The sequence below is a fragment of the Bacteroides sp. HPS0048 genome (assembly GCF_964240755.1).
Lineage (GTDB): Bacteria > Bacteroidota > Bacteroidia > Bacteroidales > Bacteroidaceae > Bacteroides > Bacteroides nordii.
Genome location: NZ_CAXSVC010000019.1, coordinates 1 through 57,671, shown reverse-complemented (window position 1 = coordinate 57,671; position 57,671 = coordinate 1). Strand labels below are relative to the sequence as shown.

32 protein-coding genes (1 of these 32 running past the window's edge) are annotated in these 57,671 nt (G+C 38.5%); 12 read left to right on the top strand and 20 right to left on the bottom strand.

Annotated features, from left to right (window positions below):
- The 3 genes in view from ACESQI_RS15140 to folP are tightly spaced (at most 44 nt apart) and all read right to left on the bottom strand, a layout consistent with a single transcriptional unit that may run on beyond the window.
- Positions 1-1,185: the 5' portion of a TldD/PmbA family protein gene (locus tag ACESQI_RS15140; RefSeq protein WP_373126503.1), read on the bottom strand. 354 nt of this gene lie to the left of the window's left edge; only the first 1,185 of its 1,539 coding nucleotides appear in the window; the start codon lies at positions 1,183-1,185; its stop codon lies beyond the left edge, outside the window.
- A 16-nt stretch (positions 1,186-1,201) separates the two neighbouring features.
- The gene (cdaA, locus tag ACESQI_RS15135) at positions 1,202-1,966 is read right to left on the bottom strand and encodes a diadenylate cyclase CdaA (RefSeq protein WP_044095016.1); all 765 of its coding nucleotides are present in this window, start codon (positions 1,964-1,966) and stop codon (positions 1,202-1,204) included.
- 44 nt (positions 1,967-2,010) lie between these two features.
- A complete protein-coding gene (folP, locus tag ACESQI_RS15130; protein ID WP_007483652.1) occupies positions 2,011-2,865 on the bottom strand; it encodes a dihydropteroate synthase in 855 nt (284 codons plus the stop codon).
- A 220-nt stretch (positions 2,866-3,085) separates the two neighbouring features.
- Here folP and murF point away from each other — a divergent pair, with 220 nt between their 5' ends.
- Entirely contained in the window at positions 3,086-4,384 is a 1,299-nt protein-coding gene (gene murF, locus ACESQI_RS15125; RefSeq protein ID WP_002558944.1) for a UDP-N-acetylmuramoyl-tripeptide--D-alanyl-D-alanine ligase, read from the top strand.
- A gap of 4 nt (positions 4,385-4,388) precedes the next feature.
- On the opposite strand, the gene ACESQI_RS15120 is transcribed toward murF, so the two are convergent.
- Positions 4,389-4,796 carry a VanZ family protein gene (locus ACESQI_RS15120; RefSeq protein ID WP_002558943.1) on the bottom strand — a complete coding sequence of 136 codons (408 nt, stop codon included), beginning with the start codon at positions 4,794-4,796 and terminating at the stop codon, positions 4,389-4,391.
- Between the two features lie 103 nt (positions 4,797-4,899).
- On the opposite strand from ACESQI_RS15120, the gene ACESQI_RS15115 reads away from it, so the two are divergent.
- Entirely contained in the window at positions 4,900-6,267 is a 1,368-nt protein-coding gene (locus tag ACESQI_RS15115) for a sodium-dependent transporter (protein ID WP_002558942.1), read from the top strand.
- Between the two features lies 1 nt (position 6,268).
- On the top strand, positions 6,269-7,174 hold the full coding sequence (locus ACESQI_RS15110) for a helix-hairpin-helix domain-containing protein (RefSeq protein WP_007483643.1): 906 nt from the start codon (positions 6,269-6,271) through the stop codon (positions 7,172-7,174).
- A gap of 181 nt (positions 7,175-7,355) precedes the next feature.
- On the opposite strand, the gene ACESQI_RS15105 is transcribed toward ACESQI_RS15110, so the two are convergent.
- From ACESQI_RS15105 to ACESQI_RS15095, 3 genes are all read right to left on the bottom strand, one after another.
- Positions 7,356-8,012 (bottom strand): ABC transporter ATP-binding protein, encoded by a 657-nt coding sequence (locus ACESQI_RS15105; protein ID WP_002558940.1) that lies wholly within the window; start codon positions 8,010-8,012, stop codon positions 7,356-7,358.
- Positions 8,013-8,113: 101 nt separating this feature from the next.
- The gene (locus ACESQI_RS15100) at positions 8,114-8,824 is read right to left on the bottom strand and encodes a ThiF family adenylyltransferase (RefSeq protein WP_122201042.1); all 711 of its coding nucleotides are present in this window, start codon (positions 8,822-8,824) and stop codon (positions 8,114-8,116) included.
- Positions 8,824-10,959: a cation:proton antiporter gene (locus ACESQI_RS15095; protein ID WP_002558938.1), complete on the bottom strand. Its 2,136-nt coding sequence runs from the start codon at positions 10,957-10,959 to the stop codon at positions 8,824-8,826. Before ACESQI_RS15095 ends, ACESQI_RS15100 begins: the two co-directional genes overlap by 1 nt.
- 143 nt (positions 10,960-11,102) lie before the next feature.
- Here ACESQI_RS15095 and ACESQI_RS15090 point away from each other — a divergent pair, with 143 nt between their 5' ends.
- The gene (locus tag ACESQI_RS15090; RefSeq protein WP_007483641.1) at positions 11,103-12,113 is read left to right on the top strand and encodes an aspartate-semialdehyde dehydrogenase; all 1,011 of its coding nucleotides are present in this window, start codon (positions 11,103-11,105) and stop codon (positions 12,111-12,113) included.
- Between the two features lie 199 nt (positions 12,114-12,312).
- On the opposite strand, the gene ACESQI_RS15085 is transcribed toward ACESQI_RS15090, so the two are convergent.
- The 13 genes from ACESQI_RS15085 to ACESQI_RS15025 all read right to left on the bottom strand — a co-directional run bounded on the left by ACESQI_RS15085 (position 12,313) and on the right by ACESQI_RS15025 (position 39,627).
- The gene (locus ACESQI_RS15085) at positions 12,313-16,143 is read right to left on the bottom strand and encodes a T9SS type A sorting domain-containing protein (RefSeq protein ID WP_256143425.1); all 3,831 of its coding nucleotides are present in this window, start codon (positions 16,141-16,143) and stop codon (positions 12,313-12,315) included.
- Positions 16,144-16,152: 9 nt separating this feature from the next.
- A complete protein-coding gene (locus ACESQI_RS15080) occupies positions 16,153-17,064 on the bottom strand; it encodes a TolB family protein (protein ID WP_373126501.1) in 912 nt (303 codons plus the stop codon).
- Between the two features lie 120 nt (positions 17,065-17,184).
- Positions 17,185-19,644 (bottom strand): phosphodiester glycosidase family protein, encoded by a 2,460-nt coding sequence (locus ACESQI_RS15075; protein ID WP_373126500.1) that lies wholly within the window; start codon positions 19,642-19,644, stop codon positions 17,185-17,187.
- A 68-nt stretch (positions 19,645-19,712) separates the two neighbouring features.
- Positions 19,713-22,196, bottom strand: coding sequence for an Ig-like domain-containing protein (locus ACESQI_RS15070; RefSeq protein WP_373126498.1), 2,484 nt, complete (start codon positions 22,194-22,196; stop codon positions 19,713-19,715).
- 18 nt (positions 22,197-22,214) lie between these two features.
- Positions 22,215-23,087, bottom strand: a complete 873-nt coding sequence (locus ACESQI_RS15065; RefSeq protein ID WP_373126497.1) for a hypothetical protein — start codon at positions 23,085-23,087, stop codon at positions 22,215-22,217.
- A gap of 17 nt (positions 23,088-23,104) precedes the next feature.
- Entirely contained in the window at positions 23,105-25,582 is a 2,478-nt protein-coding gene (locus tag ACESQI_RS15060; protein ID WP_373126495.1) for a phosphodiester glycosidase family protein, read from the bottom strand.
- Positions 25,583-25,588: 6 nt separating this feature from the next.
- On the bottom strand, positions 25,589-28,024 hold the full coding sequence (locus tag ACESQI_RS15055) for a phosphodiester glycosidase family protein (RefSeq protein WP_007483633.1): 2,436 nt from the start codon (positions 28,022-28,024) through the stop codon (positions 25,589-25,591).
- 145 nt (positions 28,025-28,169) lie between these two features.
- A complete protein-coding gene (locus ACESQI_RS15050; protein WP_007483632.1) occupies positions 28,170-29,597 on the bottom strand; it encodes a T9SS type A sorting domain-containing protein in 1,428 nt (475 codons plus the stop codon).
- 59 nt (positions 29,598-29,656) lie between these two features.
- Positions 29,657-32,401: a family 10 glycosylhydrolase gene (locus tag ACESQI_RS15045; protein ID WP_044166375.1), complete on the bottom strand. Its 2,745-nt coding sequence runs from the start codon at positions 32,399-32,401 to the stop codon at positions 29,657-29,659.
- 22 nt (positions 32,402-32,423) lie between these two features.
- The gene (locus tag ACESQI_RS15040; protein ID WP_007483629.1) at positions 32,424-34,064 is read right to left on the bottom strand and encodes a PKD domain-containing protein; all 1,641 of its coding nucleotides are present in this window, start codon (positions 34,062-34,064) and stop codon (positions 32,424-32,426) included.
- A gap of 12 nt (positions 34,065-34,076) precedes the next feature.
- Complete coding sequence (locus ACESQI_RS15035) at positions 34,077-34,925, bottom strand: hypothetical protein (RefSeq protein ID WP_044166123.1); 849 nt, start codon at positions 34,923-34,925, stop codon at positions 34,077-34,079.
- Between the two features lie 16 nt (positions 34,926-34,941).
- Positions 34,942-36,576: a SusD/RagB family nutrient-binding outer membrane lipoprotein gene (locus tag ACESQI_RS15030; RefSeq protein ID WP_007483627.1), complete on the bottom strand. Its 1,635-nt coding sequence runs from the start codon at positions 36,574-36,576 to the stop codon at positions 34,942-34,944.
- Between the two features lie 15 nt (positions 36,577-36,591).
- Positions 36,592-39,627, bottom strand: a complete 3,036-nt coding sequence (locus ACESQI_RS15025; protein WP_007483626.1) for a SusC/RagA family TonB-linked outer membrane protein — start codon at positions 39,625-39,627, stop codon at positions 36,592-36,594.
- 476 nt (positions 39,628-40,103) lie between these two features.
- Between ACESQI_RS15025 and ACESQI_RS15020 the strand changes: the two genes are divergently transcribed.
- The 8 genes from ACESQI_RS15020 (at position 40,104) to ACESQI_RS14985 (ending at position 56,891) form a co-directional block, all read left to right on the top strand.
- Positions 40,104-40,952 carry a hypothetical protein gene (locus tag ACESQI_RS15020; protein WP_002558923.1) on the top strand — a complete coding sequence of 283 codons (849 nt, stop codon included), beginning with the start codon at positions 40,104-40,106 and terminating at the stop codon, positions 40,950-40,952.
- An 832-nt stretch (positions 40,953-41,784) separates the two neighbouring features.
- The gene (locus tag ACESQI_RS15015) at positions 41,785-43,821 is read left to right on the top strand and encodes a glycoside hydrolase family 10 protein (protein WP_229105794.1); all 2,037 of its coding nucleotides are present in this window, start codon (positions 41,785-41,787) and stop codon (positions 43,819-43,821) included.
- 16 nt (positions 43,822-43,837) lie between these two features.
- Positions 43,838-44,743 (top strand): PD40 domain-containing protein, encoded by a 906-nt coding sequence (locus tag ACESQI_RS15010; RefSeq protein ID WP_025868228.1) that lies wholly within the window; start codon positions 43,838-43,840, stop codon positions 44,741-44,743.
- Positions 44,744-44,750: 7 nt separating this feature from the next.
- Positions 44,751-48,413 carry an N-acetylmuramoyl-L-alanine amidase gene (locus tag ACESQI_RS15005; protein WP_025868229.1) on the top strand — a complete coding sequence of 1,221 codons (3,663 nt, stop codon included), beginning with the start codon at positions 44,751-44,753 and terminating at the stop codon, positions 48,411-48,413.
- Between the two features lie 116 nt (positions 48,414-48,529).
- Complete coding sequence (locus ACESQI_RS15000; RefSeq protein ID WP_025868230.1) at positions 48,530-50,050, top strand: hypothetical protein; 1,521 nt, start codon at positions 48,530-48,532, stop codon at positions 50,048-50,050.
- A 27-nt stretch (positions 50,051-50,077) separates the two neighbouring features.
- On the top strand, positions 50,078-53,395 hold the full coding sequence (locus ACESQI_RS14995) for a TonB-dependent receptor (protein WP_234130573.1): 3,318 nt from the start codon (positions 50,078-50,080) through the stop codon (positions 53,393-53,395).
- Between the two features lie 29 nt (positions 53,396-53,424).
- Complete coding sequence (locus tag ACESQI_RS14990; protein WP_195660519.1) at positions 53,425-55,200, top strand: RagB/SusD family nutrient uptake outer membrane protein; 1,776 nt, start codon at positions 53,425-53,427, stop codon at positions 55,198-55,200.
- A gap of 8 nt (positions 55,201-55,208) precedes the next feature.
- Complete coding sequence (locus ACESQI_RS14985) at positions 55,209-56,891, top strand: DUF4623 domain-containing protein (protein WP_025868232.1); 1,683 nt, start codon at positions 55,209-55,211, stop codon at positions 56,889-56,891.
- Positions 56,892-57,671: the final 780 nt, after the last annotated feature.

Genomic DNA, 57,671 nt, shown 5'->3' with positions numbered 1-57,671 from the left:
ACGCATACGAGGAATCGGCATATTCCGGAAAGTCTCACGTCGTCCGTTTCCGGTTGGAGCAATACCATAATGTTTGGCACTGATACGGTCGTGCATATAACTGGTTAAAACTCCCTCTTTAACGAGATATGTTTTCTGTCCTTCCACTCCCTCATCATCGAAGTTTACAGATCCACGGTTGAAAGGAATAGTGCCATCATCTATTACAGAAATATGTTCATTGCACACTTTCTTATTCAGCTGATCGGAGAAAATAGAGACATTCTTACGATTGAAATCTGCTTCAAACGCATGTCCGATAGCCTCGTGCAACAGGATACCGGAACCTCCCGCTCCCATCACCACAGGCATCTCTCCACCTTTAGGCTTGATGGCTTTAAAAAGAATGGCTGTATTGTCCACGGCTTCACGTGCCAAAATCTCAACCAGGTCATCAGACAGAAACTCAAACCCTTTACGATAGGCGCGGGCAGCATAACTATTTTCCGTCTTTCCGTTTTCCTCCATAATGCAGACAGCGCCAAGTGTCACCATAGGCCGATAATCATAATACATCACGCCTTCACTGTTACAGAAAAGAATATGCGATGTCGAATCACTTTGATTGGCCATTACTTTGGACACACGTTTATCCAGTGCAAATATTTTGTCATTCAGCTTTTGAAGATAAGGCATCTTATCTTTCAAACTGATCTCCTCCCAAGGAGTAGTGATCGGATAGTAGTTTCTCTTCAATGTCTTTTCTACCAGACGTACAGGACCGGATTTCTTCTTGCCGGATGCAATACGTGCAGCCGTACGTGCAGCATTCAACATATCGTCAAGCGTCACATTTTCCACATAGGCATAACCGGTCTGATCGCCTGCCAGCACACGCACCCCCATACCAAAATCTATATAGGAATTACAGCTATTCACCGCCCCGTCTTTCAAACTGATTACATTGGTGAAGGTATGTTCAAAAAAGAGATCAGCATAATCTCCTCCTTTTTCAAGGGCTGTTGCCAATACTTTCTTCATATCTTCTTCGCCCACACCAAAATGATTCATTGCCTGCGAAAGCGCCGCCTTCTGGTCAGCTCCTCCCAAAGCTCCCTTCACCGAAGGAATAGCCAACGCTGAGCCTGCAGCCAACGAACCTAATAATGCCATACCTCCTGTTCTTATAAAATTTCGTCTGTCCATAATATATCTATTATTTTTAGGATTTCTTCGTTAATAAACTTTCCAGCTCTTCGGCACTCAAACGAAGATAAAACTGCCCCTGATAAGCAACAGAAATCGATCCGGTCTCCTCAGATACAATAATAGCATGCGCATCCGATTCCTGTGATATCCCCATTGCAGCACGATGACGAAGCCCCAATTCTTTGGGTATATCCAGATTGTGAGATACCGGCAGAATGCATCCGGCAGCTTTAATACGCTTTTTACTTATTACCATCGCACCATCATGCAAAGGACTGTTTTTGAAAAAAATATTTTCTATCAAACGCTGATTTACATCCGCATTAATAATTTCTCCGGTACGTACTACCCCATCCAAAGGAACATTGTGTTCAATCACAATCAGGGCGCCTACCTTTTGTTTACCCATACTGATACATGCCATTACCACCGGCATGATATCTTCATGTTCTAATGACTCTTTTTTATTCCCGGTAAAAAAACGCGCCAGGGCATTGACATGCTGATGCGAACCAAGCGTAAGCAGAAAACGGCGTATCTCATCCTGAAAAAGTACAATCAGAGCCAGCACACCGACATTCATCAAAGTATTAAAAATAGAACCCAGAAGTTTCATCTCAAGCACCTGAGTTACTACCAGCCACATCAGAATCAGCACAAGAATACCTGTGAACACTTTGATAGAACCCGAAGCTTTCATCAATTTGTAGACATAGTACAAAAGGAAAGCCACCAACAGGATGTCAATAAAATCTTTGATACCAAACTCAAAAAACATACCGGCAGCCATGGCTATTATTTGATATTCACCCATATAAACATTTACAATTTATAACTTACAATTTTCTCCACCATCCTTACTGCTTCCACTGCTTCACGCACATCATGTACCCGCAGGATATTGGCTCCCTTCATTAAAGCAACCGTATCCAATACAGTAGTTCCGTTCAGAGCGTCTTGCGGCGTACCTCCAAGCAAACGATAAATCATTGATTTTCTTGAAACACCCACCAATAAAGGCAGTTCGAAAATACTGAATTCTTCAAGGTGTGCCATCAGTTCATAATTATGCTCTAACGTCTTACCAAAGCCAAAGCCCGGATCAAGAATAATGTCTTTCACACCCAAATCACGTAACTGCTGCACTTTCATGGCGAAATACATAAATACCTCCTTAAGCAAATCGTCATAATGTGGCTCAGATTGCATATTCTGAGGTGTACCTTGCATATGCATCATGATATAAGGCACTCCCAACCGGGCAACAGTTTCAAACATTTTCGGATCCATCTCTCCGGCTGCAATGTCATTGATGATAGCAACACCATATTCCTTTACACATTGTTCCGCCACATCAGCCCGGAACGTATCTACAGAAATAACAGCGTCCGGATGATTACGAACCACAATTTCCAATCCTACCCGTAAACGACGCATCTCTTCTTCGGCAGAGATGTTTTCCGCATTAGGGCGGGAAGAGTAAGCACCAATATCAATTATGGAAGCACCTTCGGCCAATATTTGTTGTGCACGTCCGACAATATCTGCCTCAGTTTGCATCCGGCTTCCGGCATAAAAAGAATCAGGAGTAACATTCAGAATACCCATCACTTGTGGGACAGAGAGATCGAGCAACTGCCCGTTGACATTTAAATATCTATGCGCTAATGAGTTCATTAATCTCGTTTTTCGGTTAGATTATTGCAAATGTAGAGAAAAAAAGCAAGTAACCGCCTATTATCACAAGAAATTGTACCGGATACGACATTCTCTTAGTGCTCATTAAGAAAGAATCTTATCAAATAAAAAGAAAAGGAAGAGATTTCCGGCTATTCTTTTCACACGATTCAAGATTATACTCTATCTTTGCTGCTGTCTTTATAACTATAGAAAGAATATGGAACTCTCTGCTCTCTACCAGATATTTCTGGAATGTAATACAGTAACTACCGATAGCCGCAATTGCCCTAAAGGCTCTATGTTCATTGCCCTCAAAGGTGATTCATTCAATGGGAATGCTTTCGCCACACAAGCTATTAACGACGGGTGCGCATACGCAATTGTTGACGAAGCAGCTCATGCAGTGAAAGGTGACAAACGCTACATCCTTGTAGACAGTTGCATCGAAACTTTACAACAACTGGCCAACTACCATCGTAGGCAATTAGGTACCCGGATCATTGGTATTACCGGAACTAACGGGAAAACAACCACCAAAGAATTGATCTCAGCCGTACTGTCACAATCCTATAATATTCTTTATACGCAAGGTAATTTAAACAACCACATTGGAGTACCTGTTACCCTTCTTCGCCTGAAAGCAGAACATGACCTTGCAGTCATCGAAATGGGAGCCAATCATCCGGGAGAAATTAAATTCTTAGCAGAGATAGCCGAGCCGGATTACGGCATTATTACTAACGTGGGTAAAGCACACCTCGAGGGTTTCGGCTCATTTGAAGGAGTTATAAAAACCAAAGGAGAACTGTATGATTTTCTGCGTAAGAAAGAAGGTGCAATTATCTTCATTCACCACGACAATCCATATCTTATGAATATTGCTTCCGGACTGAATCAAATACCTTACGGAAATGATGAATCACTCTATGTCAATGGGCATGTGACTGGGAACTCGCCTTACCTTACCTTTGAATGGAAAGCAGGAAAGAACGGTGAAAATTACGAAGTAGAAACCCAGTTAATAGGAGAATATAATTTCCCTAATGCTTTGGCTGCTATTACTATCGGACGCTTCTTTAAAGTTGAACCGCAAAAAATAAATAAAGCACTCACTGAATATGCTCCGCAAAACAATCGTTCGCAGCTGAAAAAAACAGCCGAGAACACACTGATTATCGATGCTTATAATGCCAATCCTACAAGTATGATGGCAGCACTGGAGAACTTTAATAAAATGACAGTTGCGCATAAGATGCTAATATTAGGAGATATGCGCGAACTGGGAGCTGAAAGTGCAGCTGAGCACCAAAAGATAGTAGACTTCATTAAAGCATGCGAGTTTGAGAAAGTCATATTTGTTGGAAACCTGTTTGCTGCAGCCGAACATTCATACCAGACATACTCCAATGCCCAGGAACTTATACAGGCATTACAGACCGATAAGCCTAAAGATTATACCATCTTAATAAAGGGCTCTAACGGAATAAAACTTAGTTCAGTAGCAGATTATCTATAATCTGCTACTGTTTCCCTTTTATTGTTTGTTTCAGCATCCGGGGGCGTATCCAATAGTAACCGATAAGACTGGCAAAGATTGCCCCCAAAGAATTGGCTGTAAAGTCTAACCAATCTCCTCCACGATACGTTGTACAATACTCCTGTAACAACTCTACACACCCGCTAAACAATACCGGGCAAACAAAGGCACCGACCCATGCATGCCACATAGGAGAATCTCCTTTTCTGTGAGTACGCAAAAACTCCAGCCACAACATGCCGGACATACCGAAATACATACAAAAATGAACAATTTTATCTATATTGGGTATTTTGCTTAACTCTGTTGAAGGTGGTCTAAAAAACGACAGGTAGATAACTACCAGAATAATTAACAGAGAAACCGGGTATTTCTTAATATAATAAAGCATATCTAAATAAATTACAGATGTTGGGCAAATATAAGGAACATTTCTTATATTTGCATGTTTAAGTAAGATAAATATATCGAATTGTAAGATAAATAAAGCTTTTATGACTAAAAATGACAGAGCGAACTTTGGCACTAAGTTGGGGGTGATACTTGCCTCTGCAGGATCAGCTGTAGGACTGGGTAATATATGGAGATTTCCATACGAAACCGGTAATCATGGCGGTGCCGCTTTTATCATTATTTATCTGGGTTGTATTTTTCTTCTGGGACTTCCGATCATGGTATCCGAATTTCTTATTGGACGCCATTCTCGCGCAAACACCGCCAGAGCTTATCAAAAGTTAGCTCCCGGTACGCATTGGCGTTGGGTAGGACGTATGGGAGTACTTGCCGGCTTTCTTATTCTCAGTTATTATTCGGTAGTGGCCGGATGGACGCTCGAATATATTTTCGAAGCATTAACCAACGGTTTTTCAGGTAAAACTCCGGATGAGTTTATTTCTTCATTCCAGACTTTCTCAAGCAACCCATGGCGACCGGCGATTTGGCTGATCCTATTTCTACTCGGTACTCATTTTATTATTGTGAAAGGCGTAGAGAAGGGAATAGAGAAATCTTCCAAGATAATGATGCCTATGCTGTTTATTATCATCCTTATATTAGTAGTATGTTCTGTGTCTTTGCCAGGAGCAAGCAGAGGTATCGAGTTTCTACTCAAACCAGATTTCAGCAAGGTAGACGGAAATGTATTCTTAAGTGCAATGGGACAAGCTTTTTTCTCACTTAGTTTAGGGATGGGGTGTCTTTGTACCTATGCTTCCTATTTTAGCAAAAAGACCAATTTAACTAAGACAGCTTTCAGTGTAGGGATTATTGATACAATTGTAGCCGTACTTGCAGGATTCATCATCTTCCCGGCTGCTTTCTCTGTGGGTATTCAGCCGGATGCAGGTCCAAGCCTCATCTTTATCACCCTGCCTAATGTATTCCAGCAAGCATTCAGTGGAGTGCCGTTATTGGCGTATATATTCTCTGTGATGTTTTATGTACTGCTGGCAGTGGCAGCTCTTACTTCTACTATCTCTTTGCATGAAGTTGTTACAGCTTACTTGCACGAAGAGTTTAAGTTTACTCGCCACCGGGCAGCATTATTTGTTACAGGAGGGTGCATCTTCCTCGGTATACTCTGTTCTCTGTCACTTGGAGTAACAAAAGGTATTACTATTTTCGGATTAGGAATGTTCGACCTATTTGATTTTGTCACCGCAAAAATCATGTTACCACTGGGTGGGTTGTGTATCTCAATATTCACCGGGTGGTATCTGGACAAGAAAATCGTCTGGAGCGAGATTACAAACGATGGTACACTGAAAGTCCCGGTTTATAAACTCATTATCTTTATCCTGAAATATATTGCACCTATTGCAATCTCCTGTATCTTTATCAATGAGTTAGGATTACTCAAGTAATATGTGGAAAGACTTTTTCTACTTTTCGCGTACAGAACGGCAAGGTATCATAATTCTTGCCGCTTTGATTATTTTGGTCGGTACAGCTTCATGGTTTATACCGCCAAGAGAAGTAGCAAAAATTGAAGATAACCAAAAATTCGAAGAAGAGTATGCCATTTTCATGGCATCACTAAAAGAAAAAGAACAACAAAAAGAAGTAAGTTCTAAAAAATACCAGTATGAAAAACGAGAAGTAATACTCGCTTCTTTCGATCCTAATACGGCAGACTCTATTACTTTTCTTAACCTGGGACTTCCGCCATGGATAGCAAAGAATATTTTGAAATACCGTGCCAAAGGAGGACGCTTTCGCAAACAGAGTGACTTCCAAAAAGTATATGGATTGACAGAAAAGCAATACACAACTCTCGAACCTTATATATCCATAGCAGATATACCGAAAGAACAGGACACAATTCGCCTGTTTAGTCATCAGGAACCGCGGGATACTCTACAATATTACAAATATCCGAGTGGAACAACAATCAGCTTAAACCAGGCTGACACCACTGAATTAAAAAAAATCCCGGGTATAGGAAGCGCTATTGCCCGTATGATTGTAGGATATCGGAAAAAACTGGGAGGATTCTACCAAGTAGAGCAACTGCAAGATATTCATTTGGATACGGATAAACTACATGAATGGTTGTTTGTTAACAAGAATGAGACCCAACGGATAAACCTGAATAAAGCAGGAATTGAAAGACTTAGAGCACATCCTTACATCAATTTCTACCAGGCAAAGATTATTGTTGAGTACCGTAAGAAAAAAGGAGAAATAGAGAGTCTGAGCCAATTAAAACTCTATGATGAATTTTCTGAAAAAGATTTTGAACGGATATCACCTTATGTTAGTTTTCATTGAAATAAAAAAGATGCATCCTTATCACACTAGATAAGAATGCATCACACACAAACAAAACAAACACTCTACCTACTATCTTCACAGACTTCTGTAGAGAAGCGATATAAAGATACAGCTAATTGATTAATATTAATAACCAATCAGCCATATGGTATCATTTTTTAGAATTTCCCCCTTCGTATTAACACTTATTAATTATACCATCTATCATATGGACAGTACGATCTGTAATCTGAGCTAGCCCCTCATCATGGGTTACGATCACAAATGTCTGTCCTAAACGGTCACGAAGTTCAAAAAACAATTGATGTAATTCTTCCTTATTATGCGTATCCAGGCTACCAGAAGGCTCGTCAGCTAATATTACTGCCGGATTATTGATAAGAGCACGGGCTACAGCAACCCGTTGTTTTTCTCCACCGGAGAGTTCATTAGGTTTATGAGAAGCACGCTCTGCCAATCCCATAAAGTTCAGTATCTCTAATGCATGCGCTGTGGCTTCCCTGGAAGATACCCCGGCTATCAATGCGGGAATCATGATATTTTCCAATGCTGTAAATTCAGGAAGTAACTGATGAAACTGAAAAACAAAGCCGATATGCTTATTACGAAAAGCAGAGAGCTCTTTTTCTTTCATCCTGCTGACATTTGTACCATCAATATAGACATGTCCGGCATCTGGTTCATCAAGCGTACCCATAATCTGCAACAGAGTAGTTTTACCGGCACCACTTGGTCCGACAATACTTACAACTTCTCCTTTATTTATCTCCAGATCAATACCTTTGAGAACCTGTAAAGAACCGAAACTTTTAGTAATTCCTTCTAATTTTATCATATAATAATGTGCTAATGTGGCAATATGCCAATGTGCCAATTGGTATGTTACTATAGTGCAGCCAATTGGCACATTGGCATATCAGCACATTGAATAATTATTCATAATCGTTTTATCACATACTCTGCCAGATAGCAACCAAAGACGGCAGGCATATAACTCACCGTACCGCAAGTTGACTTCTTATTCATTTCATCATCAGTGAGCAGTACAGCGTTAGAATCAGCTTGTTCTGTACTAAATACTACCGGCACTTTTCGTTTAACTCCCATTTTTTGTAAGCGTTTTCGGACAGCTTTACTCAATCCGCAATGATAGGTATCCCAAAGGTCGGCAAAACGAACTTGAGTTATATCACTTTTTGCACCGGCTCCCATACTGGATACAATCTTAATGCGGCGTTGCAAAGCATGATAAATGAGATAGCATTTAGGACTCAACGTATCTATGGCATCAACAATGAAATCATATCGGGCAGCATCCAGCAGTTCCGGGATATTTTCGTCTTTCAGAAAAACGGGTAACACTTTTAACTCCAGTTCCGGATTAATATCTTTGAACCTTGCTTCCAATATATTGGCTTTAGGCATTCCCAGGGTAGAATGCAAAGCCGGTAACTGACGGTTTAGATTGGTAGGCTGAACCGTATCAGCATCTACAATCGTCATTCGCCCCACTCCGGCACGGCAAATCATCTCTGCTGCATAAGCACCTACTCCACCCAAACCGACTACAAGTACATGGGCATTACGCAACCGCTCCATCTTCTCTTCACCTAACAAGAGTGCTGTTCTTTGCTTCCAGTTTTCCATCAATTTTTCTTAAACCATTTATAAAACCACTTACCTACCTTTTCATAATGCTGCGACTCATTACTACCACGTGGATTTGAGAAAGAAATAGCTTCCTGTGGTTCTCCCAACTGATCCGGATATAAAATAATAAGGCTATTATTTGAGAAATACTTCCCGAGTTGGGCCGGTAACTTTTCAAAAGCCGGATCATAAGAGATAGATCCCCGGCGAGCACTGACTATAACCAGTAAATGATCATAATTCACTTGACCGGTAAGCAATAGCAAGTCTCCCCAATCATCCAGACGGGAGAAATCTGTCATGGTCAATCCATATTTCTTTTTCACCAATTGCTGTAAGTATCCCAACGTCTGCTCATTCGCAAAGAAGTGCGCACGACATCCCAAAATGTTTGCCATACGACAAAAATGCTCCACCCATTTCTGAAATCCGGCTTCATACTCCGCCTTCGGAGGGACAGCAATAATAATACGCCGAAGCGTATTAACCGGCATTAGGAACTTGGCTATCATTACTTCCCTATGTAACCCTTTCAACAAACTATCTGCCAGATTACCAAAGAAAGAGTCTACAATATTGACCTTACGATGCAATCCGATTACCACATCCGTCACTTCATATTCTTTTGCTGTATGGATAATACCGGAGGCAATATTAAGATCATACCGGCTCACCTGTGACAAAGGCACATCCGCTGATGCAGCTATCATAGCAGCACGTTCCAGGTTTCTTTTACCACACAACTCCAAACGTTCCGAACTACTGTTATCATTAATGACATTCAACGCCAGCAAATTATTTTTTTGTTTAGAATCCCGGATCAGCAAAGACAAGTTTATCAAATCATCAATAGTATCCGGGTTTGCCACCGGAATCAAAATCTTCTCAGGTGTCTCCTTTTTACTATTTTCCGTATCCAGTTGTGCTTCATGCATAGCGAGCTTGCGGGCAGCCCGTTCAGTAGCAAACGAGCTGATGATGCAAGTGAACAGAATTAATACAATAGTACCATTCAACACATCCTCATTCAATAATCGCTCACCGTCAGGCAAAATAATATTATAGCCCACAAGCACAGCTGCCAACGTAGCTGCCGCCTGTGCATTACTAAGACCAAACATCAACTCCCTTTCGATAGCTTTCATCTTATAGATTTTCTGAGTAAGCCACGAAGCAATCCATTTACTCGCCAATGCAACAGTAGTCATTACTACTGCTACTTTTAAAGCGTCACCATGCCCAAAGAGAATTTTAATATCAATCAACATTCCCACTCCAATCAGGAAGTATGGAATAAACAAAGCATTGCCCACAAACTCCAGATGATTCATTAACGGAGAGACATGGGGAATGAGACGGTTTAACACCAATCCGGCAAGAAACGCTCCCAAAATACCTTCCATTCCTACAAACTCCATCAATCCGGCTCCCAGGAAAACCATCGCAAGAACAAAGATAAACTGCATCACATTGTCATCGTACTTTCGAAAAAACCAACGCCCGATACGAGGGAAAAAGAAGATAATAAGAAAACCCAAGAAAATAACTTTAACTACCAGCCATAACCAGAACATCTCTGAAGACTCACCTTTAAACAATCCACCAATAACCGCCAGCACCAACAAAGTCAATGTATCGGTAACCGCTGTTCCTCCAACAGCAATACTTACGCTCCGATGACGCGATACTCCGTAACGAATCACAATAGGATAGGCCACAAGCGTATGGGAAGCATACATACTGGCGAGTAATACAGAGGTAATGAACCCATATTTCAATACCGTCATGTTAGTGATAAACCCCAACGCCATAGGAATGACAAATGCCAACAGACCTAATACCACAGCTTTACCACGATTCTGTTTAAAATCCCCCATGTTCATTTCCAGTCCGGCCAGAAACATTATATAATAGAGACCTACTTTTCCAAAAAGTTCAAAACTACTATCGCGTGCCAGAATATTGAATCCATGTTCACCAATCACCACACCAGCCAGAATCATTCCGATTATATGTGGAATACGAAGCCGGCCCAACACCATAGGAGCAAACAATATGATAAGAAGTACAAGGAGAAATATCCATGTAGGATCTGTTATAGGTAGGTTTAAATTAAAATCGGGCCACTGCATATATCTAAGTTTTACGTTTTCTCTGCAAAATAACAAAAAAGTTATCAATTATATGCCAGAATGTTATAATTTTGCAGTCAATTATTTGCTATTCGGAAGAATAGTAAGCGAAATACAATATTCAATTAAAACAAAAGAAAAAGATGAAAGTAGCTATTGTTGGCGTAAGCGGAGCCGTAGGACAAGAGTTCCTGCGCGTGCTTGATGAGAGAAATTTCCCGTTGGACGAGTTGGTTTTGTTCGGTTCTAAACGTAGTGCCGGCAGCAAATACACCTTCCGCGGTAAACAGATCGAGGTCAAACTCTTGCAACACAACGATGACTTTAAAGGGGTAGATATCGCTTTCACATCGGCTGGCGCAGGTACGTCCAAAGAATTTGCAGAAACTATTACTAAATATGGTGCTGTAATGATTGACAATTCCAGTGCTTTCCGTATGGACAATGATGTGCCTTTGGTAGTTCCTGAAGTAAACGGAGTTGATGCCAAAGACCGTCCACGGGGCATTATAGCTAACCCTAACTGTACAACGATCCAGATGGTAGTTGCACTGAAAGCCATCGAACAGCTTTCACATATAAAAACTGTACATGTGTCTACTTATCAGGCAGCCAGTGGAGCGGGTGCAGCAGCTATGGACGAACTTTACGAACAATACCGTCAGATCCTTGCAAATGAGCCTGTCACCGTAGAAAAGTTTGCTTATCAACTGGCGTTTAATCTAATTCCTCAGGTTGACGTATTTACTGAGAATGGATATACAAAGGAAGAGATGAAAATGTATAATGAAACACGTAAAATCATGCACTCGGACATAAAGGTTAGTGCAACTTGTGTACGTGTTCCGGCATTGAGAGCTCACTCTGAAAGTATCTGGATAGAAACAGAACGTCCTGTATCTGTAGAAGAAGCACGCGAGGCTTTTGCTAAAGGTGAAGGGCTTGTCCTTCAGGATAATCCAGCAGAAAAGGAATACCCAATGCCGTTATTCCTTGCTGGTAAAGACCCTGTGTATGTAGGCCGTATCCGTAAGGATTTAACCAATGATTGCGGATTGACATTCTGGATTGTAGGGGATCAGATAAAAAAAGGTGCGGCACTGAATGCTGTACAAATTGCAGAATATCTGATCAAAGAAAAAAATATTGGATAATTAAATAAAAGCATAAAGAAAAGCCGTCTGAGAAGTAATTTTTCAGACGGCTTCTTTTTTAATATATAAACAACACAAAATGGATATGAACATCGAGTTATTGTTGCTATCCCTACTTAATATAAAAAGAATTCACCACAGAAGAATGCGGAAAAAGACCTATCTCCCCTGTGGTGAATCTCACTTATTATTGAAACACTTATTTCTTAATGACCTTAATAGCCTTTTGATTATTTAACTTTACAAAATAAAGACCTTTGGCAAAACGCGAGAAATCAATAGCCGTTGTATTTGCATTTACGTTCATTTGCTTATCAACCATTGTTCCGGACGCATTGTATACGGTGATCATATCAATTACTTCTGAAGACTCAATAGTAGCCACATCATCAACCGGATTAGGATAGATTCTTGTTATTCCGACTTCTGTCTCCTGTACACCAACATCATCTTTCTTCTTCAATGTCATTGTTTTCTTTGCAGGTGTAACACAACTATTATTATCGGTAGGCATTGCCCATACACTTACAATCTTACCAGATGTTGAAACAGCATACAAATTGCCTGCGTAATCAAATTCAAAATCATCATAAGTAGCATCAGCCACACTGCCAAGCATATTCCGGAATTTTTCAGATACAGCAGGAATACCGTCCTTATTCATCTTATATTGGAATATGGAAACTCCGCCATTGTTACTCAAAGCAACGATCCCTTCTTTTTCATTAACGGCCAACGCCCCATTCTGTGAGGAAGTTTCTACAATATTCGGTTCAGCAGTATTAAATACAGCATCATTCAGTTCATCGCTAAAGTAGAACATACATGGATTAGCTGTACTATTGCCACCAGCACCACGATACTGACCTGCCCAATAACCGGTTGATACAGGAACAATACTACTATTATCATTCCCGATATAACTACTTGCAGCCTTTGAGTAGCTAGGAGCAGTTGTCCAGACATCCGCCTCTCCAATATTATACACATTGATAAATTTCTTCCAACTAGCACCTGAAGTTGTCTTATCCACAGTATACAATTGGGTAGCCTCACCAGTTCCACGTACACCTATAGCAGTCATTTGTCCACCTACATATACACCACCGATACTTAAACTTCCTGCCTCATTGGTAGCCCCTTTGAATACAGGCGATATAGTAAACGTTTCCGGATTCATTAAGTACACACCTGCATTAGAAGAACTTGCATCACATAAGAACACGCGTCCGTCAGCGGCAACTGCCACTTTACGAGGACCTTCACCTACAACACCTGTCCATTGTACATCACCCGCATAGGCTTTATCTCCCTGACCGGTTATATCCAATGCATCGGGGCCCATTACATAAACGCCTGTAGCAGTCGTTCTTCCGGAGGCTTCTCCGGCAGCTGTATTAGTAACATATACCCGACCGAAATAGGGACTTTCAGGAGATTTATCAATACTCACACCTTTGGGAGCAAAATAATGATAGTTCTTACTGTCATCTGATAATTTCACAAAGCGGGTCACATTACCTGCCGTCGCCCGAAGTTCCCAGGTACATTCTACATCAGGAATATCAGCGAAAGCGAGACTTACTTTGTTACTAACCTTATCAAACGCACCCAGTGAAATTGTCTTCACTACAGCACCCGATGCAACATCTATCAAGATGAGATCTATCGCTTCAGCTTTCTCATTCAGATCAAAACTGATATCATAACCATCGTTTGTACGAACCGATTTAAGATTATAGGCAAAGATACGAGCCGGAGAAGCGTCTTGCTCTACCCCTTTTGTAGTATAGCTGACAGCCTGAAGTCCAACCAACAAGTGTTGTACTATATCTGCGTTATCAACCACTCCCACACTTGCCATATAAGTAATGGCATCATTAGTGATTACAGCTTCTGTCTCTCCAACATTCACCGCTTTATCCAGCCCGTCAGTCACATCATACAAGTATGACTTGTAAGAATACTTCTCATCTTTCTTCTCACATACCGGAACACTCATATAAATTTTATTGGCATAACGGAAATAATTGGCACCGGTAGACTCTACAGGAATATCACCTGCAAAATTAGCTACTTCAACACCATCATTTGAATCCCATGAAATTCGGAATTCACGTGGTGCTATAGAATTTCCGTCGACGATAAGGCGATCAATACCTAACGGAGAAAGGGTCATTTGTACATCTGCTCCTAACTCCTTTTCCGTATATTCGGTATCATTGTATTGAGTCCCTATTACCTGACCATCTTTCACTTGCCAACACAAATAGCGTATACCATATGTGGTACTCCACCCGTTACCGGCATGTGAATCGAAATAGAATTTAAAGTTATCCAGTGTACCATTTACAGCGATACTATTAGCCATAAAATTGGAATTATTATTCCCGGCAGCAAGCAGACTTGCAGAAGTATTAGTAGGAAGAGTCAAAAGTACCTCGGGAGTTGCCTCTTCGAGTGCTTTATCTTCTGTGGCCTGCCATTTATACATATAAAAGTCTCCGGTCTGATAAGAGTTCCCTTCTTTACCAATTACCGTAGAATTGGTTCCAAGCAGAACACCATCTGTTGTAAATGCGATATCAGAAAGTATGTAAGGATATGCCTTTCCATTAAATCCTTCCGTTTTAATCCCCTCTGTACTCATCTCTTTCAACAATTCTCCGGTTACAGGGTCCAGAACAAGCAGCCGGGGCATTTTGTCTCCATTCACAGCCAATACGTAATACTTTCCATCACGGAGAATTGCACGACGGACGGTCAGATCTTTCAATACCTCTACCGTTTGCAACTCGCCTTCCTTAGTGAAATGATACGAACGGGCAGCAGCAATATCACCATCTTGTACCGGATGCGGATAATAATCCACCTCTTCTATTACCGGTTCATCCGAAGGTTCTTCTTTCGATGTATCCGTCAGCCGTTTATTGATAAACGAAGTTTCATTCGCCACCACCTCTATCTCCTCTGTCTCTTTCCAATACCCTTCGATATCAAATACTAATTTATAGGTCCCCGGAGTAAGTTCAGTAAAAACAAAAATCCCATTATACTCTTTATCAGTCAGATATTCGCCAATCTTATTACCGTTGGCATCTTCGAGTACCACCTTCACATCGTTCAACGGATAATAGGCATCCACCGAATTTACCTTATAGGTATATAACGGATGCTCTAAAGGTTTGCTGATATCTTTGACGGTTCCCATAATACACCCTTTTGTTTCACTGTTATCATTAAACCAGGCACGAATGGCACGGGAATATCTCACTCCTTCCTGTCGACAATAATCCTCATTCAGTAAACGCTGGCGTTCCGGTTGGTAAGTATGGAAACAACCTTCACTCAAAAATCCGTCACACCCATGCTTCAAGACCCCTAAATAGCCGGTATATCCCAAGCCACTCGTAGATGAGCTCCCGTAAAAAGAGATATCTCCACGGCTATTGTTGGCAGTTTCGGCAGTATAAGCCGAATGATAGGTAACCTCATTTTTTACAATGTATTTCCAAGCATCATACGCCATTTCTTTTGCATTTACCAACCCGTTTCCGGATGCACCATCGGTACCGCGATACAACACCAACGGATAGTTAGTCATGCTCCCCTCAGTAGCAGCATTACTATGGATAGAAATAAAATAATCCATATTATTTGCTTCCACATCTTCACAAATGACAGATAATGTTACGATCTGTGTACTCGTTTCTACCTTATCATTTTCAGTCGCATTCTTATCACCTGCCGAGACAAAACCATTTTGTGTACGGGACATTTTGATGAATCCGGCCCCAGCCTTCACTAGTTCATCTCTAAGTGCCAACCCTTTAATCAAATTGGTATTCGTCTCGAAAAAGCCGCGAATATCCATCTGTGCATAATTGATAGTCGCCATCGGGCGATCATTTGCAGTCCATCCTCCATGTCCGGGATTAATATAAATTCTGGCATCTTTTAAATCGGTAGCAGATACACTGAACGTCAGTATTATCCCAACCCATACCATGATTAATTTATGTAGTTTCATAGTAATCAATTATTTATTGGTTTCGATCTTCATTAAAAACACTTTTCCGTCATTAGTAGTATACACTATTTTAGAAGCATCAGCGGAAGCTGACGGATATAAAGCTATCACAGAATCATCAGTTAATACCGTACGTTGTGTACCATCAGCAGCAACTCCAACTATTTCCGAAGAAGTCACAACTTCTCCATTATCATAATCAACCATACCTACAACCCAATCATTACCCATCCATTTCGGGGCGCGCAATATCCCTAAAGATACAGGATTGGTTCCGTCAGAATTGCTCACATAAGCTTGCCCCTGGTCCATAACATAATACAACAGCTTCTTTCCATCCGGTGATACAGAAGGCCACAAATAATTCACATTCGTTCCGGCAGGAGATAATAGACGAGTTTTACCCTTCTCTGTTATATAAAGTTGTCCATCTTTAATACTCGGCACCACTGGTATAGATTCTAATTTCTCACCGGAGACTCTTTTTGAAACCATTTTACCCTTATTCACTGCCAAGACAGTGCCTTGTTTCACGTTCACCCCTTCCAAATCACGTGTATTCTTTATCAATTCTTCCTTTTCACCAGTCTCCAATTGAATGCTTTTTAAAGAAGTATAACGCAGTTTTCCTTCGTAGTTTTTACTTCGATATACCACTGTACTACCATCGGAAGAAATCTGGACGCCAACTGCTTTTTCAGCAGTAAGAGTTGTCAGTTTTTTCGTTGTTAAGTCATATTTTTTAAGACCTTGAGTATCATTACCGGCCAAAATCAGATAATCACCGGTAGGGCTCATAATCGGAAGACATCCGTCTTCTGATTCCATAATGGGTATTTGTTCATTACTGACCATTTTAATACCCTGAGAAAAAGCTAATTGACTCGTCAATACGAGTAACAACAAAAAGGGAGTTTTCATAATGAATGAATTTAAAGATTAATAAAATATTACTTATATAAGTATTCTGTCAAAATAGGTCTCAAAGAGTATTTTTCCAACATTAAAAGCTTTTGTATTCGAAAGCTCGTGTTGCCTTTATCATTTATTGACAATAAATTTGTGTGTTTCTTTCTTTCCATCAACAACTACCGACAAAAGGTAAACACCATTATTAAAAGAATAAAGAGGAATATTGTACGTATACTCTCCTGTAAGTTGTCGGTTAGTCATATGATTCATTATATTCTTTCCATCAACAGTCCACAAAGAAATGGAGGCAGTACCCACTTTGGATAATGAATAATGCAGAACAGCTTCATCCTTCGAAGTAGCCAACCATGAAAGATGTTTACTCACTACCACCTCTGAAATGCCAACTCCTGAAGCAGACGGATAGTATGCCTTTAGATCTTTAAAAGAGAACTTAGTACCGATAAGAGACATTCCCGCTTTTAGATAAAATTTCATACTTGTCAGTGTCAAAGGATACTCTATAAGATTTAATGGCAGATCATCTTCCATAAAAGATACTGAATACACAGAATCTTTTCCGGCAACAGGCATAAGCTTTGTTTTCAAAAAACCAGTTTTTGTATTTGATGCAAAATCAAGATAGAGTTCTTTAATCACATCATCTTTCACGAACATCCGGAAAGAAACCGAGTCAGGCAAGCTATAAAAAGTTACAGGCTTATTAAACTCAATAGAAGCAGAACGTCCGGTTTTGACATCAAATATCATATTGATACCATCTTCCCAGCCATTTGGTAATGCGGTATTTTCATACCTCAAATTGGAAAAGGTTCCAGAAGTTTTTATTGGCCACGATGCTAAGTCAGCAAAGGTCTCATGTATTCTTTCCTTACCAGCTATCTCAACTTTCACATTTACATGTACACTCAACTCATCTAAAGTTCCGTGAAGTCCTGTCTCGCCATTAGCTATACCCTTTATCACTCCATCCTGTACCAGACAACAATCAGGATTAGAGGAACTCCAGGTAAATGCTCCCGGATCTAATTGATAAACTTGTTTCCCTGATTTTGCATCAATCCTGATAGGAAATTCACGTATCCCATCTATCAATATATTCTGCGGATAGGCTTGAACATCCGAGACAGGAGATACAAAAACATTCAAAACCGCTTTTTTTCCATCCTTAGTAGCTATAATCTGACCTTTTGTAGCATTCAGGCTCGCATGGAATACACCCTCCGAGTCTACATATCCCAAGTCCTCAGGTATACATTGATAAGTAAATCCTTGAACTCCCTTTTCCAACATTTTACCATGTTCATTAAAAGAGAGGAGTGTAAGTGGATTCAACGAGACTGCCGTAGTATAAAGACTCGGGGTTATAAATGCATAAGAAGCAACAACCTCTTCCTCAGGTGCAGTTGATACAACCAGCAAAGCATCGGCTACCGGACGAACGCTACCACGCATCGGATAATTCAGCATTTCATGGTCAACAGCTATCGTTGCGGAGCCCCCACTATCGAAGTTTACTACATTCCACGAGCCATGGGCCAACATCCAGTTAGCAATATCAATACAGTTTACACCCGGACTGGCAGAAGTTCCTCCTTCAACCGTTACAATATAAACTGTTTTACCATCTTTTGACATTCCGCCCATCACCCGGGCAGAGACCTCATATTCACGACCGTTTTCAAAATCATTATATTCACCTTCATGCAGTTTTCCTTCATAAGCAATACTGGGATAACCATGAAAACCAGCTACAATATTTTTTAGTGGTTCGCCAAACTTACCTTTCACAAATTTCTGTGAAATAAAGATTATATCACCCGGAGTGACTTTTCCCTCGAAACTTTGAATACTTTCGTTCCGTGCATAAATCACACATTCCGTTTGTGACGTTTGCAATGGAACATCTGATATCTCCAAGACTTCACACTTTATATCATCCCCATTCACTTTCCACCTACTCAGTGGTTTGATCTTGATATATTTCCCTTGTTCTGTCAGTGTTCTACTATTCAAGTGATTAAATAACACACAGTTTCCCGAAATAAATGTAGCAGCAGAGTTATAATAATCAATTTTCACAGTACTGCCATCTTTCAAAATAACATTTGAGTTCAGAGACGGGTAAAATACTGCCGCTGTTTCATCTTCCGAAATAGCAAAGATAGAGCGTCCCCAGCCTGCTCCATAAGGTATCTCACCATTACTCACATTAACTCCGATACATACACCCGCTTCATAAACGAAGAAGTCATGGTTGAATGCGGCACAAACCCGATGTCCGGGATAAGTGTGGGCTTTAGACATACTCATAACAGTCTCTCTGGGTACATCCGGAACCTTATTGTTCGATTGCACCTGCTCAATCTTCGTATAAGGATTCGTCAGATCTATAGTTGTGACCCACATTAGTATAGGTTTATCCCGATAGGCTATTTTGGTATATTGCACTCCCGCTCCCAAGCTATAATGCTCCAGTGTATCCGGAGTTCCCCATGCCGGTTCCTGTGCTTCCAAGGTATTACAGAATGCCAGTAGTAGTATATATAAAAGAATCTTTCTCTTCATACTTAATGATTTTTTATCAAATTAAGTAACGGCCGGCCTATTTGCCAGCCGTTATTAAAAAATCAGTATCAATCTCTCAAAACTATTTTCTGCGAAACGCTACTTCCTGATTCCAAATTAGCCTTTATCACATAAATACCTTTGGTCAATCCACCAACATCCATCCGAGATGAAGCCACTTTCGATAATAGTTCTCCCGATAATGAATAAAGCTCCATAGATACTACCTTGTCACTACTTGCCACAATTTCATTAGTTCCGGCAATATAACGGAAAGAGAATCCTGAAACGATTTCAGCTTCTATAGATGTCAAAGTATTGTCATATACCAAAACATTATCTACATAAATCGTTCCTGTTTTTGTCAGAGGTTGTGCTTTCTGCTTTATTTTCAATCCGGTAAGTTCATAAGTTTTCTTTGCAGGAAGGGTTCCCAAAGAAACTTCTACAAATGCCCAATCACAGAATGTAAGATCGGCAAGCTTGATCTCCTGAACATCTCCATCAGAAGAAGACAGTTGTAACCAAACCTCATTACCGGTCAGATCACCCAAAACATGCATACCAATTGCTTTAGTGGCATCAACCTGAAATCCTGAAGTAGTTTGATAACAAGCTATACCGTCTGCTGTATCTACCGCAAAATTATATGTAAACGCACCAGAAGAAGAACCAAACAACACTTTAGAGGTATTCCGGGAAGTACTGGCCGACGTAATGCCTGTACTGCCATCTGCAAAATAAGTAAATGTTCCGGCAGTTTCCATATCCAGGCCAACCGTTCTGTCTGTTACTTTCACATCTACAGCTTTAAAAGTATAATCCATCGGTTCAACAATATCAATACCATCAACATCAATCATATTTCTGTCAACAACAACACGATACGTTTCATTTTCTGTTAATCCTTCGGAAAGAGTGAACGCCAAAGAACCATAAGGTGCACTGACAGAATTTACTTTTATAGAACGGGGTACTTTAGATAACTCTTCACCTTTTGAATTATATATTTTAACAGCATCCCTGACCATAGCTGAATTTAATCTATTATCAAATCTAAATTCAAAAGGAGCATTCTTACCATAATTAACATACTCTACACCTGGAGTAGGATAACATGCCAAAAATTTCAACAGATTACGATTATCAGTCATAAACTGAAATGAGAAATCATTAAGCATACTCAACCCAGCCGGATGTTGCAAACTTTTACCCAATTTTACTGTATATACTGTAGAAACCTGATAAGGTTGATCGGGGGTAAAAATCATCCGATGTTGACTATCTTCAAATGAAATTGTTCCTTCTGTTTCAGGAAGAATAGAAAACGCTTTTTTAGCCGACTCAACATCGACATCCCAATTAAATTCAAACACAATGGGAGTAGCACACTTTACAGGCTCTGTTAACTCTGCAACTGGAGAATAATTTATAACCTCCGGAGGGGTATTTCGTATCATATTCAACATGAAGTTAAAATAAGTAGTTTCATTCTTTTTCACCTCCAATGTTTCTGTATGAGATGTATAACCTTCAGCCTCAGCTGTTACAGTATAAATTCCAGGAGTTAGTTCCTTAAAAACAAAAACTCCGTTATACAACTCATCTGTAGTATATACCAATCCTCCGGGATTAACTGTAATTTTAGCTTTATGTAAAGGTAATAATTCATCTTTACTATTTTTAATCTTCAGATAATTTCCCGGATTCAAATTACGACTGTCATGTACAGTCCCGGCTATATTTCCACTTGTGATTTCTCCAGCTTTAAAATACTCACAGAAAGATTTATAAAAATGCCATGCTTCCAACCATTTATACTCCATATTCATCAGTCGGTATGTTTCAGGAATATAATCATGCATTGAACCCTCTGAAATACATCCCGGAACTTTCAACCCACGTAATACCCCATAACCATCTGACCATTTCATAGCCGTTCTACCAAAGGTTTTATCACCACGAACTGTAGTTCCTGAAGCCCAGGTATTCACCTGATTAGTATAAAGATTCTTAGCAATAATTGTACTAATTTCCCTACTTTCGTCAGAACAAGGTGTTGGAGTAGGATATGTATAAGTATCATCTAAATCAACTCCAGCATAAAGTTGAAGTATATAATTAGTAACCCCCGCATTGCTGTGAATTGAAAGCATATAATCAGCATTTGCTTCATTAGCCATCCGTACTATTTGAGTCAATGGAGTATCATCTGTATAGGTAATAATCGGATCTCCATCCTTATCTTTTACTATTTGTCCATTTTCATCAAGTTGATAAGTTGTAGGTTTATTGGATAAACGTGACATCACTACTTTCGCCCCTGCTCTTTCAAGTAAATCACGCAATTGGATACCTTTATCGAAATTACTTTGAGATTCCCAAAAACCTTTAGGATCACCAGATGCAAAAGGAGCAATAGTTATGTTCCTATCATCACTATCAAATCCCCCATGCCCTGGATTTACTAATATAGTAACTCCTGATAAATCCTGAGCGCTCACTTTTATCGTGATTAGAAATAAGCAACAAATTACATATATGTATTTCATATTCAATCAAATTTAGGGTTATTTATCTATTTCCATTATAAACAGTTCTCCCTTATCCGTACAATAAGCTATTTGTTTAGAGACTGAAGATGTAGCTGGGTATAATGCGATTCTTTCTTTCGGTGTTAATTCCTGACGCGTTTTCCCATCTATAGTAGCTATTATCACCTGAGATGAAGTAATAACATTACCATCATCTTTATCTTTCATACCAACAACATAATCGTTTCCATACCACACCGGAGCATTCAGATTCCCCCAAAAAGATATTACTTTACCTGATAAATCACAGACAAAAGTCCCTTTTGAAACAGCCGTAAATAAAATCATTTCGCCATTAGGAGATAAAGATACCCAAATATAACCAGGTACTACTCCTACAGGCATCAACTCTTTTCTATTACCATTCTGATAAAGAACGATTTTAAGGTCTTCAGTTACCACAGATATACCACCGAATGATCTTCTCTCTTTGTGTACTAATGCACTCTGAATTTTATTCAAATCATTCTGTGAACGCGTCATTTCGCTTAAGCGAATTGCTTTCTTTGTACTTAAATCAAAGTTGATTAATGTCCGGTACTGACGTTTCTCTTTCGAAATAGCTGCTTGATAGAGAATTGTTTGCCCATCCCCACTAAATACCGGATTAAATCCTGCGCCTTCCTCTTTTGTTATCGAAACCATATCGCCTGTATGAATATTCAACAAATCTAATCCTACATAATTTTCAGAAGTAACTAATAGCTGGCTCCCTTGAGGGTCAAATATCGGATGAAAAACATTTTTGCCTTCAACCTCTTTAAGTTGATAATGTTTTTTCACATTCACAATCTGTCCACCAACTGATGCGACAAACAAATTCAACAATAAAATTACTAATATTCTCATAAATTATTTTTTTATGATTAACGCACTATTATTTTATGAACACTTGTATTATTTCCATATACTATACGAAGTATATATTCACCTGTAGATAATCCACTCATATCTAGCTCATTTATACCTGATTGGCAAACAACAGGAGTAATCTTTTTTATACATTGCCCGGAAATAGAATAAACATCAGCATAAAGCTTTTCCTCCTTATCAAGAATCATTGATAAATACAATTTTCCATCTACAATAGGATTTGGGTATACAATGACTTCAGAAAACCTATTAGAACCTACAAGCCCAACACTATTTCCATATTGTATCTGAAACTCTTTAAGCTCTATAGTATATTTTTCATTTGCCATCATATCTTTTACTTCCAGCATAAATTTTAATGAATTAAAAATCAGAGGATAATATGCTAAGTCATTCACATTATCCAATAATGAAGAAACCGGAATAATAACTTCATTGTCTGTATTCTTTTCAAGTCCTCCCAATTCAATACTTCTGCTCTTTAGCTCTCCATTTACTTTCAGTCCAAGTATCATACTTTTTATAGTAGTATTATGAGGATCAATAGTAAACTTAATCGCTTTCGGCAGACTATAGAGACGTATGTCTTTTGCCATCATAATATAAGGAGAACGAGCTGATTGATAAGTAAATTCTATTTTTGCATCTTCTTTAGTACCTGTCATCAGTTGATTAGCATTTGAGATATTGGTTGTTATCTTCCAATCCGGAGCTGCAAAGTTACCAAATGAATAAGTTGTATTCTCCGGAATCTCAACAATAACTTTCATACGTCCTATAAAGTCACCATAAGTACCTGTTATCCACGTAACCCCATTCTTTAATCCTTCCAAAACTCCGTTTTCTATTTTACATATATTTTTATCTTCTACTTGCCAGTTCAGAAGACTTGGTTCAATCGGGAAGATTGTTTTATTAGATTGTGCCTCTATCTCAATCGGATATTTCATCTTATTATCCAAGATCACAGAATCCAACCTAAAAGAAATATCAGACTTCTCTATTACTACTTTCTTATGTAATACTTTTCCATTATAATGTGCTATCAATTCTCCTTGCTGCGGCACAGAAGAAGCCACAAAAAGATTTCCATCCACGATTCTTCCCAACTCTGAATCACATGTTAGCGTAACTCCCTCCAAATGTTCAGTAACCAACATTCCATATTTATTATATCCCAAAAAATCCGGCTTATAAGAAGCGTTTGCTGGTATAACAACAGTGTAGTCTGAAAAATCTATGGTAGAAATACTTTCATCAAGAGGAGCAGTAGAAAAAAGCATCCAACCATTTGCTACAGGACGTTCTTTTCCATCAGCCGGTTTATTCACAATAGAGCCCTGTAACATCATTTGGGCAGAACCTCCACCATCCATAGAAGCAACATTATAGGCTCCGACAGATTTCAAAATTTCACACATTGTAGCTGTAGTGGCTCCGATAGAACCACTCTGTTTATCAATTACAATCAGAAAAAGTTTCTTTCCATCTTCAGACATACCAATTCCAGTACGAGGATATAGCTGCGAATTGTAACTTTCATTCGTATTCCTGTCTGTCAATTCACCATTCTTCATAACCAATGCATTTCCCGTTACCATTTGCTGAACCATCGGTTTAAAGTTATCTACAAGTGTACAAACTCCCATATTCACTTTCAGCAACTGCCCAACCTGTAATTTATCTAAAAAAGTCTGAGCTATCCCGCTACCGGAGAGTACAGATTCTCCGGGCAAAATATCATTACTACCTTTTCCTTTGATAATCCGTATTACTTCACAACTCACATCCTCATTTATTCCCCATATTTGTCCTTCAACAGGTTTGATAAAAACTTCAGTTCCGCTATCATCCGTACGAGTTTTACCAACATAATTATTAAAAAAGACAAGTTCGTCGGCTCCACGTACACGATTCACTTGAGATATTGAATAACTATCCTGGCCTTCTACAATCACTTTTCCATCGAAGTTCATATCATCGATCCAGAGTTTTTTATTCTTATCTAAAGCGGCAAACCCAATATTTCCGTGACCACGATTCCAATCATTAGGTTCTGTTACCATTTCACCATTACGAATACTTCCACTATGAGGTACTCCTAACAAATCATTAGGGTACCCTTGTCCTGATACAATCCAAAAATTTCCATTTACACTCCCAATAGGAGTATGAGAAGCTGTTGTTAAACGCTTAAAAGCATCTGTCATAGCTTCTGTTTTACCAGCTTGGTTACCAGCTTGAAAAGTTTCAACCGTATTGTATTCATTATTCAAATCAACAGTCAACATATAGACATTCAAAGGATACATTGGAAAATACGTTTTAGTATATGTTATTCCAGGAGCCACTTGCCTATGAACGAGTGTATCAATTTGACTTTCATTTCCTGAGGCATCAATAACAAAACACATCACCAATACCATCACAGGGACAAATGTTTTTATTACTTGAATCAAATATTTTTTCATACTTACTTATTTTATAATTATTTTAGCAGAATACTGTTTATTTCCATCCAGTATTTTCATAAAATAAATTGCGGGCTGCAATCCTTCAAGTGGTAATTTCACCTGTCCTGACTGGTTACCCAAATCAGACACACGAACAAGGGTACCAGACATGGTATAAAGTTCCATACGTAAAGAATGAGTAGCATCGCAATCCAAAGAGAGATAAGCTTCTCCGTTTTTAACAGGATTCGGATAAACATGAATACGAGATATCAGTTCCAACTGATTAATACCAACTACAAGATTCCCATAATTCATAGAAAATTCTTTGATTGTAACTTTGGTATTGCCAGTAGGATGCTTTGAATTATCCAACATCAATTTTAATCCATTTATATAAACAGGATAGGAAGCCCGATCAGACGCATCAGCTAATACTTCCTCCATTTTCAAGTCAATCACATAATCTTCTCCAACTGGAATATTCACATATTGCCACGGAGTATATGTCATGGTATTATTGGCTTTTATCCCAGCAATCGCACTCGATACTGCTGCATTTCCTGTATTTAATATTATTTTTAATGAAGTTGGTAAACTATATAAAGGGTACTCTTTTAACAATTGAATATAAGGGGCACGTCCGCTACTATAGGTATAGTTAATATCCAAAGGCAACTTAGCAGAACTAAGAGATACATTACTTATATTAGATGAACTCTTTATTTCCCAATTAGAAAAATCAATTAATTTATCTATCGGCATTGTTTTTTCAGAAGGAATTTCTACAGTTACCTTTAAAGTTACTTCGATTTCTCCAAATTTCCCATGTACATTGGTTACTCCATTGGTAAGTCCCGTCAAAACACCTTTATTAATAGAGCAAATGGCAGAATCATCTACCGTCCAATCAAGAGCATCCGGTAATAAAGGTACCAATGTTTCACCTGCCATAGCCTGAACTTCTATTAGATACGGATTATTATCTGTCAGTACATTTTCTTGCTTCAGAACCGGAGTTATATCGGATGTAAGATTTACTTTCATTGTAGTCTTTGCTCCATTATATTCTGCTGTTAACTTTCCTCCTTCTGTCCCTGAAGCAATAAATGTGTTACCTTCAATAGTCCCCATCTCTTTCTCACAAGACAGTTTCACTCCTTTCAAATCAGTGTTTATTAATGTCCCATATTGATTATAACCATAAAATACCGGAGTATACATTCCATATCGAGGTAAGTTAATAGAATAATTAGTACTTCTAATTTCTGTAATTTGATCATCTTCCGGAGCAGTATTTACAGCATAAATACCATTACAAACAGCACGCTCATTTCCATCACTTGGCCTGTTCATTATTCCTAACTCTTTAATATACATAGCACTCGAACCTCCACCATCAAGATTCATAGCCTGGAAAGCTCCCGCACTTTTTATAATATCGCCCAACTCCTTGGTTCGTACCCCTGCTGACACAGAAGAGCGACCATCTACTACACAAAAATAAACTTTATCACCATCTTCAGAATATCCTATAGCTGTTCTTGGATGGAGTTCAGCCCAATCATTATCAGTAATTACCCCATCATGTAAAATTAATCGATCTCCACCTACAGCAGCATCCACTTTAATTTTTTTATCTAACGAAACAAACCGAATACCTAAGTAAAGTTCTATTTCTTCATTCTCATTTACCTTGTTCAAGAATTCAGCAGCAGAACCATGACCAGACAAAACAGCTTGTCCTGATGCCATGTGCATATTCCCCTTATTTTGAATTTTAGCTATAACTTTTGCTTTTAAGATAGTGTTTACATTCCATTCTGTATCTTCTGACAACTCTATCAGAACTTCAGTTCCGCTATTATTAGTATGAGTATAATTTCCATTCAGTGTATTGTATAAGATCAATTGGTTTTCACCTCTTGCCGTGTTCATATTATTAATATTCAAAACATTTTCACCTATTTTACAGGTACTACCTTCAAAAACAAGATTATCCAACACAGGAATGTTACCTGAAAAAGCCATATGAGGTGAATTGGCAGGAGTACGTCCTATCTGATTTTCCATAACGCATCCATGAATAGGATATCCTACACTACCGGTTGTCGCAAAGAAATCGGCATTTGTTCCGGCAAAATAAACAGCCCCTTCACGGCTTTTTCGTTTTGCCATGCCAGAAGTTAATTCACAAGTCACAAGAGAATCTTTTCCTAAAACTGATTCAAATTTTATATACTGATTCTGAGTATCTACTTCCAGTAAATAAGCACGAATATGTTTTGAACCATTAGAATATTTTAAAGCTGTATAAAAAGATCCAGGTCCTACTTTCATGGCAGAAAGAGTATCAACTTTGTATGTAACTCCTCCAATCAAGGCCTCATTATCATTTTGCGCATATGAAAATATTGCAACAAAAACCGATAATAAAAATAATATGTATATCTTCTTCATAAATGTCATTTGGAAAATAAAAAGAAAGCAATAAATCAAAAACACTCACTCACTTGCAAGAAAAGGGTGACTTATTAAGTACACCCTTTTCGTTCAAAATGTCAATACGAATTATCTAATCATTCGATTTTTATAAAATGAATAATCATTTTATAAGAACTTTAGAAGTAGAAACAGACTTACCGTCTACAGACACAGCTTTAACAATGTAATTACCTGGTAATAGTGTTACATGTGTAGCGTTTGATTGAGCAGCAATCTGCTGACCTGTAAAATCATAGACTGTCACTTCAGCAGCCTCACTGACAGTTACTCCATTTTCTGTTACAGATATTTTCAAATTAGCAGTATTAATATCAGATATACCATCTGGTTGAGGATTAATAAATTTATCAACAGCACTTTCTTCACCGAACACATAAGCACCGAAACCACTCTTATATGCATAGACATAAATAACAGCAACTTTTGCATCTTGCTTCACATCAATACGAGGCAATGCTGTACGAACCGGATTAGACACATTACCCAAACCATTACCTGGGAATATAGCTTGTTTTTTCATACCTTCGAAAGTCATATTTTCTCCAACATCACATAATGCCCATGCTTGAGGACAGGTACCATCAACAGTGTTAGTATAACTATAAATAATAAAATTCCGACCATCCAAAGAAAATTCATCAACACCATTGTTACCAACCTGTTTAGGTGCCAAATCTGGAGCTTTTTCAAAACTATCGATTAATATACCACTCATATCATAAATAGCTGCTGCAGTATTAAACCCATCCAAATAGAAAAGATCATTATCAATAGGGCATACACGAGGGGCAGTACCATTTGAAGGAGTAGTAGATGGATAATATTCCTGAATAGTAATCATCTCAGGATAGTCTGCTGGATTCTCAGTTGTTTCCGGTCCACCTGTTAATGAAACCACCACTTTTCCTCCTTTAATATCCCAACGAAGAATCTGATCACCAATACCAGCTTCAGCACCTGCAACTGCAGCCATCACATACCCATCACCATTTACATCACCATATACACCGAATGCGTCAATCCGAATGACTGGAGTAGCCTCTCCGTTTTCTAATAATGGCAAATTACATTGAATAACCTTAGTACCAATTCCAGTTGTTATGTCGATTTTCCATACCTGAAAACCTCCTTTAACAACATCCGTAGCCAAATTGGCAACTAAAACATTTCCAGCATCATCTACTTGAATATCATTACACGGAATTCCTGCCCCCACAAATACGTCCGAAGCCAAAGCCACATTTTTTTTAAATGCGCCTGTCATACCATCATATACATCAATACTTGATACGGAAGGATCTCCATCCCGCCTACAAAACAAAAGTTCACCATTTAAAGCCGCCATACCACGAGCTTCACCTAAAGCAGCTGACGGATCATTTAGTGTTTTAACTGATTTTATCCAAAGATTTTTCAAAACATAACCATCTACAGGCTCATAAACAAAAGGATCTTTAACCTCCGTTTGAGCATTCATTGCAGCCATACTAAAGATAAGAGCTGCAGCAGTAAGTAAGACTTTTTTCATAATACTTGTTTTTTAAATTAAACATTAAAAGTTATTTCTATATTGAAAAGCAATACATCCTATTTCACAAATTTCAACAATATGATTCTACACCCTGTATCTATCTTAATCAAATAGATTCCTTGGGATAAGTTATCTACAGGAATATCAACATTGGCTTCTCCATTAACTTCTCCGTCATAAATATGTGATATTACCATACCTGATACAGACAAAAGATCAGCATTAACCCAAGACATTTCATCAAGTTTCAGAACCAATTGTTTTTGATCGTTCTCGGTACGGATAAAAGCAATATCTTTCCCATCCAGATTTTCTTTTATACCCGTGGCCCCTGAATAATAGAAAGTCACAGTAGGACACCAATCTGTATATAGAATTGCAGACTCTGAAAAATATTCACTGCGCATTCGTAAATAATAAGTACCGGCAGATATATCTTCAAAAAAAGTTTCATAAGTATAAGGCTCTATTTGTTTCACCTTAACTTGTCTTGGAGGAAAATTATCTTGAGAACTAAGTTCAACTCTAAAACTTTTAGCTCTGGGCTCCTCACTCCATTTTACAAGTATTTGTTCACTGGAAACATGAGAATTATTAACAGGAGAAATCACAACCGGTATTTCCGGAATTTGTTCTATTGTCGTAAAGCTGCTAATATCTGTGATAGTTTCTTCTCCTTCTATCTGAGCTTTCACACGCAAGTAATAAGTTTTTCCTCCTACCAGTACATTCGTCAATTGACAAGTATTTGTATTGTACGTTTGAGAAAAAACAATTTGACTGGAAGAAAAATTCAGATTAGATGATACTTCCAATAAATAAGTAGCCTCCCGTCCGGCATCACTCCATACAATCGTAGGAGATAAAGAAACATCAGTACTCTTATCCTCAGGTGTGATTATTGCAAATGGCGAACAGGTAAAGTTCCTTATTTCAGAGGGTTCACTTATATTTCCAATTGTCTTCGTTTTAACTCTCCAATAATAGTTTTGTTCTTTAACAAGTGGAGGTAGATTATGCGTTGAGAACAAGTTCTCAGTCACTTCTCTTGCACAAATCACTGATGTAAAATCCTGAGTTAAAGAAATTTCAATTATATATGAGATAGCATTTTCTACAGTTTTCCACTTAAATGAGAACGGTGCTAAAACATCTGTTCCATTATCCGGATATACCAATTGAGGAGAAATTCCCAATAATGATTCCTGCCCCATGATTATAGGAGCATACTCATTACCATAACGGTCAACTATAGCCACCGCAAAAACAGAAGAAGATAAATCTACGTTTTTGGGCAATGTAAATGTAGAAACATATGATAAACCCAAATAATATTTAGAGGTATTAAGTAAAGTAGTAATATCTGCAGAATTTAAAATTTCCGATTTCGGTAAAGCATATATCGCATAACGCATATTCTCTCCGGCAGAATTCCATCTTAGTGTATTATCAACCAAATCAATATTATTTACAACTGCCGGATCAGAACTGTTCTTCCAATGGATAGCTGGAGTAAGTGCCTTGTTCGCATACTTCTCTGATTTCAAATAATCAATAAAGCCCTTAGTAGAATATATCTTAGTTGTCGCATAAAAAATACTCCCCGGAGCTCCACTTTTATCTGCATCTCTGTTTATTTGAATTTGTGCTGCCACTTCCGAAGCTCCGAATGCCCTGGTTGAAACCGCATTATTCTCTGCTGTAATAGCTTGTTCTAATGATGACAAACCTTGAGAAGTAGCCTCTGTTGTTCGTGTGGCTTTCAACGCAGCACTCAAACCACTTATAGAATGACTTGAATAGAAATTTTTACCAAAATGTAAAGCTGTTTTTGCCCACCAAGGAGCCAAAACACTATAATCATTAGAGGAGCCTATAGTCCAATAGATCTGAGGAGAAATATAGTCTACCGTACCCTCATACAACCACGCTACCGGATCACAATATATTCCATTATAAGCATAACCAGCCGTTATGTTAGAAAGTGTTATACCGTAAGAAGCAGCCACATCTGCCGAAACATCCCATACACCTGCCGGAGAAACACCAAACTTTACATAAGGCTTCTTCTCTTGGATCATATTATATACATTGGCAATCAAATCGTTCACATTTCTTCTTCTCCAATCCGCCAACTCCAATCCGTTTGGATTATTCTCTGCATAAGTTTTTGCATCTTGAGTTGAAATTCCTTGCAAATAGAAATAGTCATCAAACAAAACTCCATCAATATCATAGTTTTCTACAATCTCCTGAATAACATCTGTAATACGCTGTTTTACAGCAGGCAAACCAGGATCTAAGATACTTGCATTGCCAACTTGTAAAATCCATTCAGGATTAGAAACTCTATAATCATTGGGTAATTCATTCCAGGTTGCATCTGAAACAGAAGATTCATAACGGTAAGGATTTACCCAGGCATGTACTTCCAAGCCACGTTTATGCCCCTCTTCCACAACAAAAGCAAGTGGATCATATCCAGGATCTAACCCACGTTTTTTTACCAAATCAGAAGCCCACGGTTCATAGCTGGAACGATACATAGCATCACATCTGCTACGAACCTGAAAACAAACAGCATTCATGTTCGCAGACACCAATGAATCAAGAATTCTGGTCATCAATCTTTTCTGTGTATTTATCTCAACCTCATTACCTGTTTGAGACACTACAGATTTGGGCCAATCCAACTGATATACAGTAGCAAGCCAGCTAGCCCGCATCTCTCTTTTGGGCGACTGAGCCCATAAAGAGAATGCAAACATGCAGATCAGGATAGTAAGACTTTTTTTCTTCATATTCTTGTTTAGAGAAATCATATTAGAACAATTTAGCTTTAGTATGATTTATTGCTACTCCATAAATTTCCACATTATCTATTACCGATTCTATCTCATTAGTAGTCGGATTATACCTTTTCAATCCTGATACAACGGTCGAAGCCGGATCTTTTCTATAGCCAAAATAAACTGAACCATCATCCGGATCAAGAGCCATCTGGCAAATGTCTACATATTCACCTGAAGCTCCCTCACTATCAGAAATAAGAGCTTGAATCAATGTTCCGGGATTAGAAGCTGTAATTTTTGTTGGATCTGTAAAATCGGATAAAGTAGCTTTATAGACACCTTTATCTCGGATTGCATAATATACCATTTTGCGAACTTCGTCAACAACAAACGATTTAATAAAGAAACCATTCGCTAAAACAGGATAAGGTTTACCTGCCTCACCGATACTTATAGTAGACGGTAGGATATCTGATTCTTTGAAACGGAAGATGCCAAGTCCGTTATAGGTTTTAGACCACCACCAGGTACCATCACTCAATTTCGTCATACAAGCATTCATCGCTCCATATTGATACCCCGCATTATAATAGAGTAATCGTTCATTTTGAACAAAATAGCCAAAACGAGAATCATTACGATCCAGAGCCATATTTCTGGACGTTTTATTAACTCTTGTGATTCCTTTATTTCTATCAGAGAAATAAAGGTTATCTCCCTCTATGAATCCATAGAATGGATCATCAAACGCAGCATTAGTATTTGTTAATACAGTTTCCACCTTACTACCGTCATAAGCAACTGCAGAGATAGATCCATCTCCGAGAACACCATCTTCATCCGATATATAAGTAAACTGCTTCCCAGGATCAAATATATACAGACAAGAATCATTAAACACCAAATTCATTGGATGCTGCCCAGATTTTATACCTAAATCAAATGGATTATTATTCATACCCTCTGGTAAATCTGTAATTAATTTCAATGCCATCAAATTGCCCCCCTTTACTGCGTAATAAAGGGTTTTAGCCGGTTTATTATAAGCAACCGGTACATTAAGTACACCTTCTTCCAAAGAACGACCTCCCAGCTTGGTTTTCAGCACAATCTTCTGAGAACCTATATTTTTAAATTTCAACAATCCTGGATTTTCTCCTTTATATTCTAAAACTTCATTTCCATCCTGATCCATTGTACCTTGCGGGAACATCCAAGTATATTCAACTTCAAGTGCTTCCGGATTAGGTAAGTATACAGAAAGCTCAATTGTCGTTTTGTCTACTTCGCAAACTCCTCCTTCAATCGGCTCTATACTAACTGTTGGAAAAATATCACTAATAAGAATTTTCTTTTTCAGTTTTCCTTCGCCTACAATTTCCAAAACAACGTCATATGTTCCAGCCACTTCATATTTATGAATCGGTTCCGACTCTCTAACTTTCTCCGAACCATCACCAAAATCCCATATGCACTCTCCTTCTGCTACTGAATTATTTTTGAATTGAATTTTCGATCCAACTAAATAATCAATCGCATATTCGCCATCCACTGCATACGAAAAAGCAATCTTATCACCTGGAAAATATTCGTAAACAGGATCATTTTCTATACATCCTACCAACAAAAGGATAAATATTGTACTGCTTAATATACTTCTTAATAGATTCATAGCTTAACGATATTAGATTATTTCAATTGTAAATTTCTCAGAAACTCCCTGATTATTTTTTTCATCATATACCCGGAAAGTCGCACCTATACTATAAGATTTCAAATAAGAAATCTGAAACTTAGATTCAGATGATTTATAGATCAGTTCTTCAAAAGGAATGTTATTATACTTACTTTTGAGTTCAGCTTTTCTCTCTTCCTTTACAAACTTATCATAGTCCTGACGGTTTTCATTAAAGGTAGAATCAAGACAAGCGTTAAAATCTTCTACAGTAATTTCACCTGTCGTAACCAAAACAGTCCGATAATCTGTCAAATAAGTATTCTGTTCAAGTTTCTCATATAATCCTTTTTTAAATGCAGTAGCAAAAGTATCAGGAAATAAAGTTGAAAACTTTTCAGAATCAAAATCTACCACATCTTTCCATTCCACCGGACGTAAAGTATTACTCACCGGAAAGGTTTCATTTATAACATAAGCTCTCTTATCGATATCCCAATTCTCTTCTGAATGGACATATTGACTAATAGACTGTTCTTCACGAGCCGAAGAAGAAACATTCACAGATAATGAATAATTAAAACTAACAAATGGACACTTAGCTTCCATTGCTTTATTTTCAGTTAAATCATACCAAACCTCAAGTCTGTCAATCTTTTCTCCTTTCGTATAATATTGTGCTTTAAAAGCCAGATTCTCACCTGCTTTTACTTTAGTACTGGATAACTCCCAAACAGTATGCGGAACCTCCTGACCAATTCTTGCCCAGTCATCTACAGGATCATTAATTTCACAGGATACCAAACCAGCTATACTTATTAGAAGTAATGTAGTCTTAGCTATATTTTTCATTTTCATACTCAGTTAATGATTATTATTTATATACAGCCCAAATCATTGGGACTTTCAACCAATCTGCATTTTTATAAGCTCCAAGGCGTTCTAATTCTGCCCTGTTATATTTCTCTTCAGTTTCCGGATCATAATTGATTCTTTGAAGCCAAACTTCTTTAACTGTGCCATCAGGATTTTTATCACTCAACCAATAAGGCTCATACAAATTGTAAGGACGTTTAAGAGTTGGATATACAATTATTCCATCATACATCTTTTTATTTACATTGTTACTATAGTTATATCTTCTCATATCTGTCCATTGTTCAGGCTGTAAATACATACAAACATATTTTTGTAACATCAAATGATGGAGAGTAAACGCATTACCTTCCGGGAAATACTTTTCTTTATAGGTTCCTTCAAAATAGTTCTTTCTTGGTAAACTTGTTTTAGGAACTCCATATCTATCCATATTATAATCAGCGGCAGCAACCGTTAATGTTCGGGCTGTAGCCTTATCCCCTTTCCAATAAGATGCTTCAGCTTTTATAAGTAATAACTCTTCTTTAGTAAACAATGGAATATATCCGTCATCCTTTGTATAAATACCAGCAAACAAATCCGGATAATTTCTCTCTTTATATGAGACTCCCATACCAATATTGTTTTCCAGATATCGGAATTTAATTCCGGTATCTCCTTCCGGGCCAGAGCGAGCTGTCATCATTTTTTCCAAACGAGGATCTTCTGCTTTACCAGATACTAAAGTTGGTTTCTCAAAAACTCCCATAACATCTACACAGAAATATTTTGAAACGATAGCTTTATCCAATAAATTACCACGACTCTCCCATCCATTGATAATCGGCTGAGAAGGTCCCCAAGGCGAACTTGCGACTCCAGTACCACCATCATATTGATAACGTGGTTCTTCCCAATTATCTAAGGCTGCATCAACTGCACTTATTATCTGCTCACAACTATTACTATTATTATCCCAGTTAGGTAACTTACGCAATAAAATACGCGCTTTCAACGCACAAGTAAACTGTCTCCATTTTCCTAAATCTCCCCCAAAAACACGATCCATTTTTGTGGTAATTTTAATATTACCAGGAGCTTGAGTCCATTCGGGATTATCATATAGCGCAATAAGCTCATCAGCTTCTTGTAACATCCATTGATAAATACTCTCTTGTGAATCATATTTTGGAGAGTTCGACAGATAAGCTTCCGAACGTGGCATATCCCCAAACATATCAGTAGTCAACTGAGTTGACATTAAGCGTATCGTTCGTGCTATTAAAACAAAATTTAAAGATTTAATTCGTTCTGCTGCTTTTATCAACTCATTTACATTTGCACCAATGTCATAAAAATGACGACGCCATTGTGGATGCCGATTCATTGTCAGAAACTCCCAACCACCTTTATAAGCATATGTATTAGTCTGGCTTTTTCCTCCAGTAGTCAACGCCATTGAGAGATAGGCTCCATATTCAGCATGATCATAATTCGCTTGAGAAGCATAAAACATTACTACTGGCAAAGCTTGTTCCGGAGTTACTTTATTCGATTTATCCGGATTTATGTTATCGTCAAGCATATCTTCACAACCAGTAAGACTGCCACATAATAACAAGGTTCCTATTATATATTTTACAATTTTCATAATAATCATCAAATTTTAGAATGTTGCATTAAGGGTAAAATTAAAACTACGCGTACTTGGAACTGCATAATTATCAATTCCAAAAGAGCCTGTTCCTGAAGCAGACGAATTCCCACTGATTTGTGGATCTGACCCTGAATATTTAGTTAACAAGAACAGGTTATTACCAGTGACAGTTAATTTAAGCCCTTTAATAAGGGATTTCTTAAGGAAAGGAGTAAAATTATACGCAAACGACAAATAACTTAACCGTATATAAGAACCATCTTCAATAAAGTTAGAACTAACTCCATAAAAATAAGTATTCATATTTGTCTGATTAAAAATAATCGGTTTCGTATTTGGTATATAAGTTCCATCCGGTTGTTCAATTACACCATCAACAACAATTTCACGATTACGATACTTTTCATATGATTTATGCTGTCCATTTGAAAATAATCCTCTTCCTGTTACATTTACAACATCGCCTCCTTTACGCCCATCAAGCAAAAAAGACATTGAAAAGTTTTTCCAGCTAAAAGAACTTACTAAGCCCAATAAAAAGTCTGGTGCACGATCCCCTATCAAAACTCCTTTTGCTGAATCAATAATTGGCGTACCATCTTCTTTGCAAATAATCTTTCCTTCCGGATTTCTTTTATAATCTTTACCGGTAATGGAAGTAGTAGAATGATTCAGATAAGCAGTCGGAAAAATATCTCCAAATTGAGTTCCCTGCAATTCGGTCATTCCTTCTGGTAGACTAGTGACTTTTCCTCTATTCAATGAGAAATTCAACCCTGCAGTCCATTTAAAATCCCTATTCGATAATATATCTTGAGAAAATTGTACTTCCACGCCATAATTTTTTACAGCACCTTCATTTCGAGTTTGTAGAATCATACCTGAAGCCGGAGATACACGTACTGTTACAATCTGATTATCAACCGTAGTTGAATAATAGGCTACATCCAGTCTTGTTCTACTATCAAAGAAACGAAGGTCCGCACCGATCTCCCAGGATTTAGTCATTTCCGGAAGTAGTTCATTACTTGCTCCAACAGTCGAATCCAAGCCAAATCCTCCGTCCGGAAAGCTACTCCATTGCTTAAAATTTCTATCAAATTTATATCGGGGACCATCCTTGCCAACCTTAGCCCAATTACCACGGATTTTACCAAAAGAGAAAACAGAACTAGACAAATTCAATAATTCAGAAAATATAATACCAGCTGTAACAGAAGGATAAATGTAGGATTTAGTTGTTAATGTTGATGACATATCACGCCTAACAGTAGCACTCAATTGTGCAAGCCCCTTATATCCCAAACGAACTTCTCCAAAATAACCAAACTTATTCTGTCGATAATGATACAAATTTGTATTATAATCAAATGAAGCATCAGAAGTAAGTGCACCCACATTTTGCATACTATAAAATTCACCAGGTAACACAAAATCCGCTCCTCCTAACTGAGCTTCAATACCTTTTGTATCCTTATATTCAAATCCAGCTAAAAGATCAATATCATAATCCTTTGCAACCGTCAATTTATAAGTACCTAATAATTGCACCGTTAATAATTGATTTCTATTAGGAGAAAAAGTATATTGCCCAAAATTTGTCAGTTCTATATTATCCGGATTGGTAAAATCTGATTTATCAAAGCGCGGGGTCATATATGAATCAGTCATGGTATGCTTCTTATCATAACTAATTTTTCCTGAAAACATCAAATCCTTCACAGGAGTCCATTCTATCGATCCCATAAGAATATTTCGTGTAGACTCAGTCACTCCATAATCTTCGTATCTACTCCAATTTGGATTCAAGACCAAATCTTTCAATTCATCATCAGTTAATGTAGATTTATCTAAAAGCCAACGTATACCATTAGCATCTTTATAGTAACTCATTTGATCATTAATAGGCCAACGGTATACAGAAAGCATAGAATTACCAAAACCTCTAGACTTACTCTCCATTATATTTGCCGATAACGACATTTTAACCCATTTAGATACATCATAATTTGCCTTGATGAGAAATCCCATCCGATCCTTATAATCATCATGTACAACTCCATCACTCTTAGAGTAATTGGCAGAAGCATAAGCAGAAAACTTATCTGTTCCTCCTGACGCACTCACATCGTATTTCTGATAGAATCCCGTGCCAAGAAAAGAGCCCACATTATCATAAACTTTTTGCCCTGGGCTTAACAAAGGTCCCCAGCCACCAATAACAGTATTATCTTTATAAAAACCTTGTGCACCAGGTCCATACAATGATTGTATTTCAGGAGCCCGCACCGCATTGTCAATTTGTACACTGGCATTAGCATTCACGGTTATTTTTCCACTTTTACCACTCTTTGTTGTAATCATGATAGCTCCGTTAGAAGCTTCCTGTCCATATAAAGCAGCTGCAGCCGCTCCTTTTAAAACAGTCATACTTTCAATATCATTCGGATTAATATCACCGGCTGCCGTACCACCACCACTAACAGGCATTCCATCTACTATAAACAAAGGCTCATTACTCTGTCCCGGATTAATAGAAGATATGGCACGTATTATCATAGGAGAACTTGCATTAGGAGAGCCTCCCGTACTACTGGTCTGAATACCGGCTATTTTACCTTGCAATGAATTCACAAAATTTGCAGATTGACCAGCAACAATTTCATCCGAATCCAGACTTTGCACCGCAAAATTTAATTTCTTTTTTTCCGTTTTTACTCCCATTGCCGTCACTACAACCTCATCAACCATTATTGAAGAAGGTTTCATGACAACATTTATCACAGACTGTTTACCTGCCTTCACCTCTTGTGTCTCCATACCTACATAAGAGAACACCAAAGTAGAATTGTCAGGTGCCTTAATTGAATAATTTCCATCAATATCAGTAATTGTACCTAGACTGGCATTCCCTTTAACAACAACGGATGCCCCAATGACCGGCATTCCATCTTCAGAGGAAGTCACCACTCCAGTAATCGTATGCTGTGAATATGCAGCCACAGCAGAGAAGAAAAAGAGTAGAACTAATAACTGTTTTTTCATAATATAATCTATTAATAATTTTATTTAGCTCTATCCAACGCAAGCATATGGATTTGAACATTAGAATAAATTTTCACTTAAATCAGTAAAAAAAGTATTCTTTTCTGATTACAGAAACAGATACCCCATTACCTTATTATATACACTTTTATGCTCTATAAAAACGACGATTTAATTAGTTATAAAACAGGGGTCTTTAAACAAGAATTATAAGAAGGAAAATGTCTAACAAACATCATCTTTAAGGTTTCTTTTTATCAGACATGATTTTCTTATTTAAAGATCTCAACTTTTCATTACCTCAAATACTCATACTAAGTTCTATCAGAACTTAGCAGTATTTCATTATATGATCATATAATATACTTCCATAATTCTCACTGATTTAGTTTGGCACTAAAGAAAATCTTATTGAAGAATGAAAGATATAGCAAAAAAGATTATATATTTGTAACCAAATCAAAAAAGACTACGGAATGAAACTTATCGCAGAAAGTGGTTCTACAAGAACTGAGTGGGCTCTTGTTGAAGATAATCATCTCGTACAGAGAGCTTTTACGGAAGGGCTGAATCCTTTTTTCCAAACCAGAAGAGAAATAAGCAGAAGTGTAAGACTCGGTTTACCAGAATCCTTCTTTAAAAAGAAATTGGATCAAGTATATTATTATGGTGCCGGATGTACCTCTTATGAGAAAAAAAACATATTGGGTGCTTCTCTGGTAGCACAATTTAAGACTCCTATTCAAGTTGAAAGTGATTTGTTGGCTGCTGCACGTGGTTTATTTAAATGTGAAGCAGGTATTGCCTGCATATTAGGAACTGGCTCCAATTCATGTTTCTACGATGGTAAAATCGTTGTCAAAAATGTGAAAGCCGCAGGCTACATATTAGGTGACGAGGGAAGCGGTGCAGTATTAGGTAAACTTTTTCTGGCTGACGTTCTTAAAGGGTTAGCCCCTAAATATATTGCAACAGACTTTTATGATAAGTTTCGTATAACTGCAAATGATGCTATGGAATCTGTCTACAATTTACCATTTCCCAATCGGTTCCTTGCTACTATATCTTATTTCTTAGCAGATTATTTAGATAACGACTATGTTTATAGCTTGTTAACCAATAATTTGAAAAACTTTTTTATCCGTAGTGTGTGTCAGTATGATTATAAAAGTTATCCTATTCGTTTTGTTGGTTCAGTAGCATACAGCTACTCCGAAATATTAAGAGAAGTCGCTCGTGGTTTTGGAGTAGAACTTGATATTATTGAAGAAACCCCAATGACTGGATTAATAGAATTCCATTCCTTAAATATAGAAGAACCATAGGATAAATGCCGTACAAAGTTTATTTTTTCTATTTAACGTGAGTCCGACGAATTCTTTTATAGCCATACTTCTAATATTATTAGAAAGTTTCCTATCAGAAAAGTATAATTTGACATAGCTATTTGAAGGATATAAAACAATGATAATCAGACTTTAAAAAAGTACGTACTTTATAATATCAAAAGTACGTATTTAATACTTTGTTAATTACCTATTTAAGTGTGTGTTAAAATACTATTCCTGTAAACGGGAAAACAAAGAAGTGTTATTGTAATCATATTCGTTAAGCTCACGTTACTTATATTTCATTAGAATGCAATACATCACTTTATATTATTGTGAATTAATAAATATAAATCAAAATAAATGCAAATTAATGTTCTTGATATTAAAACTATTCTTATCTTTGCTATGAAGTAATTCTCAAAGAATTCTTTCGACCTTTGTTTAATGATAATATTGCATCTCAAAACAATTAATAAAAAGTTAACCATACTTATTAATAAGAAAAAAAACTAAGTTCTGATAGAACTTAGTAACATTAAGCTGTTAAACATTAGAGCTCAATAGATTCAAATGCTCTTTGACGTTTTCTAATAAATTACGAGTGATGTAAAAATATTAATGTATCACTGCTATTCATAATTTATAATTAGAGATGTTTTAAATATATTTTAAAACAAAAACAGTTTAAAAAGAATTTGATTACTTAAAAAACAAAATCAAACGTTCCTTAAATATATAACAAATAACATTATTAATATTATCAAATAATACTATGCACGTTAAAAATTATTATCTATTCCTCGTATTTTTATACTTTTGTATAAACATGGAAGCCCAGTGTCCTAAACGAGAAATGCGAGCGACCTGGATTGCTACAGTAGGTGGTATTGACTGGCCTAAAAGCGCAGGAGCTACTTCACAAAAAGCAGAGATGCTCAAAATGCTTGATTCAATTCAAACATTGAATCTCAACACTGTATTTTTTCAGGTACGTTCACGTTGTGATGCGATGTACAAATCGTCTTATGAACCTTGGTCAAGTGACCTAAAGATACCACGAGGTACCAATCCGGGATATGATCCATTGGCGTTCGTCATAGAAGAATGCCACAAACGAGGGATCGAATGTCATGCATGGCTCAATCCATATCGTTATAATAAAACTGGCGATGGATGGACAGGAAGCAATAACTGGCCATACAACTATGAGAACACACACCCTGAATGGTTACTTTGGTATTCCGACAACGTGATTTTAGATCCTGCTATCCCCGAAGTACGATTACTAATTACAAATATAGTAAAAGAAATAACTACAAATTATGATATAGACGGCATCATCTTCGACGATTATTTCTACCCATACGGAGGTACCACCAACCAAGATGCAAAATCGCAATCGCAATATTTCGGAACATGGTCGAATGCCCACCCTGGTAAAACCGTACATGACTGGCGACGTGCCAATGTAAACCAAATGATTGCCGATGTTTATCACACAATTCAAACTATAAAACCTTATGTAACATTTGGAGTTTCACCATTCGGTATTTGGACAACCAACACCAGTGTAGCAGAAGAAGAAGGTATTCCGTTACCTTCGGGTATTACAGGAGGAAATATGTATCAAGAGATTTATTGTGATCCTGTAGCATGGCTAAAAGAGGGTACAGTTGATTATCTATCACCACAATTATACTGGAAAACAGGTGGTGCACAGGATTATAACAAGCTTTGCACTTGGTGGACGGATCTAACCAATCGTTTTGGTAAACAGTTCTATTCGAGTATGGCTCTCTATCGTTATGCAGAAAATAATTCAAGCAATGCAGGTTATTACAAGAATACAGATGAATTTAAGAACCAAACTTTGAAAAATCGCAGTACAAATTATGATAATGCCCCCGGAAACGTATTTTATAATACCTTAGCTTGGGTTTATGATGCCCCCTTCCGTGAAAAATTTAAAACTGACGTTTTTCAATACCCGGCACTCCCCCCTGCAATCCACTGGAAAGCGGCACCCGAACAAGAACCTATTTCATTTACAGGCCCCCCACAGGGTAGTATCATCTCATGGATACACAATTCTGATGAAAATGTACGTTACGCTGTATATGCTGTACCAATTGCCAAACGGAACGAAACAGGTGCCTTCTCCAAATCAGAACATTTAGTTTCTATTACCTACGACAAACAATTCCGTATGAAGAAAGGTATATCTACCTCTACACACAAAATTGCAGTTTCGGTTATTGACCGATATGGTAATGAATATGCGCCACGTGTATTTGGTGAATCACCGGCTGCACCAATTACAGCGGTGTTAACTTATCCTGATGATAATGCCAGCATTTCCAAAGCAACTTTATTCCAATGGCAAGGAGCTTCAGATGTCGATTGTTATATCTGGCAACTATCTCGTAACAGCCAATTTACCGATTTAGTAGCTTCAATGGAAACCACAGATACTAAATACAATTCTGGATTAGTTGGCAGTATAGAAGAGAATACAACATACTGGTGGCGTGTAAAAACACGAAAAGCCAATACATTAGATACATGGTCGGAAGCTCGTCAATTCACAATTGGAACAGCAAGTGGTATAAAGACCTCCGTCACAACCAATTCACAAATTTACGTATACAACGAATACGGAAATCCATATCTATTTATATATGCAGACAAAGCTTCTAACGCAATACTTGAGCTTTATTCCACACAGGGTTATCATACCTTTTCTCAAACACTTTGTTTATTGGAAGGTGAAAATAGAATTCCACTATCATTGCCTAATAAAGAAATGTACATTGCAAAACTACAAATTGCAGAAAAACAATTGACACTAAAAATAACCAACTAATCATTCTTAAAAAGTCATGAAGAAACTATTATTATTATCGCTCATTTTGATTGGGCAACTTTCTTATGCACAGCGAATCGACATCAAGTCTATCCAGCTTCTGAATGGGACAGAACAAGGAGGATATTTTCATCCGGTCTTCAGTCCAAAGGGTACTTATCTACTCACAACTACTGAAAATTATGAGGGTCTGAATTGTCACATTATAGCAACTCATAAAATCGAAAAACTGGTAACAGATGCAGGTGCCGGCTATGGTGTACGCATCAGTGCCGACGAAAACACTATTTTATTTAAAAAGACCGAAATACGAAATAAATTACGTTTTTCTTCACTGCAAAGTTATTCCTTAAACAATAAAAAGCAAGAAAAGCTAATTGATGCCACGCATGAAAAAATTAGTCCTGTATTCGCAGAAAATGTACCAGCAGTAATCAAAGGTGGAACTATGAAAAAAATGAGAAATACGGCCTCAAATGTAGACCCGTATATCAATATTGAAGATCGCAAAATGGTTTTATATACAGGAAACATTCGTAAAATTCTCACCCCAAATGGAGAGAACAAAAGTTACTTTTGGGCTAGTATATCTCCCGACAGCAAACACATCGTTTATACAGTAGCTGCTTATGGTACTTTTGTTTGTGACATTAATGGAAAAAATGTTGTTTCATTGAAAAAACTAAATGCTCCCAGTTGGTTAAATAATGAATGGATTATCGGAATGAACGACAAAGATGACGGTGATCAAGTTATTACTTCAGAAATCACAGCAACAACCATTGATGGTAAAATCCGCCAGACACTTACTACACCTTTTGCAAAAATAGCTATGTATCCGGCAGCCTCAGCCGATAGTAAACAAATTGCATTCAACTCAGAAAAAGGTCAAATTTACATTATGAACATTGAATTAAAATAACTCAATTATGAAACGACTAGCATTACTCATAGTTTCTATTTTGACGATTTTTACCGCTCAAGCAATTGATTTGACTGGTGTCAAAATTTATATCAACCCAGGACATGGTGGATACGATAGTAACGACCGGAGCATCTGGACCATTCCTGTTCCCGAAGTATGGACCTCTCCTGATGGCTATTGGGAATCCAAATCTAATCTGGTAAAAGGATTAGCATTGAAAGAGTTGCTTGAAGCAGCAGGTGCTACTGTCATTATCTCGCGTACAGATAACACAAGCGGTATCCGTGACGGTGAGCAATTTGTCGGCGGTGGCGACCGTGACTTATCAGAAATTGCTGAAGAAGCTAATGCCAATAATGTGGATCATTTTTTATCAATCCATAGCAATGCCCTGAATACAACGACCAACTATCTTCTATTATTGTATCATGGATACAATGATCAGCCAACTATAGCACAAAGTTTACCAATGGTACAATCATCAGGCCTTTCTCAGATTAACAATCCTTTGACCGTTTGGACAAGCCCCACTCCGATGCTGCGTGGTGATTTTACATTTTATGGCGATAATCTCGGTTTAGGAGTTCTACGCCCGTTAACTGTACCGGGATTCCTTTCTGAAGGTTCATTCCATGATTACCCACCAGAAACCCATCGCTTAATGAACAACGACTTCTGCAGACTCGAAGCTATACGTTTCTTTCAGCACTTTCATAACTATTTTAAACGCGATATGCCGACAACAGGCACAATTGCAGGTTTCGTGAAAAGCGAAAATGAATTGGTAGATATTCTTAATCAGCCGAAATTTACCTACAGGCCCGGTAGTGATGACCAATGGTTACCACTCAATGAAGCAACCGTAAAACTGCTCAATGCAGACGGTTCACAAGTATTACAAACTTATATCACTGACAACTGGTACAACGGTATTTATGCCTTTTATGACCTGAAACCCGGTAATTATAAATTATCGTTTTCATTGGAAAATTACGAAAGTAAGACAGTAGATGTTACAGTTACCGCATCCGAAATTACATACTCAAAAGCCTTTTTGAAAAACATCAATATCATTGTTCCTGATTATCCTGCACCCGAACAGGGCGATGGTGCAACAGCATTAAGCCAATATGATTTTATTACGGACGGTAATATCGAAAATCCTGCATGGCTGAACAGTTCATCAATCAGACGAATACTTCAACGCAATGGAAAACTGTATGTTTTGACCACCGATCCTAAAATTATAGTAATAAATGCCGAAACACAAGAAATTATCAAAGAATTAGAATTAACCGGCATCACAGGTGGAAGTTCCATTCTTAGTGACATTGCTTTCAGTGCCGATGATGTTTTACTGGCTTGCAACAAAATAACAGATGCTTCCGCTACCACAATGTTTAAAGTATACAAATGGGAAAACGACGATGCTGCCCCGACAGTTTTATTCACTACCCAAAAACAAGCCAATACAACAAATGCCGAAATAGGAGAAACTTTCACCGTAGCCGGTGCCATTTCAAACTTATATATCTATTACACGGTTAAGTCCGGTGCAAACTATCGCATTGTCGGTTTAAATTACAAAAATGAAACCAAAAGCGTTACTGATAAATATATGGGTGCCGATACTAATTATCCGGTTTCTATATGGGGAGAACATGTTAAGTTTACCATATCTCCTTCCGGTTACGACCATATCATTGTCGACAGTGATGTGATGCATACTACCGAATATAAATTCGACTGGTCGGCCGTCGATGGTGCTGCCTTGTTGAAAAAAGGTGAATTAACTGTTACCGAGGTACCGGTAGCTGCCTACGGAAACACGTTTGCCCGTTATGCCGGACATCTATTTATGGCTACACCAGTTTGCAATGCCGATGCAACAAAAGCAGGTATAGCACTCTTTGATGTTACTAATGGGTTGAGTAACGCCGTTAGAATTTCAGATAAATATCCCGAAGCAGGTTTAGGTACAACCCGTGCCGGTTATTTGGCATCATCTATTGTAGTAAACAATTATGATATCAAAATCGGAATTTGGGCACAGGGACAAGGTGCCGCCATTTACAAAACCGAAATCCAGCCGGTAGCTAATATCTACGCTTCCGAGCTCTCAATTAGTCCAGCAAATGAGTTTAAATTTACATTGAACGAAGACGCTTCATCGGTATTCATTACAGTCTACAAGGAAGGTGAAACCCTAACCAGTTACAATGCAGGGGCACTAAACAAAGGAGCACAAGTCATAACCAATCCGTTCGGAACAACCAATTATGATACGTGGAGTGTTACAGCAAGTTCACGTCCTGTAGCATACCCAGTTAAAATAAGCGACGACTCTCCTATATTCCAGTTCTATTCGGGGCGTGGTGTTGCCGTAGACAACAATCCTGAAAGCCCATTCTTCGGCCGGGTATACGTATCAGAATCTGCCGGTGGCCTCATCTCGGAAGGAACACCAGTGAATCCCCGGACAACGCAAAAAGGTATTTATATTTTGGATGCAGCTTTATCAGACGTCACCAATCAGGGAGCCAAAAGTTATACCGGCAATATAGCATGGGGAGCCAACGTAAATGCCAGTTACCAATATGCTCCAAGAGGAATTACAACAGATGCCTCCGGTAAAGTTTATATCTCCGACAGTTCATTTGGTAACTCAGGAATTTACATAATGGATGCGGCCCATCCTGCATCAGATTTTTCTCCATTATTTGGCGGAACGCTTAATACTTCCAACGGTCAGGTAACAGTAGACGGAACTTTTATTCACGATCCAATAGAAGATATAAAAATCATAGGAAGTGGTACTGAAACGAAGTTGTTTACTTACAACCGTCCGGCTTCTCCGGTAGCAGGAGGCATTTATCGTTATGATATTGGTACAGCCGTATTACCCTGGGTATCAGCCCCCAGTGCTACTATTTATGATGACATGCAAAATGGTAATCTCCTTCAGAATTCATATGGCCAAATTGCTTCGGACACCCACGGCGGATGGTGGATGTGTCAATACCGTGCAGGTACAGGCGGAGCCAGTGTTCCGGCTTTGATACACGCCACCAATGGCAAACTAGATTACAATTGCAGTTCATCACTTCCAAGTTCATACCAGGGAGCCATGGCAGTGAACGCAGATGGTTCTGCACTGGCAATAGGTACAAAAGCCGGTAAAGTAGAAGTTTTCAATGTGGTTTACGATGCAAGTAACAAACCGACTCTCACCGCTAAATGCAGTATTGACTGGGGAGAAGCGACCGACTATTTGCAGAATATGGCTTTCGATGCAGCGGGTAATCTCTATCTGATTTCTAACTATAATGAACGCCTGATGGTATATTCTCTTCCTAAATCCGATAATACGTATACTACACATGCTTCTGTAAAACAGAGTACAGGCATAACACCTCATTACAAAGCAAATTTAAGTGATTGTATTTACATATCGAATCCAGTAAAAGACGAAATTATCATCAATGCAACAGCAGGTATCAATGCAGAAAGCTATGTACTTTATGACACCAAAGGTATACCGGTAAGAAGCGGCATAATAAATGCTGCACAAACCAAGGTCAATGTACAAACTCTGAATTCAGGTATCTACGCCTTACTGGTTAAAACCTCCGAAGGTATTACCAATAAACGTATTCTAAAACAGTAATACATTTTTGGGGTAATCTTTATGATTACCCCAAAAACGGCAGAACTGCTCTTCTGTATTTGTATTAACTATAAGATTATCATACATATTTATTATTCATCCAAAATTTAACTACTATGAGACGATTTCTTACTATTGTAACTGCCATGTCTCTGGCAATAACAGCATTACATGCACAAGAGCCCAACATTTATGCCTCTGGACTGAGTGCAAATGCAGTTGATAACACGAATCAGGAAGTGAAAATTTCCTATACACTAAATGCTCCGGCTACGTCATTAACAATTATTCTTCAGAAAGAGACGGCCCCCCCTCACGAGATTCAGATTACTGAATCCGAAGCATTAACAAAGGGGAACCATACAAATATCTCTGTCGATTTGAGTACAGTCCCCACAGGAAATTACACATGGAAATTAAAAGCAACCGGAACTGAAACAAGTAGCGAACCGATTCTCATCGGCAATACTACCGAAACTCTTACAACACCTCGAGGGTTGGCTATCAACAATAATTTCGATAGTCCCTATTTCGGTCACATCTATGTTACTGATTCTAAAAATAAAACAACCGACGGAGGTATATATGTTTTTGATGCAGCTTTCGCTGATATCACAGGGCAAGGAGAAAATGCTTGGTCCAGAAACTTTTCAGATAGTCCTGCAAGTCCGTTACGGTTAACTGTAGCACCCGATGACAGAATTTACATTACCGATTGGAGCGATAACGAAACCAGTGGTGTACACATCTGGAATCCTGCAACTCCCACTACAGACGCGGTTTCCGTATTTGGAGGAACAATTACCGGTGGAAATGCAAAGGAAGGTGAAGTATTTATTCACGGTTCGGTTTCACATTGCTATATAACAGGAACAGGAGCAGATACCAAACTTTATACCTATGACGAAGATCTTCCGCAAAAAATCAATTTATACGAAATCGGAAATCTGGATTCTCCTTGGGTCGATGCCCCGACTCCCCTTACATATCCCGGCAGCATAGCCAATGGAAATGGTATGATTTTTCCAGATGACAAAGGAGGCTGGTGGGTTGCACAGCACAGGGCTACCGACCCTGTAAGCGGAGTTAATCCCGGATTAATCCATATGAATTCTTCAGGCGTGGCAGATTATAGCTCTATGGGAGCATTAGGAAGCAACACCCGAGGTGTAGTAGGCTTAAATACAGATCAAAGTTTAGTAGCTACCGCAGGCACTATCGATGAAAGAAACACACAGGGGCAAATACATATTTTTGATGTCACTTGGGACGATAATAACACCCCTGCCTTATCATCTAAATACGTTATTAATACTCCTTTTACAAGTACCTGCTATACAGTTGTATTTGACGTTGCCGGTAATGTATATGCAACCGGTGATAATAATGCATTAGGTGTATGGGCGCTTCCCAAGACAGAAAACTCATTTACGACCCCCGCCCCTTCTACTTCCGTACTGGAGATAATCAACACAGCAGTGGGCGTCCACACCGCGACTAACGACAAAGTTGTGGAATCCGTTTCATACAATACGCCGGCAGGTATTACCGTCCCAGCTGATGCCCAAGGCCTATTATTGAAAAAAACAACGTACACCGACGGTACCACAAAAGTAGATAAAATTATAAACAAGTAATTAACAAATTTACAAAACAAAAGTCCTATGGATAATATGAAATTAAACATGCAATATATCGATTACGCCAGGCATATGCGGAACAGAATATTCTTGTTTGCCTGTCTGATAATGGTATCGGTATACGCAATTGCACAAGAGAAAGGGAAAAGTGTAACAGGTACTGTCACTGACAGTAATGGCGAATCGTTAATCGGTGTATCGGTCAAAGTGGCAGGTGCTCCTATCGGCTCTGTTACTGATATTGACGGCAGATATAAGATTACCGTACCATCGACTACATCTGTTCTACAATTCTCCTATATAGGTTATGTATCCGTACAAGAAACAGTAGGTTCTCGTAGTATCATTAATGTCAAAATGAGAGAAGATTCCAAAGTGATTGACGAAGTAGTTGTGGTAGGTTATGCCACCCAACGCCGAGCTAATTTGACCGGTGCAGTAGGTACAGTGGATATAGCCAAACAGTTGGAAAGTCGCTCACTGACAGATGTAGGCCGTGGTTTACAGGGTTCAACCCCGGGCCTAACTGTCACCACTACTTCGGGACGTATCGGAACAACACCCAAAATCCGTATTCGCGGTGATCAGGGTACTCTATTGAACGAAGACAGCGGTGCTTCACAACCGCTTATTTTGGTCGATGGCGTTGAAGTAACCGATTTGAACATGGTCAATCCTGACGATATTGAGAATATCTCGATACTGAAAGATGCCGCTTCATCCTCCATTTATGGTTCACGGGCTGCCTTCGGCGTGGTACTGATTACAACCAAATCAGGACAGAATAGTGATAAATTTACAGCTACTTACTCCAACAACTTTGCATGGACCTCTCCCATCGGTTTACCTAAGATGGCCAAGTCTTACGAGTCGGCTGCCATGGCATTAGAAGCATGGAGACGTAATAACCCCAACGACTCGGAATTTGTAGGTGATGCCGGAATGAAATGGGATAACGATGCTATTGAGCGGATGAAGGAATGGGAACGTAATTTTGGCGGTATGAATCTTAGCCCCGAGATGGTGGCCGGACGCGATTTTGAAATTACCGACAAAGGGCTTCGTTTTTATCGTTCATGGGATCCATTCGATATGTACATCCAAAATGGTTTTATTCAAAATCATAATTTATCGGTGACCGGTAAGTCTGGTAAAACCAGTTACCACCTGTCTTTAGGTTATATGGGTAACGAAGGTGTTTTGAAAGTGAATAATGACCAATACGACCGCTATAACGTTACCTTCAAGACCGAAACAGAAATTGCTAAATGGTTGAAAGTACGTTCACAACTAATGTTCTCGCGTACTGTACTGGAGACTCCATTCACTTATTCGAGCTCAACTTACGACCCCTTATATTACATATACCGTTGGCCGGTGATATATCCGTACGGAACATATAACGGACAACCGTTCCGCAGTGCTCTTACCGAAACAGCACAAGCCAATAAAAATAGTGATGCTACAAACAATATGCGCTTTACATTGGGAGCTACATTAAAGATTACAAAAGGTTTATCATTGGAAGCTGATTATTCGTACATAACCAATAGCCGTCTCCGGCAACTGCGTGGAGGTAAGGTAACGGCCATTGATTTTTGGTCAGGTGACATTAACAATCTGACAACCTATACTGCATCATCTTACGACAAATACGATCAGTACAACTATTTAACTAATCATCATACTGCTAATGCAGTTTTACGATATAGTAAAGAATTCGCCGGTAAACACAACCTAAGCGCTTTTGCCGGTTTTAATCTCGAATATGAGGATTATAACTATTTAAATGGTGAAGCTCGTGAATTGTTAGATCCGAGCAAGCACACCATTTCAACAACTTCTAATAATGAAGGTACACGATTTGTTTATGGTTCACAAAGTGACTGGGCTTCCGTAGGTTTCTTTGCACGTATTAATTACTCGTTGAAAGACCGTTATCTCTTAGAACTGAATGGACGTTATGACGGCTCATCTAATTTCCCTCTCGACCAGTTATGGGGATTTTTCCCTTCCGGCTCGATTGGATGGATTCTCAGCGAAGAATCATTCATGCATTCTTTGCAGCCTGTATTAAGTTTTGCAAAACTACGTGCCTCTGTCGGTAGTATAGGCAATCCTAATATCGGTGCCGACCGCTTCAGGGCAATATTGTCATCGGTTTCGTCTGGTTGGAGTATCAATAACGTCAATATGACCACTTTCGGACTTCCGCAAACTTTGGCAAAGGGTTTTACATGGGAAAATATCGTAACAAGCGATTTAGGTATTGATTTGCGCTTCTTAAACGGTCAACTCGGTGCTTCGTTCGATGTTTACAAACGCGTAAACGATGGAATGGTAGTACAAGGAAACGAGATGCCTTCCGCTTTCGGTGCTTCGGCTCCTTATAAAAATATTGGCGAACTGACTACCAAAGGTTGGGAATTAGCGTTGGACTTCAACCACACATTCGCAAATCAATTAAAGCTACGCGTTAATGCCAATATTTCAGATGCCCGCACTGTAATAACCAAACATCCGAACAGAACTAAATCACTTAATGGCAGCAACTATGAAGGTCGGGTACTTGGCGAAATCTGGGGATTTGAAACCGACCGTTTCTTTACCGCAGACGATTTCAATCCGGACGGAACCTTAAAAGCCGATATTCCTGATCAAAGCCGTTTTTTAGAATATAGCGGAACAAGCGGTATTGCAAGTTATTTACCAGGTGATATCAAATATAAGGATCTGGATGGCAATGGAGTGATTGATCGCGGTGATTTTACGGCTGATAATCATGGTGACCTGAAAGTAATTGGTAACTCTACTCCACGCTACGAATACAGCGGACGTATCGGGTTAGATTACAAAGGTTTCGATTTGGATATATTTTTCCAGGGAGTAGGAAGCCGTCAAATTTGGGCAAGCGGTAATTTAATCATTCCGGGCTACCAATTCGGAGACGGAGTGTATTACGCACATCAAACAGATTACTGGACACCCGAAAACCCGGATGCTTTTTATGCACGTTTGTCTAAAATGAATCAACCGTCCCGTTATGCGGAAAGCGGAGGTAACTACATGCCTCAGACCAAATATCTGCTTAACATGTCATATTGTCGTCTGAAGAGTTTAACCCTCGGATATTCGTTACCGACAAATCTAATCCGAAAAGCTTTTCTAAACAAAGTACGCGTATATGTCAGCGGTGAAAACCTATTCACTATCGACAAACTGGGCGATATTCCTCTTGATCCCGAAACCAATACCTCTTCCGGAGACGGTGGCACACAAGGATTCGGTCGTATCTACCCATACGTAAGGACATGGTCATTCGGACTTCAAGTATCGTTCTAATATATCACCAATTAAAAATATTACAGTATATGAAAACATATAAATTATTATTGCTATTAGGATGTGCATTATTCGTTTCTTGTAATGATTTCCTCGATCGTCCGCCTGTTGACAAATTTACCGATGAGGAATTTTGGCAAACCGAAACCCAGGCACGGCTCTTTTTATACAGTGTTTATCCAACGTTGTTTGGAGGATTTGGGACAGCTCAAAACCCCAGTTGGTTGGAAGATGTAGGCGACGATGCCATATCGGCTCCTATACAGAATCCATATGCACCGAATATCATACCCGAAACAGATGGTGGTTGGGGATTTACCAATGTCCGGAAAGCCAATTACGTAATAGCCAGTGCTCCCCGTCTGAATGAACCGGAAGCAACTATTAATCATTGGTTAGGTATCGGTCATTTTTTAAGAGGTTATTTCTACAGTAGCTTAACTTTTCAGTACGGTGATGTGCCATGGTTCGACAGAGTGTTACAGCAAAGCGACGAGAAAGAAGATATGGATTACCTATATAAAGACCGCGATCCACGCAACTTTGTAGTAGAAAAAAACATAGAAGATTTCAAATTTGCATTGAATAATACAGTACGGGTGAACGACGGTAAGTTACAAATCAACCGATATGTGGTGGCGGCGCTTGTTTCCAGGGTTATGTTACGCGAAGGTACATTCCAGAAGTACTACCTTCAGGATATTGAAATGGCTGAAAAATGCCTTGAGCTTGCCAAAACTGCTTCTGAAATAGTTATGGCAGGCCCCTATCAATTGGCTCCTAACTATAAATCGCTATTCACCTCCGATGACTTATCCGATAATCCGGAAATAATCATGTACCGTGAGTATTCCGATAAAACCGTGAAGCACTACATGGTAAACCAATGTTATGACATAGAGCAGAATGGTGCAAGCAAATCACTGCTCGAAAGTTTCTTACGTAGTGACGGATTCCCTGTCTTTTACAACAATGAATACTGGTTCGCTCCCACCGCTACCGATTTCTTTACTAATCGCGACCCACGCTTGTCGTACAATTTTCGCCCCAAATATTATCCTGTCGGTGGAAATAATGCTCCTTACAGCTATTCGCGTTCGGGCTATTCTTTGAGAAAATTCACAGATGACGAATGGGAAAGCAGTAATCCCAATCTCAAAAACCGTGGACAAAACATTACCGACGCCCCCTGCCTTCGTTTAGGTGAAGTACTCCTAAACTATGCTGAGATTTGTTACGAGTTGGAAGCAATTACCGGAAAAGACATCTTCAATCAAGAGGTATTGAATTCGACCATCAACAAGTTACGCGCCCGTGTAAATATGCCCAACCTGGAAGAAATCGGTGGTGAGCCTGCTATTAACGGCGTGATTTACGATGACCCGGTACGTACAAAATGGGAACCGACCAACGATGTATCGCCTATGTTGTGGGAAATTCGCCGCGAACGCCGCGTAGAACTTTGCTATGAAAATGGGCTACGCTCAGCGGACTTAAAACGTTGGAAAAAACTTGATTACTTGTGCAATCAACACAACCCCGACTACCGTTATGGCGCCTACATTGTATTGGACGATTTTCCCTCCGCCGTAAAAGACGGTATCGTTCTTACGGGGATTATCAGCCCTGATGCCGGGCAAGATGCAACGTTGTCCGAAGGATATATATTGCGAAATACGGGAACAGCGCGCGACTTACCGCAACCGAAAAATTATATAAAACCGGTTCCTAATAATCAAATCAGTTTGTATAAAAGCTATGGTTACACGCTTTCTCAAACAAAAGAATGGCAATCTGAAAATTAAATATACATATGAAAGGAATAAAATATATATTATTACTGCTATTGCCGGCATTGGCCATAACAGCATGCAAGGATGACGACTCGATTGTAGAAAATCCTTCCGGAGAGACATTAATTTACAACCTGTATATCGCCAATGGCGGGTTATCCGGAGGTATCCGTTATAACGCTGCTTACGACGACGCAACCCGTACTCTTACATTTAATAATGTAGCAGCCGAAACCGATGTTCAACGCATTAAGTTCGGTGGGAAAATTTCGTTGGGAGCTCATTTTGATGCAGATTCTTACAATTTTTACAAGCCGGAAGCTCCCAATGAAAAAATATTAAAAGGTAATATTACCCTCACCAGTGGTGAAAACGTGGCCAATTACAATGTGGTAATCAACCTATCCGACCCCGCGTCCGCACCATTGGTAAGCAAAATTGAAGTGGAAACATCAACAGGAAGTGTAATCAGCGGACTGATTGACCCGGCAGACAAGATGATTTACCTCAATACACCGAACGAAGAACAGGTTACCCTGAAAAATATTCTGCTCGTACCTACACGTACGTCTTATACACTGACTACGGCAGACGGTAATGTCATCAGAAGAGATAACCCAGGTACTATAGAATTAAACTTCCTGGGAATGACCGATACTTACGAAATTAGTTTCAGTAAATTATTGCCGGGTATTAACTTCTCTGCACCTGTCATTCACGACTTTACCACTAATTCTACTGTCTGGCCGGATTTTGTGGCAGAAGATACCCGAAGTGCCGATTTCGATGGAGAATATGTGTTTATTGTTTCCCGGTCCGGAGGAGTTAACCCTAAATTACTCAAAGCAAGTGATATCCTGTCGGATGGAGTAGTTGCACCTATTGCACTAAGTACAGACGGTATGGCTGGCGGAACTTATGTCATTTCATCAGGACGCTTGGCTCAGGGACATATTTATATCTGTAATCTCACAACCGGTCTGGCAGATACCGATGCCGGAAAACTGAAACTTTATCATTATGCCGATGCCTCTTCAATCCCCGAACTTATTTTGGACTTTAACGGTGTAGTTGACGAATCCATTAAAGCTACAGGACGTTTTGGTGATAACATGTCACTGGATTTAGATGAAAACGGTAATGGTTATGTCTATTTTATAAATCATACAGGAGCAGGAGTTTTACGGTTTACAATAACAAATTTCCAAACTGTAAGTGAAGCAAAATTCATTTCAGACATTGCCAGTGCAACCTATTATGCTTGTTACAATAAAGTAGATAATGAAGAAGCTTACTTATTCACAAGTACTACAATAACCCCTATTCAGCTACGCGATAAAGATGGCGGACTACTGGCTTCTATTGATAAGATAGGAGATGCAGGACATGGAACCGATGCTCACATTGTGAATTACAACAACGGACGTTACTTAATGTTCACCTCCGGTCGTCAACAAAGTTCCTGGTCTTTCCCAATGTTATATATTTACGATATCTCAGAAGGATTCAGTACGGTACCCGCTTTCAACGCTTATAATGAGAAACATCCTGACCCGATCTACACCTATAAGTTAGGCGAAGCCACTCAAGCAGCTTGTGCAGGTATCACCGCATGGGCTACCGTAGAAAGCAAGCTTGTTATCTTAACAGCCGGTCCTAAAGCTGGTTTTGCTTTAATTGAGTTTCCAAAAAACGAAGAATAGTACTCTTTACAACAAAGATACGTCAAAAGCTGGATAAAGTTATCAATTTATAACTACAGAAACACAGATTTACGTAAATTAGCGCAAATTCAATTTAATCTTTGCGTAAATTAACGTTAATCTGTGTTTTAATAATGTACCTTTTATCATATTAAAATAATAATTATATTCACAATCAATCTTCATCTATTATATTCATTCCGATTTTACCCTAATAAATATATCTTTAAACCACTTTTTATTTATTCAGATAAATGGCATATAAAATTCGAGGCAAATATTTATAATTATTTTTCAAAACAGAAAAACACATAAAAGGCTAAAAGAGGAAATGAAAGACAAAGAAATATAGCAACAAAAGCAACAAAGAACAATCCATTGATTATCAAATAGTTAAATATTGCATTTTTTCCTCTACGAGGAACGACTCAAAACTCTACGAGAAACACTCAATTCCTCGTAGAGTTTCGAACGTTTTCTCTACGACAAACAGTCCGAAAATTTATAAGACATTACATTTTTCCATAAACACCCAAGAAGAGGATTCATTTCATTGTAACAAATTATCATCTACTATAACAAGCATTTATTTTAAACTGATTCCTCTAAAACAAAAGTGTACACTTTATACACGCAAGAATGTACACTTTCGCAATATAATAATGCACACTCTTATGGTTCTTCTTCAATTTAGTTGAAAAAGACATGTTCCATCACCATCTTAATTCTTAGCAACTCTAATCCTGCCCTTCCATACATAGTTCGCTTCACTGCCTTTAG

Excerpts from the sequence above, each read along its gene's own strand:
- cdaA (WP_044095016.1), bottom strand. The coding sequence starts at position 1,966 with ATGTTTTTTGAGTTTGGTATCAAAGATTTTATTGACATCCTGTTGGTG.
- folP (WP_007483652.1), bottom strand. The coding sequence starts at position 2,865 with ATGAACTCATTAGCGCATAGATATTTAAATGTCAACGGGCAGTTGCTC.
- murF (WP_002558944.1), top strand. The coding sequence starts at position 3,086 with ATGGAACTCTCTGCTCTCTACCAGATATTTCTGGAATGTAATACAGTA.
- ACESQI_RS15120 (WP_002558943.1), bottom strand. The coding sequence starts at position 4,796 with ATGCTTTATTATATTAAGAAATACCCGGTTTCTCTGTTAATTATTCTG.
- ACESQI_RS15115 (WP_002558942.1), top strand. The coding sequence starts at position 4,900 with ATGACTAAAAATGACAGAGCGAACTTTGGCACTAAGTTGGGGGTGATA.
- ACESQI_RS15110 (WP_007483643.1), top strand. The coding sequence starts at position 6,269 with ATGTGGAAAGACTTTTTCTACTTTTCGCGTACAGAACGGCAAGGTATC.
- ACESQI_RS15105 (WP_002558940.1), bottom strand. The coding sequence starts at position 8,012 with ATGATAAAATTAGAAGGAATTACTAAAAGTTTCGGTTCTTTACAGGTT.
- ACESQI_RS15100 (WP_122201042.1), bottom strand. The coding sequence starts at position 8,824 with ATGGAAAACTGGAAGCAAAGAACAGCACTCTTGTTAGGTGAAGAGAAG.
- ACESQI_RS15095 (WP_002558938.1), bottom strand. The coding sequence starts at position 10,959 with ATGCAGTGGCCCGATTTTAATTTAAACCTACCTATAACAGATCCTACA.
- ACESQI_RS15090 (WP_007483641.1), top strand. The coding sequence starts at position 11,103 with ATGAAAGTAGCTATTGTTGGCGTAAGCGGAGCCGTAGGACAAGAGTTC.
- ACESQI_RS15085 (WP_256143425.1), bottom strand. The coding sequence starts at position 16,143 with ATGAAACTACATAAATTAATCATGGTATGGGTTGGGATAATACTGACG.
- ACESQI_RS15080 (WP_373126501.1), bottom strand. The coding sequence starts at position 17,064 with ATGAAAACTCCCTTTTTGTTGTTACTCGTATTGACGAGTCAATTAGCT.
- ACESQI_RS15075 (WP_373126500.1), bottom strand. The coding sequence starts at position 19,644 with ATGAAGAGAAAGATTCTTTTATATATACTACTACTGGCATTCTGTAAT.
- ACESQI_RS15070 (WP_373126498.1), bottom strand. The coding sequence starts at position 22,196 with ATGAAATACATATATGTAATTTGTTGCTTATTTCTAATCACGATAAAA.
- ACESQI_RS15065 (WP_373126497.1), bottom strand. The coding sequence starts at position 23,087 with ATGAGAATATTAGTAATTTTATTGTTGAATTTGTTTGTCGCATCAGTT.
- ACESQI_RS15060 (WP_373126495.1), bottom strand. The coding sequence starts at position 25,582 with ATGAAAAAATATTTGATTCAAGTAATAAAAACATTTGTCCCTGTGATG.
- ACESQI_RS15055 (WP_007483633.1), bottom strand. The coding sequence starts at position 28,024 with ATGAAGAAGATATACATATTATTTTTATTATCGGTTTTTGTTGCAATA.
- ACESQI_RS15050 (WP_007483632.1), bottom strand. The coding sequence starts at position 29,597 with ATGAAAAAAGTCTTACTTACTGCTGCAGCTCTTATCTTTAGTATGGCT.
- ACESQI_RS15045 (WP_044166375.1), bottom strand. The coding sequence starts at position 32,401 with ATGAAGAAAAAAAGTCTTACTATCCTGATCTGCATGTTTGCATTCTCT.
- ACESQI_RS15040 (WP_007483629.1), bottom strand. The coding sequence starts at position 34,064 with ATGAATCTATTAAGAAGTATATTAAGCAGTACAATATTTATCCTTTTG.
- ACESQI_RS15035 (WP_044166123.1), bottom strand. The coding sequence starts at position 34,925 with ATGAAAATGAAAAATATAGCTAAGACTACATTACTTCTAATAAGTATA.
- ACESQI_RS15030 (WP_007483627.1), bottom strand. The coding sequence starts at position 36,576 with ATGAAAATTGTAAAATATATAATAGGAACCTTGTTATTATGTGGCAGT.
- ACESQI_RS15025 (WP_007483626.1), bottom strand. The coding sequence starts at position 39,627 with ATGAAAAAACAGTTATTAGTTCTACTCTTTTTCTTCTCTGCTGTGGCT.
- ACESQI_RS15020 (WP_002558923.1), top strand. The coding sequence starts at position 40,104 with ATGAAACTTATCGCAGAAAGTGGTTCTACAAGAACTGAGTGGGCTCTT.
- ACESQI_RS15015 (WP_229105794.1), top strand. The coding sequence starts at position 41,785 with ATGGAAGCCCAGTGTCCTAAACGAGAAATGCGAGCGACCTGGATTGCT.
- ACESQI_RS15010 (WP_025868228.1), top strand. The coding sequence starts at position 43,838 with ATGAAGAAACTATTATTATTATCGCTCATTTTGATTGGGCAACTTTCT.
- ACESQI_RS15005 (WP_025868229.1), top strand. The coding sequence starts at position 44,751 with ATGAAACGACTAGCATTACTCATAGTTTCTATTTTGACGATTTTTACC.
- ACESQI_RS15000 (WP_025868230.1), top strand. The coding sequence starts at position 48,530 with ATGAGACGATTTCTTACTATTGTAACTGCCATGTCTCTGGCAATAACA.
- ACESQI_RS14995 (WP_234130573.1), top strand. The coding sequence starts at position 50,078 with ATGGATAATATGAAATTAAACATGCAATATATCGATTACGCCAGGCAT.
- ACESQI_RS14990 (WP_195660519.1), top strand. The coding sequence starts at position 53,425 with ATGAAAACATATAAATTATTATTGCTATTAGGATGTGCATTATTCGTT.
- ACESQI_RS14985 (WP_025868232.1), top strand. The coding sequence starts at position 55,209 with ATGAAAGGAATAAAATATATATTATTACTGCTATTGCCGGCATTGGCC.